The organism is Verrucomicrobia bacterium S94 (assembly GCA_004299845.1).
In the GTDB taxonomy this organism is placed as follows: Bacteria; Verrucomicrobiota; Kiritimatiellia; order Kiritimatiellales; family Pontiellaceae; genus Pontiella.
In genome coordinates, this window is the sequence record CP036201.1 from 1,903,160 (window position 1) to 1,960,830 (window position 57,671).

64 protein-coding genes (2 of these 64 running past the window's edge) are annotated in these 57,671 nt (G+C 50.6%); all 64 read right to left on the reverse strand.

All coding sequences use genetic code 11. The features are described from left to right. A protein-coding gene (locus tag EGM51_07950; protein ID QBG47323.1) for an NAD(P)-dependent oxidoreductase crosses the window boundary here: on the reverse strand, positions 1–421 show its 5' portion. The gene continues 548 nt to the left of window position 1, outside the view; only the first 421 of its 969 coding nucleotides appear in the window; the start codon lies at positions 419–421; its stop codon lies beyond the left edge, outside the window. Further along, positions 418–1,578 (reverse strand): glycosyltransferase family 1 protein, encoded by a 1,161-nt coding sequence (locus tag EGM51_07955; GenBank protein ID QBG47324.1) that lies wholly within the window; start codon positions 1,576–1,578, stop codon positions 418–420. Before EGM51_07955 ends, EGM51_07950 begins: the two co-directional genes overlap by 4 nt. Positions 1,579–1,611: 33 nt before the next feature. Next, complete coding sequence (locus EGM51_07960; GenBank protein QBG47325.1) at positions 1,612–2,472, reverse strand: glycosyltransferase; 861 nt, start codon at positions 2,470–2,472, stop codon at positions 1,612–1,614. A 9-nt stretch (positions 2,473–2,481) separates the two neighbouring features. Then, positions 2,482–3,696 carry a glycosyltransferase family 1 protein gene (locus tag EGM51_07965; protein ID QBG49275.1) on the reverse strand — a complete coding sequence of 405 codons (1,215 nt, stop codon included), beginning with the start codon at positions 3,694–3,696 and terminating at the stop codon, positions 2,482–2,484. Positions 3,697–3,768: 72 nt separating this feature from the next. Continuing rightward, a complete protein-coding gene (locus EGM51_07970; GenBank protein ID QBG47326.1) occupies positions 3,769–4,674 on the reverse strand; it encodes a glycosyltransferase family 2 protein in 906 nt (301 codons plus the stop codon). A 9-nt stretch (positions 4,675–4,683) separates the two neighbouring features. Further along, complete coding sequence (locus EGM51_07975; GenBank protein ID QBG47327.1) at positions 4,684–5,436, reverse strand: hypothetical protein; 753 nt, start codon at positions 5,434–5,436, stop codon at positions 4,684–4,686. 204 nt (positions 5,437–5,640) lie between these two features. Then, on the reverse strand, positions 5,641–6,786 hold the full coding sequence (locus EGM51_07980; GenBank protein QBG47328.1) for a glycosyltransferase family 1 protein: 1,146 nt from the start codon (positions 6,784–6,786) through the stop codon (positions 5,641–5,643). Between the two features lie 95 nt (positions 6,787–6,881). Then, positions 6,882–7,598, reverse strand: a complete 717-nt coding sequence (locus tag EGM51_07985; protein ID QBG47329.1) for a hypothetical protein — start codon at positions 7,596–7,598, stop codon at positions 6,882–6,884. Next, positions 7,598–8,419: a hypothetical protein gene (locus tag EGM51_07990; GenBank protein QBG47330.1), complete on the reverse strand. Its 822-nt coding sequence runs from the start codon at positions 8,417–8,419 to the stop codon at positions 7,598–7,600. The genes EGM51_07985 and EGM51_07990 overlap by 1 nt, the downstream gene beginning before the upstream one ends. 138 nt (positions 8,420–8,557) lie before the next feature. Next, the gene (locus EGM51_07995) at positions 8,558–9,619 is read right to left on the reverse strand and encodes a glycosyltransferase family 9 protein (protein QBG47331.1); all 1,062 of its coding nucleotides are present in this window, start codon (positions 9,617–9,619) and stop codon (positions 8,558–8,560) included. Then, positions 9,616–10,263 (reverse strand): acyltransferase, encoded by a 648-nt coding sequence (locus EGM51_08000; GenBank protein QBG47332.1) that lies wholly within the window; start codon positions 10,261–10,263, stop codon positions 9,616–9,618. The genes EGM51_07995 and EGM51_08000 overlap by 4 nt, the downstream gene beginning before the upstream one ends. 30 nt (positions 10,264–10,293) lie before the next feature. Continuing rightward, positions 10,294–11,424: a polysaccharide pyruvyl transferase family protein gene (locus EGM51_08005; protein ID QBG47333.1), complete on the reverse strand. Its 1,131-nt coding sequence runs from the start codon at positions 11,422–11,424 to the stop codon at positions 10,294–10,296. Between the two features lie 47 nt (positions 11,425–11,471). After that, complete coding sequence (locus EGM51_08010) at positions 11,472–12,818, reverse strand: flippase (GenBank protein QBG47334.1); 1,347 nt, start codon at positions 12,816–12,818, stop codon at positions 11,472–11,474. Between the two features lie 678 nt (positions 12,819–13,496). Further along, the gene (locus EGM51_08015; protein ID QBG47335.1) at positions 13,497–14,777 is read right to left on the reverse strand and encodes a hypothetical protein; all 1,281 of its coding nucleotides are present in this window, start codon (positions 14,775–14,777) and stop codon (positions 13,497–13,499) included. A gap of 264 nt (positions 14,778–15,041) precedes the next feature. Continuing rightward, positions 15,042–15,866 (reverse strand): sulfotransferase, encoded by an 825-nt coding sequence (locus tag EGM51_08020; protein ID QBG47336.1) that lies wholly within the window; start codon positions 15,864–15,866, stop codon positions 15,042–15,044. A 40-nt stretch (positions 15,867–15,906) separates the two neighbouring features. Further along, a complete protein-coding gene (locus EGM51_08025) occupies positions 15,907–16,659 on the reverse strand; it encodes a hypothetical protein (GenBank protein ID QBG47337.1) in 753 nt (250 codons plus the stop codon). 160 nt (positions 16,660–16,819) lie between these two features. Beyond that, positions 16,820–17,791: a GDP-L-fucose synthase gene (locus tag EGM51_08030; GenBank protein QBG47338.1), complete on the reverse strand. Its 972-nt coding sequence runs from the start codon at positions 17,789–17,791 to the stop codon at positions 16,820–16,822. Between the two features lie 65 nt (positions 17,792–17,856). Next, entirely contained in the window at positions 17,857–18,240 is a 384-nt protein-coding gene (locus EGM51_08035; GenBank protein QBG47339.1) for a GxxExxY protein, read from the reverse strand. A 41-nt stretch (positions 18,241–18,281) separates the two neighbouring features. Beyond that, on the reverse strand, positions 18,282–19,334 hold the full coding sequence (gmd, locus tag EGM51_08040) for a GDP-mannose 4,6-dehydratase (GenBank protein QBG47340.1): 1,053 nt from the start codon (positions 19,332–19,334) through the stop codon (positions 18,282–18,284). A 25-nt stretch (positions 19,335–19,359) separates the two neighbouring features. Further along, on the reverse strand, positions 19,360–19,899 hold the full coding sequence (gene rfbC / locus EGM51_08045) for a dTDP-4-dehydrorhamnose 3,5-epimerase (protein ID QBG47341.1): 540 nt from the start codon (positions 19,897–19,899) through the stop codon (positions 19,360–19,362). Further along, on the reverse strand, positions 19,899–20,771 hold the full coding sequence (rfbA, locus tag EGM51_08050) for a glucose-1-phosphate thymidylyltransferase (protein QBG47342.1): 873 nt from the start codon (positions 20,769–20,771) through the stop codon (positions 19,899–19,901). The genes rfbC and rfbA overlap by 1 nt, the downstream gene beginning before the upstream one ends. Before the next feature lie 6 nt (positions 20,772–20,777). Next, on the reverse strand, positions 20,778–21,830 hold the full coding sequence (gene rfbB, locus EGM51_08055) for a dTDP-glucose 4,6-dehydratase (GenBank protein QBG47343.1): 1,053 nt from the start codon (positions 21,828–21,830) through the stop codon (positions 20,778–20,780). After that, positions 21,827–22,708, reverse strand: coding sequence for a dTDP-4-dehydrorhamnose reductase (rfbD, locus tag EGM51_08060; protein QBG47344.1), 882 nt, complete (start codon positions 22,706–22,708; stop codon positions 21,827–21,829). Before rfbD ends, rfbB begins: the two co-directional genes overlap by 4 nt. 44 nt (positions 22,709–22,752) lie before the next feature. Further along, positions 22,753–24,714: a sulfate adenylyltransferase subunit CysN gene (gene cysN, locus EGM51_08065; GenBank protein QBG47345.1), complete on the reverse strand. Its 1,962-nt coding sequence runs from the start codon at positions 24,712–24,714 to the stop codon at positions 22,753–22,755. 99 nt (positions 24,715–24,813) lie between these two features. Then, positions 24,814–25,116: a four helix bundle protein gene (locus tag EGM51_08070; protein ID QBG47346.1), complete on the reverse strand. Its 303-nt coding sequence runs from the start codon at positions 25,114–25,116 to the stop codon at positions 24,814–24,816. A gap of 45 nt (positions 25,117–25,161) precedes the next feature. Beyond that, positions 25,162–26,064 (reverse strand): sulfate adenylyltransferase subunit CysD, encoded by a 903-nt coding sequence (gene cysD, locus EGM51_08075; GenBank protein QBG47347.1) that lies wholly within the window; start codon positions 26,062–26,064, stop codon positions 25,162–25,164. Positions 26,065–26,201: 137 nt separating this feature from the next. After that, positions 26,202–27,986, reverse strand: coding sequence for an SLC13 family permease (locus EGM51_08080; protein QBG47348.1), 1,785 nt, complete (start codon positions 27,984–27,986; stop codon positions 26,202–26,204). 4 nt (positions 27,987–27,990) lie between these two features. After that, the gene (cysQ, locus tag EGM51_08085) at positions 27,991–28,833 is read right to left on the reverse strand and encodes a 3'(2'),5'-bisphosphate nucleotidase (protein ID QBG47349.1); all 843 of its coding nucleotides are present in this window, start codon (positions 28,831–28,833) and stop codon (positions 27,991–27,993) included. A 7-nt stretch (positions 28,834–28,840) separates the two neighbouring features. Next, positions 28,841–30,679, reverse strand: coding sequence for a glutamine--fructose-6-phosphate transaminase (isomerizing) (gene glmS, locus EGM51_08090; protein ID QBG47350.1), 1,839 nt, complete (start codon positions 30,677–30,679; stop codon positions 28,841–28,843). 200 nt (positions 30,680–30,879) lie between these two features. Beyond that, positions 30,880–31,422 (reverse strand): hypothetical protein, encoded by a 543-nt coding sequence (locus tag EGM51_08095; protein ID QBG47351.1) that lies wholly within the window; start codon positions 31,420–31,422, stop codon positions 30,880–30,882. 3 nt (positions 31,423–31,425) lie between these two features. Then, on the reverse strand, positions 31,426–31,923 hold the full coding sequence (locus EGM51_08100) for a hypothetical protein (GenBank protein ID QBG47352.1): 498 nt from the start codon (positions 31,921–31,923) through the stop codon (positions 31,426–31,428). Between the two features lie 584 nt (positions 31,924–32,507). Then, positions 32,508–33,896: a flagellar hook-associated protein FlgK gene (flgK, locus tag EGM51_08105; GenBank protein QBG47353.1), complete on the reverse strand. Its 1,389-nt coding sequence runs from the start codon at positions 33,894–33,896 to the stop codon at positions 32,508–32,510. A 6-nt stretch (positions 33,897–33,902) separates the two neighbouring features. Next, complete coding sequence (locus EGM51_08110; GenBank protein QBG47354.1) at positions 33,903–34,283, reverse strand: hypothetical protein; 381 nt, start codon at positions 34,281–34,283, stop codon at positions 33,903–33,905. A 17-nt stretch (positions 34,284–34,300) separates the two neighbouring features. Then, a complete protein-coding gene (locus EGM51_08115; protein QBG47355.1) occupies positions 34,301–34,567 on the reverse strand; it encodes a hypothetical protein in 267 nt (88 codons plus the stop codon). 8 nt (positions 34,568–34,575) lie between these two features. Beyond that, the gene (locus tag EGM51_08120; protein ID QBG47356.1) at positions 34,576–35,319 is read right to left on the reverse strand and encodes a hypothetical protein; all 744 of its coding nucleotides are present in this window, start codon (positions 35,317–35,319) and stop codon (positions 34,576–34,578) included. Further along, positions 35,319–35,714: a hypothetical protein gene (locus tag EGM51_08125; protein ID QBG47357.1), complete on the reverse strand. Its 396-nt coding sequence runs from the start codon at positions 35,712–35,714 to the stop codon at positions 35,319–35,321. Before EGM51_08125 ends, EGM51_08120 begins: the two co-directional genes overlap by 1 nt. A gap of 17 nt (positions 35,715–35,731) precedes the next feature. Next, entirely contained in the window at positions 35,732–36,325 is a 594-nt protein-coding gene (locus EGM51_08130; protein QBG47358.1) for a flagellar basal body L-ring protein FlgH, read from the reverse strand. Between the two features lie 8 nt (positions 36,326–36,333). Next, positions 36,334–37,278, reverse strand: coding sequence for a flagellar basal body P-ring formation protein FlgA (flgA, locus tag EGM51_08135; GenBank protein ID QBG47359.1), 945 nt, complete (start codon positions 37,276–37,278; stop codon positions 36,334–36,336). Positions 37,279–37,281: 3 nt separating this feature from the next. Continuing rightward, positions 37,282–38,064, reverse strand: coding sequence for a flagellar basal-body rod protein FlgG (gene flgG / locus EGM51_08140; protein ID QBG47360.1), 783 nt, complete (start codon positions 38,062–38,064; stop codon positions 37,282–37,284). An 18-nt stretch (positions 38,065–38,082) separates the two neighbouring features. Beyond that, positions 38,083–38,808 (reverse strand): flagellar hook basal-body protein, encoded by a 726-nt coding sequence (locus tag EGM51_08145; GenBank protein QBG47361.1) that lies wholly within the window; start codon positions 38,806–38,808, stop codon positions 38,083–38,085. A 120-nt stretch (positions 38,809–38,928) separates the two neighbouring features. Next, positions 38,929–39,297, reverse strand: coding sequence for a flagellar motor switch protein FliN (gene fliN / locus EGM51_08150; protein ID QBG47362.1), 369 nt, complete (start codon positions 39,295–39,297; stop codon positions 38,929–38,931). Next, positions 39,294–40,295, reverse strand: coding sequence for a hypothetical protein (locus tag EGM51_08155; GenBank protein ID QBG47363.1), 1,002 nt, complete (start codon positions 40,293–40,295; stop codon positions 39,294–39,296). The genes fliN and EGM51_08155 overlap by 4 nt, the downstream gene beginning before the upstream one ends. Positions 40,296–40,299: 4 nt before the next feature. Continuing rightward, positions 40,300–40,794 (reverse strand): flagellar basal body-associated FliL family protein, encoded by a 495-nt coding sequence (locus EGM51_08160; protein QBG47364.1) that lies wholly within the window; start codon positions 40,792–40,794, stop codon positions 40,300–40,302. A 43-nt stretch (positions 40,795–40,837) separates the two neighbouring features. Then, complete coding sequence (locus EGM51_08165) at positions 40,838–41,548, reverse strand: hypothetical protein (protein QBG47365.1); 711 nt, start codon at positions 41,546–41,548, stop codon at positions 40,838–40,840. Continuing rightward, positions 41,532–42,335 (reverse strand): hypothetical protein, encoded by an 804-nt coding sequence (locus tag EGM51_08170; protein QBG47366.1) that lies wholly within the window; start codon positions 42,333–42,335, stop codon positions 41,532–41,534. The genes EGM51_08165 and EGM51_08170 overlap by 17 nt, the downstream gene beginning before the upstream one ends. Positions 42,336–42,351: 16 nt before the next feature. Beyond that, on the reverse strand, positions 42,352–43,116 hold the full coding sequence (locus tag EGM51_08175) for a motility protein A (GenBank protein QBG47367.1): 765 nt from the start codon (positions 43,114–43,116) through the stop codon (positions 42,352–42,354). Between the two features lie 3 nt (positions 43,117–43,119). Further along, positions 43,120–43,338: a flagellar protein FlbD gene (locus EGM51_08180; GenBank protein QBG47368.1), complete on the reverse strand. Its 219-nt coding sequence runs from the start codon at positions 43,336–43,338 to the stop codon at positions 43,120–43,122. A 36-nt stretch (positions 43,339–43,374) separates the two neighbouring features. Further along, complete coding sequence (locus tag EGM51_08185) at positions 43,375–44,241, reverse strand: flagellar hook-basal body complex protein (GenBank protein ID QBG47369.1); 867 nt, start codon at positions 44,239–44,241, stop codon at positions 43,375–43,377. Then, positions 44,195–44,647 (reverse strand): flagellar hook capping protein, encoded by a 453-nt coding sequence (locus tag EGM51_08190; GenBank protein QBG47370.1) that lies wholly within the window; start codon positions 44,645–44,647, stop codon positions 44,195–44,197. Before EGM51_08190 ends, EGM51_08185 begins: the two co-directional genes overlap by 47 nt. Positions 44,648–44,658: 11 nt before the next feature. Beyond that, positions 44,659–45,588 carry a flagellar hook-length control protein FliK gene (locus tag EGM51_08195; GenBank protein QBG47371.1) on the reverse strand — a complete coding sequence of 310 codons (930 nt, stop codon included), beginning with the start codon at positions 45,586–45,588 and terminating at the stop codon, positions 44,659–44,661. Beyond that, complete coding sequence (locus tag EGM51_08200) at positions 45,588–46,181, reverse strand: hypothetical protein (GenBank protein QBG47372.1); 594 nt, start codon at positions 46,179–46,181, stop codon at positions 45,588–45,590. Before EGM51_08200 ends, EGM51_08195 begins: the two co-directional genes overlap by 1 nt. Next, positions 46,178–46,627 carry a flagellar export protein FliJ gene (fliJ, locus tag EGM51_08205; protein QBG47373.1) on the reverse strand — a complete coding sequence of 150 codons (450 nt, stop codon included), beginning with the start codon at positions 46,625–46,627 and terminating at the stop codon, positions 46,178–46,180. Before fliJ ends, EGM51_08200 begins: the two co-directional genes overlap by 4 nt. Continuing rightward, positions 46,624–47,967 carry a FliI/YscN family ATPase gene (locus EGM51_08210; GenBank protein ID QBG47374.1) on the reverse strand — a complete coding sequence of 448 codons (1,344 nt, stop codon included), beginning with the start codon at positions 47,965–47,967 and terminating at the stop codon, positions 46,624–46,626. Before EGM51_08210 ends, fliJ begins: the two co-directional genes overlap by 4 nt. Continuing rightward, positions 47,939–48,556 (reverse strand): hypothetical protein, encoded by a 618-nt coding sequence (locus EGM51_08215; GenBank protein ID QBG47375.1) that lies wholly within the window; start codon positions 48,554–48,556, stop codon positions 47,939–47,941. The genes EGM51_08210 and EGM51_08215 overlap by 29 nt, the downstream gene beginning before the upstream one ends. Beyond that, positions 48,549–49,586, reverse strand: a complete 1,038-nt coding sequence (locus tag EGM51_08220) for a hypothetical protein (GenBank protein ID QBG47376.1) — start codon at positions 49,584–49,586, stop codon at positions 48,549–48,551. The genes EGM51_08215 and EGM51_08220 overlap by 8 nt, the downstream gene beginning before the upstream one ends. Further along, positions 49,574–51,169: a flagellar M-ring protein FliF gene (fliF, locus tag EGM51_08225; GenBank protein QBG47377.1), complete on the reverse strand. Its 1,596-nt coding sequence runs from the start codon at positions 51,167–51,169 to the stop codon at positions 49,574–49,576. The genes EGM51_08220 and fliF overlap by 13 nt, the downstream gene beginning before the upstream one ends. Continuing rightward, positions 51,139–51,447 carry a flagellar hook-basal body complex protein FliE gene (gene fliE, locus EGM51_08230; protein ID QBG47378.1) on the reverse strand — a complete coding sequence of 103 codons (309 nt, stop codon included), beginning with the start codon at positions 51,445–51,447 and terminating at the stop codon, positions 51,139–51,141. Before fliE ends, fliF begins: the two co-directional genes overlap by 31 nt. 10 nt (positions 51,448–51,457) lie before the next feature. Then, positions 51,458–51,877, reverse strand: a complete 420-nt coding sequence (flgC, locus tag EGM51_08235) for a flagellar basal body rod protein FlgC (protein ID QBG49276.1) — start codon at positions 51,875–51,877, stop codon at positions 51,458–51,460. Between the two features lie 20 nt (positions 51,878–51,897). Further along, positions 51,898–52,248, reverse strand: a complete 351-nt coding sequence (locus EGM51_08240) for a flagellar biosynthesis protein FlgB (GenBank protein QBG47379.1) — start codon at positions 52,246–52,248, stop codon at positions 51,898–51,900. Between the two features lie 52 nt (positions 52,249–52,300). Beyond that, positions 52,301–53,002 (reverse strand): response regulator, encoded by a 702-nt coding sequence (locus EGM51_08245; GenBank protein QBG47380.1) that lies wholly within the window; start codon positions 53,000–53,002, stop codon positions 52,301–52,303. Positions 53,003–53,014: 12 nt separating this feature from the next. Beyond that, positions 53,015–54,184, reverse strand: coding sequence for a response regulator (locus EGM51_08250; protein QBG47381.1), 1,170 nt, complete (start codon positions 54,182–54,184; stop codon positions 53,015–53,017). Positions 54,185–54,196: 12 nt separating this feature from the next. After that, the gene (locus EGM51_08255; GenBank protein QBG47382.1) at positions 54,197–55,519 is read right to left on the reverse strand and encodes an HDOD domain-containing protein; all 1,323 of its coding nucleotides are present in this window, start codon (positions 55,517–55,519) and stop codon (positions 54,197–54,199) included. After that, a complete protein-coding gene (locus EGM51_08260; protein QBG47383.1) occupies positions 55,434–57,095 on the reverse strand; it encodes a hybrid sensor histidine kinase/response regulator in 1,662 nt (553 codons plus the stop codon). The genes EGM51_08255 and EGM51_08260 overlap by 86 nt, the downstream gene beginning before the upstream one ends. A 154-nt stretch (positions 57,096–57,249) precedes the next feature. Continuing rightward, positions 57,250–57,671: the 3' portion of a FliA/WhiG family RNA polymerase sigma factor gene (locus EGM51_08265; GenBank protein ID QBG47384.1), read on the reverse strand. It continues 364 nt past the right edge of the window; the window shows 422 of its 786 coding nt (coding positions 365–786); its start codon lies beyond the right edge, outside the window — the gene reads right to left on this strand; it ends in the stop codon at positions 57,250–57,252.

Below are 57,671 nucleotides of genomic sequence, written 5' to 3' on the forward strand. Positions count from 1 at the left end.
CCTTACTTTGGCCATAAACCGTATGCGGACCATAATCAGTATCATTCTCAGGAAAATGTTCCGGGCCACAGACATATTGAGAAGAAGTAATAATTACCCGTTCAATACAAGAGCATGCCTTGATCGCCTCCAGCACATGCTGTGTACCTGTAATATTTACATCATACTCCACATGAACATCCACATCCTCAACACAATCCGTCCGGGCCGCCAAATGAATCACATGCGTCGGAGCAAATGCAGCAACAGATGCAGAAAGCATCGAGGCATCCATAATATCCACACGTTTCCAGAATGCCCGATCTTCAGGATTCAAAGGTTCCGCAATATCCAAATTCAAAATGGCATCCGCCGACTCCCGATAAAAATGAATCAGGTTCGTTCCGATAAATCCCGAGCCTCCTGTCAAAAGCAATCTCACCCAATCACCTCTTTATAAACCTGCATCATCTTCGAATAAAACGCTTCAAATTCAAAATTCATCTCAAACCGCTTACGCCCGGCTTTCCCCATGCGAATTCGAAGCTTTTCATCAGTCAGCAGTTTCCCCATCGCCTCAGCCAGAGCATTTGAATCCCTGGCCGGCACCAGAAAACCGGTTTCACCCTCAACGATCTGCTCAGCTGTCCCCCCGATATCTGTTCCTATAACAGGAAGCCCCATGGCCATCGATTCAATCACCACGCCGCCAAAAGGCTCCGGCAAACCAGACGGCACCACCGAAACATCCAGCGCGGCATACGCCGCTTTAATATCCTCAACATCCCCCGTCAGAATAAATTGATTCTCAACACCCAGCCGAACAATCAATTCCTCCAACTGTTTCCGGTGCACCTCATTCCCCGGAAAAGGACTGCCGATAATCAGATAGCGTACATGTGGAAATTCGGGTTTAAGTCTGGCAGCAGCTTCAACTAAATACTCCTGGCCCTTACGCTCAAATTTAATGCGGCCTACCACACCGACCGTCAAATCATCTTTCAAATCAAAACGTTCTCGAAAAGCCCGAATCCGATCCTCGGAAACAACAGAGAACTCCGCCAAAGGAAACCCATTGTAAATCGTTTGAACCTTATGGGCAGCCGCACCTTGAAACTGATCCGCCACCGCATTCGAAACCGCAATCACACGCCCCGCCAACAAACCGATCAGCTTTTGATACCCCCACCAAAGCCTACCGAATTCAGAAAAAGATTCCCGCATGTGCCAAACCACCGGAACCCGGCAAATACGCCCTGCTAAAGGAGCAATAGGCAACAAAGCCGCATTAACATGAATCACATGGGGACGAAATTTTCGAATCATCTTCATGCAGAACAAAAATGAAGGAAGAAAGCCTGTCAAGAATTTCAATTTCCCCCGTAGCGAAGACCATGTTGCGCGCTCGATGAATTGATTGCGTATCGAGTGAAAAACGGGAATCCCCGCGCTAGCCAGGCATTCCGATAAAGGTCCCTCATCCCGCAAGATAACGTGAACATCGTGCCCTTCCTCTTGTAACCGAGACGACAGTCTCAGCAAAGATCTGGAGGCTCCGTAAAGGTCACATCCATTATGAAAAAAGAGAATTCGCATCATTCAAAATTCAGTCCCAAATATTCGGAACACAAATTATGCACCAGAAGACCTCCGGAAAACGGGAAAAACTGTTGGAAGCAGATTTTTACAAATTACTAACCAGATAAAACGCGGATTGCCTATTAAATACCGACGCCATAAACGCCTGGGCTCTATACAAAGCCGAAACAACCACTCCAACCCACAAGACATCATCCAACGTGGAGCCTGACGAATATTTCCTGCATGAAAATTAAAAGCCGCTCCAACGGCCAACAAAGCATTTGCATTGAGCCTAGGAGCAAACTTACCAACCCAATAATCCTGTTTGGGCGTACCTAAACCACACCACACAATATGAGCCCCTGACTCATTGATCATATTAACGACACTCTCCTCCTCTTGATCTGTCAAAGGTCGAAAAGGTGGAGAATACATTCCCGCAATCTTAAGCTGTGGAAACTGACGAAGCAAATTAGCTTTCAGCTTCTCCAAAACATCATCCGTAGCTCCATAAAAAAAATGGGAAATATTTTTTCCATTGGTTTTCCTGCAAAGATCCAGCATGAGATCTGGACCATACACACGTTTACTCTTGTTCAGACCATAAAAATGAGCCATCCAAACCAACGGCATCCCATCGGTAGTCGCCATGCCCGCATTATTAATAATTTCCGCAACCTCGGGGTGATCATATGCATACACACATGTATCCGCTGTACAGAAATTCACATGATGCCTGACTCCTGATTCAATCCAACCCAAAACTCGATCACCTGCGGACTCCAACGTCATCGAAGAAAGAGAAACCACTCCTACAGGGAAACGATGATAACCCTCCGCATCTCGGAATGGAGTTTGTTTTCGCTTCTTTTTCATAAAAGACATTTTCCACACCCTAATTAATTTCAGCATATCGACTTCTTAATCGATAGTCCCTCTATATACTTGCCTCTCATCAGGTCTCCTCATAGCCTTCTTATAAATCCCCACCAACTGATGATAATTAGCTCCAGCGGAATACTTTGCCTCAAAAAGTAAACGCGCAGCTCTACCCATCGCCTCCATCTCACGAGGATTTTCTAATGCGAACACCAATTTCTCACCCAAAGATTGAACATTCCCTGCCTCAAAAAGAAGCCCAGTTTTCCCATCTTGAATCAACTCTTCAATAGCCCCAATACGGCTGGCAATAACCGGCACCCCTTTTCCATAAGCCTCAATGGCTACCCTCCCGAATGTTTCATACCATTCTGAAGGAAAGATGAGACATTTTGATTCTCCAATTATATTCAACGTTTCCTCCGCATCTAACCGCCCCATAAACTTGATCGATTTTAAATCAACCTTCATTTCGAGTGCCTGCCGGTCGGGGCCATCTCCAATAATAACCAACTCATACCCCTGCAACTGTCCCTGTGCAGAGAGCGTCTCCCAGGCTTCGAGTAAAGTATTCACTCCTTTTTCCGGCGAAAGCCTCCCGACAAAAACGAAACGTTTTTTATCCGCATCTCCCCGCCCAGGATCCGGGTTGACAAAATTTGGTTTAACAATTATCCGCTCTTGTGGAATTCCTGCCTCTAACAATTTGGTTTTAACAAATGCAGATAATGCGATGAAATAGTCTACTTTTTTGGAAAAGCTACGCAAAATATGATGGTGTGTGAATTGCATGCTGGCGACTACAAATGATGCCAATTTACTGTCGCGATAGCATGCGTACTTTATCCCCGGCCAAGCAAAAGTTTTATTAAAGCAGAGCTCACAAATCTTACCTTCTCTATGAAAAAAAGCATTCAAACAAAATAAACGATAGTTTCGAACCGATTGCACAACGGGCACTCCGCACTTTTTTGCCGCGAAATAAACTGATGGTGAAATAAGCGGGAAAAAATTCTGAACATGCATGACCTCAATCTGCTGTTCAGAAATAATACGCTTGATCTCTCGATACGACGTAACCGACCAAATGGTCCGGAAGGCAATGCGGAAACGTCCAATTCGGCCAATTGAATCATTATGCATGCTATACAGCTCCACAGAATGTCCATGCTCCTTCAACAAGGCGACTTCGGACTCCATCGAAACATCTTCCCCACCCCGTTGCTGATAATAATTATGAACCATTAAAATTCGTATCATTCAAAACCTTCAATTTTTTATATGTACAGGGCTTCACCTGTATGTATTGCGAATCCGTAAAGAACTTTCCTAATCAGCTCGATAGTGACTGTGAATGCCCCACGCCTTAGAGCGAGCCCCATAAACTTTGCGCAATACAGAAACGGGAACCAATGTTCGGACAAATGCGATCAGAAGAAACTTCACATATGGTGTTACAAACAAAATACCCCCCCACGGCCCCCAATGTCTTAAATAAAAAGTGAACATTGGACCAAATGAGCGAGAACTTTTTTTCCCAAAAAAACCGTTCCAAATTTTAGCGGGCGGAATATCACCAAGCAACCAAGACTGCTGCTCATCGCTCAAGTTATCATCATTTTCAAATCGAGCCGTTCCTACAACAAAAGCTTGAATCCCCTTTCGCCGTGCCCTTAGCCCATAATCTGCATCGGCGGGAGCCATTGGTATGCGCTTGGCATCGAGATATCCGATCGCATCAACCACTTTGCGGGGCAGGCAAACCGCATTCCCACCAAATGCATCACAGGGAACAACATCGCTTTCAGAACAAGACAAAAGCCTCAATCCCAACCATGTTTTTTTATGCCCCCCATAATAATGTCCCGAAGGACAAAAAGCCTGACCTACCGCAATAACATCATGCTTCAAACTGTATTTATAAAGGGCTGATATTGCATTTCCTCTAGGCACACAGTCATCATTCAACCAAAGCAGATACTCAGCACCAAAATCATAAGCATATTGCATCCCCATATTGATGCCACCCGCCCACCATAAGTCGCCATTCCCCTCTAACAAAATTACCTGAGGAAATTGACTGCATATCGCATCCGCAGTTCCATCCGTTGATTGATCATCCACCACGATGACATCCGCCCAGTCAAAAATCCGACATTCTGCCAGGTGATTCAAACAGGTCAAAGTAACTTTAACACGATTGTATACAGGGATTATTATGGCCACATTTTTCATACCATTCCCTCAAGATTCATTCGTGGAGGAAAAAGCAAACTCATCCCGTAATCGACGATACAGTTCCGTATCCAACAAATTCGCCTTTTCGATTTGCTTGCGCTCCTCATGAGAAAGTTGTCCAGGTTTTCCACAGCCGACATTAAGCCGTTGTTCTCCTAACGGACCACGAAAACCTGCCATCATGCGCAAACGATCCATAAAAACATCCAATTGATCAAGAAATCCAACAAGATCATAAGTTTCTTTTATTACCCTAAACGCTTTCTCTACAGCATCGCTTGGCGCCGCTTCGGCCTCATCTGCTTTCAATCCTGAAAAATGAGTCACATACCAATTTCGGTGGGCGTCAGACCGGACGTACTCCTCTAATGAACAAGTAATCCCATGTTTATCTCTAGTATAGTAATAGTGAGAAATCACACGTTCTACAGGCTCCCTGAACACGGTTATCTTCAGGCAATCGGGATGCGCCTCTCCAACCAAATAATGTGCATTATGGCCAAAAACCAGATCATATCCATATCGTCTCGACTCCGATAATTCCCGAAAGCCCCTTACCGAATCATCTCCATTACGATCCGTTGGATATCGCTTACGGTATGGATAATACTGTTTCAAGGAATCCCGAAAAGTCGTACCTCCGCACTTTGGCAGATGCTCAAACAGCACTTTTCGCGCTCGCGAAGAACGATAAAAATCATATCTGAACTCCGCACATAACTCCTTAAAAAACCTTCTCCTGAAACAAGAAAACCTCACAAAAACCTCTCAAAGTATACCGCTCGCCAACTAACGTTCAGCTCCAACACAATTACAGCATACGCCACAGCAACCTTAATAACCGTAAGGATAAAAATATACCCTCCGCCAGACATTCTAAATAATTTAGCATCACCTTGGCCCGATTGTGCACCGGAATGACAAAGGCATTCTTTCTTAAAGATTCACCCTTCAAAAAACCTTTTACCGCACCGGGTCCTTCAGTAGCTCAATAATTTCCCCGGCAGCCCGATCCCAACTGGCCTCTCCGTGAACTAAAGCTAACCCAGCCAAAGACATCCTTTCATACAGATCCTTATCCAACAAAATCTTTTCCATTGCTTTGGCAGCGGCGATGGGGTCCAATGGATCAACAATATAGCCAGTTTCCCCATCGATAACAGCCTCTGGAACTCCTCCATGATCTCCGCCGACCACGGGCTTCCCACAGGCATTCGCCTCTAGGAATGTGAGTCCAAACCCCTCAACATACGCCCCATCTTTTCGGGATAGCATGATGTAAAGTGAGGATGCATGATACCAGAGAGCAATCTCTTCGTCCGGAACATAGCCAGTAAAAACCACGGATTCCCCGAGATCCAAACGAGCGACCAGCTCTTTCAGCCGGACCTCTTCCGGCCCAGTCCCCGCGATGACCAAAACTGCATCAGGGACGGAGGTGCGCAATTTGGAAAAAGCGATGATCGCCTGATCCACGCCCTTTCTCGGAACCAGACGGCATAGCGAAAGAATAATCCGTTTCCTTTGCAACTGATATCGAGCAATCAGAGCCTCAACGCGCTCTCGGGGCACATCAGAAAATTGTTCTGCATTAATTCCATTTTTAATCACAACCGTCTTGTCCGCGTACTGAGGGAGACCTTCAACAATAATTTTATGCGTGTAGTCACTAATCGCAATAATCCGCCATGCGCGGCGATAAACCGGCATGGCAAATAGGCGCAAAAAAAATGAATCGTTTTGATCTAGAAACTCTGTGCCATGAATGGTGATCATCATTTTCCGTCGAAACAAAAACGACAGCAAGGCCGTCACCATCCCAGACCGCCACTCAGCGGCCCACAAAACCGCATCACGGTCCAGCGACAAGCACTTGATCATTTGAATTGCTCTGAAAAAATGACGGATAACTGGAATGCGCTGATATGCCCTGTGAACGGGAAACGGCAATGTTGCATCATACGCGTCATCCATCTTCGTTTTTCGCGCCGCGACGACCCGCACTCGCACACCACGTCGAACAAGCGCCGAAGCAAATCCCAGACAATAACTCCCCACTCCACCGCTTATCGGCGGAAACTCATTGGTTTGAATCAGGACTCCGTTCATATCACACTTTTTTCTCGCCAGTTATCAGATGGCAAACAAGGTTAACGACTACTGTAGATTGAACTCCAGCACACCGCAAAGCCACACGATATTCTTTATGCTGAAATAGCTTCATACTTTTCAGCAAGATTGGAAACAGCCTCCACGGACGCTTCAACTTCTCGCTTACGAAGAAAAGCGAAAACCAGATAAACACCCAACATAGAAAAAGTCATCATAGGCAGGTTTCTTTGGAAAAAACCGGTGTACCAAAAGTTAATATTGGCGGAGTAAAAATTGAGGATGCACCACACCATCCATCCCTCCAGCCGGTGACTTTGTTTATGTAAAATGGAGACCGATAAAATAAAGGTCGCAAGCTGAGCGATGCCCAACAAGACCGCCCCGACAATGCCCACCATATCCAACGCCGAAGCCAGCCCCGAGTGCCACAGCTGGGTGACCTCAAAATACAAGAATTTATCTCGAGCCACCGATTCAGCCATCATCCAGAAATCACCCACCTGGCCGCGTCCAAACCAAGGGTGCTTCCAAAATTCATTCGCAAAAAACCGCCGAACCAACTCGGCTCGCCAGTCAATTCCGCCCATCGCAGAAATAGCCACCTTGGTTTGATAAACCCCAGGCAAAGAGCCCAACACACGCTGAACAGGCAGGGGCAGAATTTCGATAGAATCGCCCAACCCGATCGCCAGCCCCCAAATCCCCGCTCCGCTTATCAGGCTCATGATAGCCCATTTTTTACAATAAATCCCAAAAAAGACCAAGATCACAACCGCAAAGCGAATGAGGAAGCCACGATAACCACTCATTAAAACCAGTACCCCCCCAGCGCAATCCAGATTAAATAGCGGAAAGGTAACCCGGCACGAAACTTGACGTCTCGATGCGTCACATATTGGGCAATTACAAAGAGTGTCAAATAGATTCCAAACTCACGAAAACTGGCTAGCCGCAACACCGAATCAGCGGTCCCGCGCAACACATCCATCACCTCAAAGTTAATGTCCGTCGTAAAATAATAGGTAATAAAGGCTGTTTGGGGACTCACATAATTCAAGCCATCAATCAGCGTCGCAAATATGGCGGTACCCAGGGCTACATGAGGAATTTTATTGAGCTTTATCAGGGGAATTTTACCTTCGAAGAGAAGCCAACCAAATAACAGCAACAGAATATATTTGGCCGCATACTTCAAACCGCCTGCAGGTCCATAATTGTAGCCAGAAAGAATCCCTTTTTTCTTTAAGATGGTAATAATCACAAAAATGGAAAAGACACCCACCAACGCACCTATTCCGATCCGGGCTGAAGGGGGCAAATCATCGGGACGCTGCTCCACCGTTTGCCGTAACGCAACGCTCAGAAGAGCAATGCCCACCGCCGCCGCAACCGCATAGTAGACATAGGGAACATTTTGAACAAAAGGGGAACCGCCTTCATACCACATCATGCCAAAAACAAAAGCAGGTAACATCGTTTTGAAGCGGAACGCCAGATATACCGCAAAAATAACCACCAACGGCAAAATTGCCATCACAATGTTTCCGCCAGCAAGGGTACGCGCTAACAGCATGGCTAGGACTAAACCACCCAACACCACCAGAAACTCAACAAACTTTCGATCTAACATACAAAATTCCCGACTGTTATTTTAACAGATGTATTAAAAGTATTTCTCAACAACAAATTTGAACACATAGCATTGAGCTAAGGAAAATACAAAAACATGCTGAACATAGTTCATCGCTTGAGGGCAGAAACGTCGGCATTACTCTTCCGCAGAACAGGAACTTAACAGTTCAACAGCGGCCTGATACACCTGTCCGGGTGTTACCGCAGTAATGCAATGCGCATGCTCCATCATGCAACAATCGATGCAGGGCGCCATGGCTTTTTCAGGCCGGCAAATTCGATGCGGCACACCATACGGACCAAACCGCTCCGGCGCGTTGGCGTGGTTTGGATCACCGCCCTGTACATGGCACGAAATCTCCACCACCGGAACACCTACCGCAGCCGCCATGTGCATCGGCCCCGAATCATTCCCAATAAACAAAATGGCATCTTTCATCAATGCAGCTGTCTCTAATAACGAGAATTTTCCAGCTGCAGAAGTCACATAAGATCCCGTGAGTTTAATCAAAGCCTCCGCTACTGCAACATCATCGCCAGCACCAACTATCACAAACTTCAGATCAGGACTTCGTGCTTTAAGTTGCCGAACTACGTTTGCGTAATAATCCACAGGCCAAGACCGGCGTCCTATTCGAGCCGCATTACAGCCAACTATGATATAAACCTCTCCCTCTAACCCCATAATTTCTTTAGGCTTACCTGCATTGTCTTCATTAATCTCAACCGAATATTCGTATTCAGAAGGTTCCGCCACCTCGAATAAGTTCATCATTTGAAGAACTTCATGCACTCCGGACTCGACAGGCTTCTGGAGGGCATACATCCAATTCCATCCCGAATCATTCCACGAAATTCGATGTTTTGTGAGCGATAGCAAACAAAGAAGTTTATCGCCCAAGGTTCCTTTGCGTCGAGGCAGATAGACTCGATCATAAAAAATTAGATTGTTTAAAAGTATCCATTTTATCGTACGAACTGAGGCGCTCACCTTTTCCAAGCCCGTTAATTTTCGGTCAGGCCGGTCAAAAACCAACACGCGATCGACACAAGCAACAGTCTCTAACCATCCCTTCGAAAACGACGAAACTACGACAGTAATAGAACAGCTAGCATTCTGTTGCTTTAACGCAACTAAAACCGGAACTAATAAGATTAAGTCCCCTATTCCATCAGGTTTTATAACTAATATTTTCACAATGTTCTCTTACTGCACTGAACAACCCTTGCTGGATTTCCCGCAAGAACAGAACCTGCCGGATAGTGCCCTTTTTTAACAACTGCACCCGCACCGACCACACAACAATCTCCCAGCTCAACCCCTTTTAGAATGATAGCGCGAGAGCCTATAAAACATTTTTTTCCGATCTTTACTGCAACAGGATTAGTTTTATCTACGCGACACCAATCATCGTCTTTCCATATGTGAAAATCATTGTCCATAATCATCGCACCTGCACCAAAAAGGACTCCGTCTTCGATATGGATTTCTTTCGCCGCACAAATACTGGTAGCACTACAGCCAACATTATTTCCGATATAAATTTTTGCCTGCTCTAGTATTGTCCGGATAATGACCGGTTGATTACAGCCTAGCGGATTCGAATTCACCGAACTACGCAATGTCAAATTATCTCCAATCACAATACTGGAATCTTTATAGAGTGAAATTAATGGTCGGCCGCAATAGAGTCCGCCTTTACCCACCCAAACCCCTCTAAGACGCAACATAGCACTAAAACACCAAGAAAAAAGTAAACGATATAAGGATATGGTTTTACATTTAGCAACACGAAAAATTCTAAATAAAAACTGCATTACAAACCTTCTACAAGCTTTCATTACACGAAACACATTCAACACCAGGAATTATTAATTTGCATCGAAAATAACGCCTCTAATACGTTCAACATAGTCCAAGAAAACGTTATCCGAAAGCGCAGTTAATCGATCGCGCTCAGCATCACGAGCCTTCAACATTCGCTCCAGATCTGAGCAGATTTGCTGAGCATCCGCATCTTTCACATAGTATACTGGCATGCTTAACTCCTTCACCATAAGCATGCGAGAATCTGTACCAACCGCAACTGATGGGATACCCATTCCTGCAAAAGCAACCGCAGCGTGCATCCGATTAAATACGCCTGCAATACCCAGCGCTGCCAAATTAAAGTATTCCTCTACCGTTCTAGGGAAAAAACGAGGAATATCAGGGAATAGCTGGCCAGCTAGATGGAACTCTTTTTGATCATGACAAATACAGGCCACTGGATGACTTTTTCGTACTTGCTCAATAATTGAACGTACCGTTGTTTCCCATCTTTTAGTATCTATATTCTGACCAAAGTCAAAATGCCCGCCGCCCTGCATATAGTTAAAAAAAACAAACTTAGCATCTGCAGTTTTTTTCTTATACTTTCGACCGGCAAGAAATGCCGAACAGATCTGTTGCTGCGCCTCAAGTTGCATCTCCTCAAGCAATTGCTTTGAAAGGCGATCACGCACCATGGTCAATGCACAGGCTTTTGTAATTTTTTCAATAAAATAAGCATCATTAGTATTTAATTCTTTGTGATTTTCAGGAATTCTCTCCCACGGATAACATGAGCCAGCAGCAAGGTTCAAAACAGGTATACGTTTGCCTAACCGACAAAGGATATGTTCCCAAATAATTTTCGCCCATTCAGCCTGAGAGCATTTGTTAAAAAAAACAGGTGCTCCACACTGAATGACTAAATCACAGTCTTCAAAACGACTTCCATGAAATCGATTCATCACCCCATCAAGGAAGCGACTTGCTGTTACACGGCCTTTGGGCAAATACTTCACCCAATATAATGGATGAAAACGCGGATAAATATCACCTGGAACGTGTTTGTTTACATACGTAATTTCCAGATCTTTGGAAATCGCTTCTCCTAATGCCAACAGGATGCCTTCACGAATGAAGTCATCCCCAATATTAGTATCCACCGTTGTAATCAGTCCTACTTTCACATTGATCCTTTCTTATAAAAAATCTGTTTAAAAATCCGAATTGAAAAATTCATTTAGTCGACCGCCCGCTTACGCACTGCGGAAGCGATGCTCCGCCATCCCGTAAAAATGGCGCGCCACTGGATCGGCACAAGAAACCGATAAGGGCGAATTACGTGATGCGAAAAGAAGCCCGCACAGGCCACTGAAAGCACCATCGCTATCGCCGAGCCATGTATACCCCAGACCGGAATCAGCCACCAATTGAGACCTATGCTGACCACACACCCCATTAAGTTGCGCAGAATAACCCAGTTTTGAAGCCCTTCAATAATGATTAACTGGCCTGAGGCCGCCGCCAGCGCCATAAAAATGGAGCGCCATGCGGTAATTTGCAGCACCGGAATCGCGGATGCATATTCTCGCCCATATAGCACCAGAATGGCCGGATAGGCCAGAAGACTCATCGCAACGGCCATTCCGATTCCGCTCCAAACTATTAAATCCATAAACTGCTGCCGTTTGATGAGATAGCGCGTGCTATCGGCTTCATGTACCTTGACAAGTATGGGGGTAATCGTTTGCGCAATCATCATGGGAATAAAGGTTGAAAATTCGGTCAATTTGGCAGCGGCAGAAAACTGTCCAAGCGCGGCATTGTCGAGCATGTTCCGAATCATGATGGCATTTATTTTTTGATAAACGACGATGGCGGCGCCCGAAAGCAACAGGGGAAACGAGGCTCGAATGAGCATTCCGGCGGTGGCCCGATCAAATCGCCAGGCCATGGAGTCGGGGGCTTTTTTGCGATAGGAGAGAACATATCCACCGGCCACGAGAACAATATCGAAGGCGCTGGCCGCAATAAACCAGGTAAGAGAACAGTGTGCCCACAGCAACACCACTTTAATAAGAGCGCCCAGCACCGTTCTGGCAATCTCTGACTTGACAACATATTCGTTCAGAATGATGGAGGTGAAATAGTTTCTGATCACATTTAAGGAGCTAAAGATGAGCGAGACGGAATAGACCATTACCATGGTAAAGGTGTATCGGTCTGACTCAAACAGGATCAGGGTGGTTAGAATGAGGACCAGCGCAATACTGGCAAAGAGTAGGCGCAGGCCAAAGGCAGTGCCAAGCAGTGCGCCTTTATCAGCCTCGTGTTTGGACAGCTCGCGAACCTCGATTCCATCCAGCCCAAACGTCGCTAAAATGGAGAAGAGCATCACATAGCTGATGACATAATTCATCAGACCAAATTGTTCCGGCCCTAGATAGCGGGCCACCAAAATGCCTACCAACAAACCACTGGCAATTTGAACAACCTTTCCGGAAACGGCCCAATAGACATTACGGACCACTTTTTCCCGATTACCCGAAAGCTTTAGTATCTTAAAAATGCTATTAATTAATCTCATAAAATCTTTATTTTCTGATGCGTCGCAGGCTGTCTTGTAAAAGGGTCGGCTTCTGGATTAAAGTACTTGAGCGGGCAGCTGAGCACCTGCGGCGCGGTTTTAGCCTGATCTATTCACGCGCCCGGTATTGAGTTTGTTTTTTTTGCGTTGGATGGGTGCTGGCAGGCCGCAAACGATTGATGCCTGCTTGTTTTTTCGGAGTTTGATCGGATTTGGGCAGACCTCCCCTTTACTCCTGTATTTTATTTGCGCAGGGGACCGCCGGTCTGCCGCCTATCCTGTATTTGGAAAGGTGTCAGTTCGTGGAAAGGTGTCAGTCCGATTTTTCGTGATTCGATTAGCTCTGCAATGGCCAGGCCTACGAGTGCGATGAAACTTAAAACGAGCGAGCTCGTGAATCGCTTCGCCGTTAAAACCATCAAAAGAAAAGCGTTTCTCGGCGTTGTTTCTTCCGCAGCATAAATGCGTAGGTTAAGTGTTCCCGATGAAGCGAGAGTGCTGGCAATCAAGCCACCGTCTGCAACCAATGCGATGCTTCACCCCTCCAGCACCAAATAGATTGCACTGTTCCCCAAAAGGCGCAAACGACATCCGGTTTTCCAATCATTGGAAGTGCCTGAATTAACCCAGGATATGCGACTTTGAGTTCTTCTTTCTATTCGTCTGCTTTTTCAAATATTAGTTTTCCGGCACCGGTTTTTCCTTTCCGGTGCGGCGGTCGGTGCAGACACCGATGATTTCCGGGACGGATCCGCCGGCGCGGATGACCTGAATCCAGTCGCCGATCCGCAGATCAAGAGCCCGCAGGTGATTTTCATTATGCAGTGTGGCAGAACGCACAGTGGCACCGTTCATTTCTACCGGCTCGAAATGCGCTATCGGCGTCCATTTCCCGGTTTCACCCTGCGACCATTCAATCCGTAATAATTTCGTCAACTTCGGCGGGTGTTTATATTTTCGTGCCAGTGCTCCTCGGGGATGGTGCGTGGTGGCTCCCAGCTCTTCATAACGGTCAAGATCATTGACTTTGATCACGATGCCGTCGGTTTCATAAGGCCATTGTGAGCGTCGGCCATTCAGACGGGTGATTTCACCGGGAACCTGATCCGCCGGAACAGCAACCGATTCAATAGTCGGCAATCCGAATGCCCGCAAACGTTCCAGAGCCTTCTGATGGGTTTCCGGCCGGCCATCGCCTTCGATCCATTCAAAGATGCGTAAACTCAGACCGCGCCGCGAAATTTCAGCATAATCGGCAAGCCGCAGGGTTCCCGCGGCGGAATTGCGGGCACTTTTCAGTCTGGGCTGACCCTGTGCAGCTCTTCGGTTATTCAGTTTTTCAAATGCGGCCCGCGTTAGAAAAAGCTCACCGCGCACCCGGAGCTCCCGCGGTTGTTCTGCAAGCACGGTCGGAATACAGCCGGCCGCCAGAGCAGCCCGCGTCACATCCTGTCCTTTTTCTCCATCGCCTCGGGTCAGGGCCCGGACCAGCACCCCATTCTGATAGTGGAGTACGATGGTCAGTCCATCAATCTTCGGCTCAATACAAAAATACTGCCGGGTTCCACAGGTGTCGATAAATGCAGCCACTTCCTCGTCGGTATACGCCTTTTTGAGGCTCAATACCGGCTTTTGATGCAGAACGGTATTACGCGGGTCTACAGCCCCGACCCCGCCCTCTCCTGCCAACTCCGGATAATCCGCAATCAGCTGTTCGTAGCGACGGCGTAATTCATCATAGGCTTCATTGCCCATGATAGGATCCGCCCGGTTGAAATAGGCCTCGTCCGCCTGCGCCAGAATCGCCCTAAGATATCCGGCCTGCACCTTAATTTCCTCCGGAGCGGCAACGCTGAATCGGGCGAGGCAGAACAGCATTATAAGCAACTGAAAACAGCTTATGATTTCAGTCCGGGGTTTCCCCGGGAAATACCGCAGAACCAACATATGCATGATCATTTCAACGAGTCCGTCTGATTTTTTCGTTCAGGATCCAATCCTTGTTTTTTCTTCATGAAGCACCTGAAAACCGTGCGACCATTCCCAGACGTTCCGGCGACAAGGTATTGCCTTATACCAAAGGTTAAAACGATCAGATATAAATTTGATCCCTCGCAGCGGCGCTGAGGACGCTGAGAAATTCAGTCATAAACGGCTCCGCGCTCTCTGCGTCGCTGCGCGGAATAACGCTGTCGTAAGACCGGAATGTTTTAGTAAATGGTATTAGACAGCAGCCTGGTGCAGATACGTTTTAAGTTTTTGCTTCGGCAGTGCCAGACCGAGGTCCGATGAAAGCCGGGTGAGCTGTTCCGACGGATTGTTCATGATCTCGTTGAATTCGACGACGGTGACCCAGGGCTGCTCAGCGGCCCAGCGTTCACGCCCTTCATCACCGTTCAGCTTTTTCCAAAGTACAGCTTCTTTCAGTCTTTGCGGAATGAAGCGATAAAATCCCGTACCGCGTCCATAGGTTTTGAAGTATGATGCAATACACTGTCGTTTGTCGCGCCGCACAAGCACCACACGGGCTTCCGGAAACAGCTCGTGAATCACCGGCAGAAAACGCAGATGCTCGGCTGTTTTTTCGATAAGCGTCGAGCAGCCTATTCTCTTTTGGAATTCCTCAAAACAGCTTTCCGCCAGTTTTCCGAATCCGAAAATCTGTTCCGTATCCTCCAGTTTTTCCTTCAGTTTCTGCAGTTCATGCTCCCCGACCGGATCAAGTGCAGGTTCCCCTTCGCATTCCTCCGGAACGGCCTCCGTCACATGACCGCATTTCAACAGCATGTTTTTCAAAGACTGCTCCAGCCGATTCTTCCCGAAAAGCCGATCAGCAAACCCACGGCATTTAAAGTATACCCATGAATACGGAAAAACGCCGGTCGGATACATGAGACGCTGATAGAGGTGGATATCCGAACGGGCTCCGACGCGGCAGAACAGACCCGTATTCTCCAGACAGCCGGTATTTTCCGCCAGGGCCAGCGCTCGGGCCACAAAACTGGTTCCCGAACGAGGGGAGCCCACAATAAATATAAGTTCAGGCATGGTTTAACTGTCTTTCCGGGCATTTCCCGGCTGCCGGGAATTACTGCTCAACGACGCGGTAGAAGCCGGCCTCATTGGTCGCGGAAAATGTCCAGTTGGTATTCATGCTGAATGACTCGGAAACAGCATTCCAGACATTGGAAGCGAGGTTCGTACTCGACTGCAGCACATAATTGGCTGCAGCGGTTCCATTGAATTCCGCCGCAATGTTTACCCAGTCGTTGGAGGTTTTCAGGCTGAGGGAAAGATCGCCGCTGCCGTCCAGCACGTCCAGATCAATCGTTTGAAGTCCGATCACACTGTTGGTGTTGCCAACGTACAACGTTAATTCATTGTGAGCTTCGACGATAAGATTAGTTGAATAAAACTGGACGACTTTGTTGGGAAGATCGCCATATGTGATATCAAACGGAGCTTTTCCGGCGACGGCTACCGTAAAAACCGAATTTGAATTAAAGCCGACCATATCGAACGCTTTGATCTGAACCTGTTTGTCAAATGACAGAATTATTGACTCCCCATATTCGAAGCGATCCGTGTCATCACCGGTTCCATGTACGGTTACGCCCAGACTGGTTGCCGTTGTATTGATTTTCTGACCCGCATCGCCCGAACGGGCCGTAATTTTCAAATCCGGTATTTCCACAACATTTGTGGTGATACCGGTCTTATCGGCTTCGTCCAGCAGATCCCCTGTTGTCAGAAAACCGCTTCCTCCATTATGCAAAATCAGGCTTTCCGCATTCACCGAAACACTGAACAAACCGATAACGAGCCAACTCCACGTTTTCATTTTCTCTCCTTTTCCTGTTAATTAAACTTGCTATCAATAATTAACAGATTATCAGAAAAGAAAATGAAGCATCAACTTTGAGTGATCAATTTTTTCTTTATCACTTTAACTAAGTAAGAATGTTTTACTGAATCAGCGGCAGGAATCAGGTGACCGACATTTATACTGTACAGTAGCGTTCCTTAAAGTCCTCATAGGCAAGGGCAATGCCTTCGCGCAGTTCGATTTTCGGTTCCCAGCCCAGTTTCCGGAGTTTGGAGGAATCCATCAGTTTACGCGGAGTACCGTCCGGTTTGGAGGAATCCCATTCAATGATGCCTTTGTAGCCCACAACGTCGGCAACCGTTTCGGCCAGTTCCTTAATGGAGACTTCTTTCCCGGAACCTACATTAACGTGTGACTGCACCGTCCCGGTTTCATCCTCGAAAGCCACGTCGGCATAGCTGGTATGTTCCAGCAGAAAAACACACGCTTCGGCGAGATCATCGCTATAGAGAAATTCACGCAGCGGCGAACCGCTTCCCCAGCATTCCACCTTTTCCAGCCCCTGCTCTTTCGCTTCATGAAAGCGGCGGATAAAGGCCGGCAGCACGTGGGAATTCTGCGGATGATAATTATCGCCGGGCCCATACATATTCGTCGGCATAGCTGAAATAAAATCGGTGCCGTACTGACGGTTATAAGCATCGCACAGGCGAATACCCGCAATCTTGGCAATGGCATAAGGCTCGTTGGTCGGCTCCAGCGGACCGGTCAGCAGATGCTCTTCCAGCATGGGCTGCGGGGCCATTTTCGGATAGATACAGCTCGACCCGAGAAAAAGCAGTTTTTTCACTCCGTGCTCTTTCGCCGCATGAATCACGTTCATCTCGATCATCATGTTTTCATAAATGAACTGCCCGCGGTAGGTACTGTTCGCGACAATACCGCCGACTTTTGCAGCCACCAGCACGACATACTCCGGTTTCTCGGCCGCGAAGAAATCGTTCACAGCCTGCTGATTGATCAGATCCAGCTCATCATGCGTTTTCCCGATCAGGTTGGAATAACCATGACGTTCCAGCGCACGCCAGATTCCCGATCCTACCAGTCCGCGGTGACCGGCAACGTAAATTTTTGAATGTAAGTCCATTTCAATACCTTTCCAGAAATATTATCTCGCGCTGAGACGCTGAGAGCGCAGAAAAAAGAGATGTATCATTCTTCGAGTCCATTTACCGCTCGCCGAATACCGTCTTTCATAAGAACATCTCCAAAATTGAGCAGATAACCTAATCGCATACCGGTCAGCCGAAGATAGGTTTGTAATTGCCTCATGTGAACAGGTGTAATCATCTCAAGGGATTTTAACTCCAGAATGATTTTGTTATTCACAACAATGTCAGCCCGAAAACCTTCATCGAACTCTATTCCGTTATAATTGATTGGAATTCCTACTTCAGTCTGAACATCCAGCCCCTGTAACACCAATTCATGAGCCAGAATCTTTTGATATACCGATTCCAATAATCCCGGTCCCAAAGCCTGATGAACCTGAATTGAACATTTAACAACAATTGTTCCTATTTCATTTTCAGTCATCGATAGTTTTCTCTGCGAACACTGCGTCTCTGCGCGAATATCTAGAAGCCGATTTCGTAGTTCGGATTGTCCAGCAGACGCAGATCGCCTTCCGTCATGATTTTAACGAGCTCTTCAAACTTCACCGTCGGTTCCCAGCCCAGCTGTTTTTTGGCCTTCGCCGGATTACCGAGCAGCTGATCGACCTCGCACGGGCGGTAATACCGCTTGTCCATGCGGACGACAACATCGCCGGTGGCTTTGTTCTTTCCGACTTCGTCGACGCCTTCACCTTCCCACTCAATTTCAATATCGACACAGGCAAATGATTTTTCAATGAATTCACGGACGGTATGCATTTCGTTGGTCGCCACCACGTAATCATCCGGCGTATCCTGCTGCAGCATCATCCACATCATTTTGACGTAATCCGGAGCATACCCCCAGTCGCGATATGCATTGATGTTGCCCATATAAAGACACTTCTGCAACCCGCGCGAAATACGGGCCACGGCCATTGTGATTTTGCGGGTCACAAAGGTTTCCCCTCGCCGCGGTGATTCGTGATTAAACAGAATACCGTTGCTGGCATGCAGGCCGTAGGACTCGCGATAGTTCTTCACAATCCAGAACCCGTACTGCTTGGCCACCGCGTACGGAGAACGCGGATAAAACGGTGTGGTTTCCGTCTGCGGAACTTCCATCACTTTTCCGTACAGCTCGGAGGTCGAAGCCTGATAGAAACGTGCCGGAACACCGGTTTCGCGGATGGCATCCAGCAGACGCAGCGTTCCGATGGCATCACATTCGGCCGTGTATTCCGGGACTTCGAAAGAAACCTGCACATGCGACTGCGCGGCCAGGTTGTAGATTTCCGCCGGCTCAACTTTTTCAATAATCCGGTTAAGGTTGGACGAATCGGTAAGGTCGCCGTAATGCAGAATCATCCGGGGATTGCCTTCAAGCTGATCCTCGTAAAGGTGATCAATCCGGTGCGTATTAAACGAACTTGCACGACGGATAATCCCGTGAACCTCATACCCTTTTTCAATCAGCAGCTCGGTCAGATACGAACCGTCCTGCCCGGTAATTCCCGTAATCAGTGCTTTTTTCATGTACAACTACTCCTTTTAATTAAATTCAGAACGTTCGCGCATCTGCCATGCCCGGCAGCATTTTATCTTTATCAGAAATTATCATATCGGCACCTTCCGGCCATTCGATCCCAATATCCGGATCGTTCCAGATCACTCCGTATTCATCCTCAGGGGCGTAAAATGCATCGCACTTATACATAAAATCCGCCGTATCGCTCAGCACATAGAATCCATGGGCGAATCCCCGGGGAATAAAAAGCTGATGTCCGTTTTCTTCACTGAGCATAACGCCTCCCCATTTCCCGAAAGTCGGAGAATCCTTCCGCATATCCACCGCTACATCAAAAACTTCGCCTCGGATAACTGAAACCAGCTTCGCCTGCGGATTACGGTATTGATAATGAAGGCCACGCAATACTCCGACCGTTGACCGCGACCAGTTGTCCTGAACAAAACGCGTCTCAATCCCCGCTTCGGCATACTGCTGAAAATGATAGTTCTGCTGAAAAAAACCGCGTTCATCCGGGAAACGGCGGGGTTTTATCAGCTTCAACCCATCCAGTTTCAGATCAATGACGTCCATCAGACAGCTCCCTCCGCCAAACGAAGTAAATACTGTCCATACGGGTTCTTCTCCATCATCTGCCCGATTTCAACCAGCTGTTTCACACTGATATATCCCAACCGGAACGCAATTTCCTCGATGCAGGAAATTTTCAGACCCTGACGTTTTTCAATGGTTTCGACATAGTTCGAGGCCTCATGCAGGGCATCATGTGTGCCCGTATCCAGCCAGGCAAAACCGCGACCCAGATTCTTCACATTCAATTCGCCCCACTTGAGATAGGTCTTATTCACGTCCGTAATTTCCAGCTCACCGCGTGCCGAAGGTTTCATATTTTCTGCAATTCCGATGACACGGTTATCATAGAAATAGAGCCCCGGAATGGCGAAATTTGATTCCGGTTTCTCCGGTTTTTCCTCCAGTGACAACGCTTTGCCGGATTCATCAAATTCAACAATACCGTACCGTTCCGGATCCACCACCGGATACGCGAAGATGGTCGCCCCTTTTTCACGCGCGGCGGCCTCTCCAAGTATCTGCCGAAAACCATGCCCGTAAAAAATGTTATCGCCGAGCACGAGCGCCACGGAATCATCGCCAATAAACTCTTTTCCGATGATGAAGGCCTGCGCCAACCCGTCCGGACTCGGTTGTTCGGCATAGGAAAACCGCAGACCGATCTGAGAACCATCACCGAGCAGCTGTTTAAACATCGGCAGATCCTGCGGTGTACTGATAATGAGCACTTCGCGAATTCCCGCCAGCATCAGCGTAGAAAGCGGATAATAGATCATCGGTTTATCATAAACCGGAAGCATCTGTTTACTGACCACCTGGGTCAGCGGGTACAGCCGCGAGCCGGATCCTCCGGCCAGAATTATGCCTTTCATAACCGGTTATCCTTTCCCCAGACGTTCACCGGAATAACGGCCTTCGCGAAGCGGACGCCACCACCAGTCATTATCCAGATACCACTGCACCGTCTTTTTAATGCCGGTATCAAAGTTCTCCTGCGCCTTCCAGCCCAGTTCGTTTTCCAGTTTTGTGGCGTCGATGGCATAACGGGCATCATGCCCCGGACGGTCTTTCACAAAGGTAATCAGATCGCGGTAGCGGCCTGACGGCCTTGGTCGGAGCTCATCCAGAATACTGCAGATGGTTTCAACCACCTCCAGATTGGTTCGTTCATTCCGGCCGCCGACATTATACGTTTCACCCGGTGTACCTTTTTCAACGACAGTAACCAGTGCCCGTGCGTGATCCTCCACATAGAGCCAGTCACGGATGTTATCGCCTTTCCCATAGACCGGAAGTTCCCTGCCTTCGAGCGCATTCAGAATGACCAGCGGGATCAGCTTTTCAGGAAAATGATACGGCCCGTAATTATTGGAACAGTTTGTAATAACCACCGGCAGACCATAGGTATGAAACCAGGCCTTAACCAGATGATCGCTCGAAGCCTTGCTGGCCGAATAAGGCGAGCGCGGATCATACGGCGTCGTTTCTTCAAACAGGCCCTCTGCACCCAGAGAACCGTATACCTCATCCGTGGAAATATGGTGAAAACGAAATGCCGCCTGCCGATCTTCAGGCAATCCGTTCCAGTAGTTCCGGGCACACTCCAGCATCGTGTAGGTGCCCATGATATTGGTTTCCATAAACGCGGCCGGGCCGTCAATCGATCGGTCCACATGCGATTCAGCGGCGAGATGCATCACGGCATCCGGCTGAAAATCAGCAAATGCGGTAGTAACCGCTTCCTTATCGCAAACATCAACCCGGGAAAAACGGTAAAGGGTATTATCTGCAATTTCCTTCAACGACTCCGGAACACCTGCATAAGTCAGCTTATCCAGGTTCAGCACCTGACACCCTTTGTCTTTTACAAGATGCCGACAAACCGCGGAACCGATAAATCCTGCACCACCGGTAACGATCACTTTTTTCATAAAGCCCTGATCTCATCAATTAGGGTTTCACCATGTATACGCACAAATTCCTTCAGTTCAATTTTCCAGTCGCTGAATACATTCAGATCCAGCTCTTTGGCATGGCTGTTTTCCAGGATGGAATTCTTTGGACGTTTCGTCGGCGTTGGAAATTCTTCGGTTGAGCAGGGAATAAAATGATGTTCAATGTTCAGTTCATCCAGAAAAGCACAGGCCAGATCGTACCACGTGCAATACCCTTCAGACGAAGCATGGAAAATGCCGGCGGCCTCGGCCTCGGTAACCGCACGGATCTGTTTCGCCAGCGTCATCGACCAGGTAGGCGAGCCGTACTGATCGCTCACCACCTTAAACGTTTTTCCGGGATTCTGCAGCGTCAGCCGCAGCATGGTCTTCAGAAAATTGTTACCGTTTGCACCATAAAGCCAGGCCGTGCGCAGAATTGCAAACCGATCCATTGTTTCAGCAACGGCCCGCTCGCCGGCCAGCTTCGAACGACCATACTCGGAAACCGGATTCGGCTCTTCCGATTCCTCCAGAGCCTGAAACAGTGGTTTGTCGCCGGCAAAAACATAATCCGTTGAAACATGCGCCAGAAATGCCTCATTTTCGCCACACCACTCGGCCAGGTTCTTCGGCAAATCACGGTTCCCTTTCCAGCAGGACAAATCCGTTTCACACGCATCCACCGCCGTATAGGCCGCGCAGTTAACAATCACATCGGGCCGGATCCGATCCAATACATCCATGCATTGAGCCCGGCTGGAAAGATCCGCCTCCGGCAGATCAATCCCGACGACCTCGCCGGCATTCCTGAATACCCGGAGGCAGTCGTTTCCAAGCTGCCCCCCCGATCCGGTTATCAGTATTTTCTGCATTAGAGAATGCTACGCTTTTCTCCGGAATTGAAAAAGTTTGTTTTTCATTCGCCCAATATGCCGCGGCTCGTCAGATCCCCGATAATCAATCCCGCAGCAGCGTCAGGCTCGACACGCTCCGTGGCAATGGTGATTTCCGGAGACTCCGGTGCTTCATACGGATCGCTGATACCGGTGAACTGCGGAATTTCTCCGGAACGGGCCTTTTTATAAAGCCCTTTCGGATCGCGCTGTTCGCAGACTTCCAGCGGCGTATCCACAAAAACTTCAATGAACGAGTCGTCACCAATCACCTCCCGCGCCGCAGCCCGGTCGGAAATATAAGGGGAAATGAACGAGGTAATCACAATGACCCCGGCATCATTCATCAACGCCGCCACCTCAGCAATGCGACGGATGTTCTCCTTGCGGTCTTCCATCGAGAAACCGAGATCACGGTTCAGTCCGTGGCGCACGTTGTCGCCATCCAGAATATAGCAAAGATGCCCCTGCTCAATCAGCGCCTTCTCAAGCTGCTGCGCAATCGTCGATTTTCCGGAACCGCTCAGCCCCGTAAGCCAGATCGTTGATCCCTTCTGTTTCAACAACCCTTCACGATCCGCGGCACTGACCAGACTTTCGCTCTTTACAATATTCTGACTGACCGGGGCCTTTTTATGTCCCGGTTTAGAAACGATACGGTCAACTATCATCCCCGCACCGACGGTCACATTGGTAAGGCGGTCAACAATAATGAAAGCACCGGTCGTACGGTTCTTCTCATAGGGATCAAAGGCAATCGGGCGATGCAGCGTAAGGCGGCAGCGGCCGATTTCATTCAGCTCAAGCGAGGTGATATCCTCCTCGTTCTTATCACGCTTCATGGTGTTCACATCCACTTTATAGCGGATACTCGACAACACGCCCGGAACCATGGAAGAAGTATGCTTGATCAGATAACTTTTACCCGATTTCGCCGCATCCTCATGCATCCAGACCACCATCGCCTCAAACTCATTTCCGATGTGCGGAACATTGTTTACCGGAACGAGCATATTACCGCGCGAAACATCAATTTCATCTTCCAGCGTAACGGTGATGGCCTGATCAGCAAAGGCCTCCTCAATCTGTCCGTCGGGACCGTAGATCGCTTTGATTCTCGAAGTCTGACGTGACGGAAGACTGGCCACTTCATCGCCCACCCGAACCACACCGGATGCCATCGTCCCGCTGAATCCACGGAAATCAAGATTCGGACGCAGCACATACTGAATTGGGAAACGCATATCGATCAGATTCCGGTCGGTCGAAATATTCACATTTTCCAAATGATGCAGGAAAGTCGGTCCATCGTACCATGCCAGATTTTCACTGTGCTCCACTACGTTATCGCCCTTCAGCGCGGACATCGGAATAAAGTGAATATCAGAAAAGCCCAGACGGGCAACGAATGCATTATAGTCTTTGACAATCTCGTTATATTTCTCCTCCGACCAGTCGACCAGGTCCATTTTGTTGACCGCAACGACCACGTGCTTGATACCGAGCAGTGAGCAGATAAAACTGTGCCGTTTCGTCTGCGTGATCACTCCGTGACGGGCATCGATCAGAATGGTCGCCAGATTGCAGGTCGAAGCCCCCGTCGCCATATTGCGCGTATACTGCTCATGCCCGGGGCAGTCGGAAATAATGAATTTACGCTTATCCGTGGAAAAATAACGGTAGGCGACATCAATCGTAATTCCCTGCTCCCGCTCCGCTTTCAGACCGTCGGTAAGCAGTGCCGGATCGAACTCTTCATCGGTGGTTCCGTAAACCTTGGAATCCTTCGCAACCTTTTCCAGCTGATCTTCATAAATCATATGGCTGTCATAAAGCAGCCGGCCGATCAGCGTGGATTTACCGTCGTCCACCGAACCGCAGGTCAGAATACGCAGCAGATCCTTGGTTTCATGCCGGTTCAGATATTCGGTAATATTACCCCGAATCAGCTCTTCTTCCTGAATTTTGTAGGTTGGGTCAGTCATTTTATTCCTTCCGCTTAGCGCAGAGTGCATGGCGCATGGCGTCAGCCTCTTAGCTTTTTCTTAAAATTCTCAATTTTCCTGCTCTCTTCATCGAGCAGTTCAAACAATTCTTCTTTTCCATCTTCGCGTGATAAGACACCGGCGCTCAAAGCCAAGCAGCATGTTGACATCTTCAAAGCAGAATCTTTTGGCAACGTTCAGGAACTGCGCGAACTCCCTATCGGAATCAGACCCTGACCCTTCAGCAATATTATTGGAAATGCTCAGCGCCGCTCCCCGCAGCTGTTCCGCAAACCGAATTTTTTTATCTGCTTCTAATCGATCTGCGATATCCAGCAGCCTGTCGCCGATAACAATCGACTTCTGCCAGATCTCTAAATCCTGAAAACGGAATTTCGCCATGCCCTCTGCCCGATGCGCTATGCCTTCTAAATGAGCACCGCGAATTTAGAAATACCCGTCCTTCTTCTTGTCTTCCATGGAGGAATTGTCACCGTCAATCACACGGCCCTGGCGCTCGGAGGTCGTCGTCAGCAGCATCTCCTGCACGATTTCCTCCACAGTCTCGGCGTTCGATTCCACCGCACCGGTCAGCGGATAACAGCCCAGCGTACGGAAACGCACTTTTTTCAGCATCGGCGTTTCCCCCTCTTTAAGCGGCATGCGGTCATCATCCACCATGATCAGCGTACCGTCACGTTCCACTACCGGGCGCTCCGCGGCATAATAAAGCGGTACAATCGGAATATCCTCGCGCAGCAGATAGAGCCAGATATCCAGCTCGGTCCAGTTCGACAGCGGGAAAACGCGGATCGATTCACCTTTATTGATTTTGGCGTTATAAAGATTCCAGAGTTCCGGACGCTGGTTTTTCGGGTCCCACTGATGGAATTCATTCCGGAAACTGTACACCCGTTCTTTAGCACGGCTCTTTTCCTCGTCGCGGCGTGCACCTCCGAAAGCGGCATCAAATTTGTAGTGATCCAGGGCCTGCTTCAAACCGTCGGTTTTCATGATCTGTGTGTGTTTTTCGGACCCGTAATCAAACGGATTCACCTTGTCTTTGCCGTCCGGGTTAATCCACACCTTGATGTCTACGTCATATTTTTCGGCCATCAGTGAACGGAATTTATACATTTCCTGAAATTTCCACTGCGTATCCACGTGCATCAGCGGAAACGGAATTTTCCCCGGTGCAAATGCTTTATGTGCAAGATGCAGCATAACCGAAGAGTCTTTTCCGATAGAATAGAGCATCACCGGATTATCAAATTCGGCCGCCACTTCACGGATAATATGAATACTCTCCGCCTCAAGCTGTTTAAGATGCGACAGGTTATAATCGCTCATTTTGTTCTCCAATAGTACGTCGTTCATCGTTGAATGGTGAGTATTCCTATCGGCATTACATAATTATGTCTATAATAAATACACATTTTATTCATGTAATTTACGCACGGTTTAATACGCGTTTTAACAAACCCCTTTTAAAACGGCCATATAATCGGCGTCAGCCCGATAGTCACCAGAGCCATCAAAACCGTTAAAGGAATACCCAACCGTCCATAATCGGTAAATTTATACCCCCCCGGACCATAGACCATCAGATTGGTCTGATAGCCCATCGGGGTGATAAAACTGGCCGAAGCCGCCATCATAATGGTCATCAGAAACGGCATATAACTGACCCCCAGCGAACCCGCCGTTTCCATGGCCACCGGAAAAATCAGCGCCGCCGCCGCGTTATTGGTAATCAGCAGTGTAAACAGCACCGTCCCCAGATAAACCAGCGCCAGCGATGCCAGCGGTTTTCCCGGCACCAGCGCAATCAGTCCCTGCGCCAGCGTTTCTGCCAGACCGGTTGTGGCCATCGCCGACGCAATACCCAGTGCAGATCCGATCACCAGCAGCACCTGCCACTCGATGCTCTTACGCGCCGTCCCCATCGAACAGCAGCCCGTAGCCACCATCAGCAGTGCCGCCAGCACCGAGGCTTTCAGCATACTCAACACCGACGTCCCGGCCAACAGCACCATCAATACAAGAATTCCGATCGCCACCGGCCCTTTGTTATGGCGGATCGGCTGAGAATCCTCCACCTGCCCGACCAGCAGAAAATCATGCGAATCACGCTGGCGGGGAATGAAACCGGCATGCGATTCCACCAGCAGCGTGTCGCCGGGACGCAGTACAATATCGCCGATTTTTCCATGCACCCGTTCGCCGTTACGCGCAACCGCAATCACCACCGCATTGTAATGCTTCCGGAAATTGCCTTCCTTGATACTTTTCCCTAGCAGAGGACAGGTGCTGGAAACCACCACTTCAACCAGACAGCGCTCCTGGTCTGAAGCCTTCAGATCAAACAGAATCTCTGCGGCCGGTTCCAGTCCGTTCAGATCGCGCAGTTCCTTCACGGAATCAATCATGCCCACAAAAATAAGGTGATCCCCTCCCTCCAGCACAAAATCCGGCGGAACCGCACTCTTCACCTCACCTTTACGCACCAGTTCCGCCAGAAAACAGTTCGACAGATTACGCAGACCGGCCGACTCAATGCTTTTTCCATCAAACGGACCACCCGCCGTAACTGTCAGTTCCAGCGTATATTCGCGCGGATTTTCAAATACGGCCGATGCCGGCTTACGTTCCGGCAGCAGCTTGCGGGCAAACAGAAAAACAAAAACGAAACCGACAACCGCACAGGGAATCCCTATTTTGGAAACCTCGAAAAAAGAGAGCCCGTCATGGTTGAACCGGTCCTGATACAGCCCGTTCAGCACAAGATTGGTACTGGTGCCGATCAGCGTACAGAGACCGCCGAAAATCGAAGCAAAACTCAGCGGAATCAGAAAATGCGACGGACTGAACTTCATCTTGCGGCACCAGCTTCCAACCACAGGAATAAACATGGCCACCACCGGCGTATTGTTCAGGAATGCACTCAGGCCCGTCACCGGCAGCATCAGACGCAGCAGACCGCGCCTTTCATTTTTCGGACGGCCCAGCAGACCGTTTCCAATCCAGTTCAGCCCCCCGGTTTCCTTCAGGCCGGCAACCACAATATAAAGGACGCCCACCGTAATCATACCGCTCGAACTGAAACCGTTCAGGGCCTGAGACGTATCGAGCACACCGCTCACCAGCAATGCCCCCAATGCGCCAAGAAAAACAAAATCCGGCGGAATCCGGGTTCCACCCAGGCCGATCAGCATCAGCAGAATCGTGCCCAGGGTAAACCACGCTTCCCAGGATAACTCGGCAAAGCCCATAAAATCAGTTCAGACCGCTGACCACAAAAAACGGGTTCAGCAGGTTTTCCTTATTATACACCACGTCGGAAACAGAATCCGATCCGGTTTTATACGCCGCGGCGGAAATCCCGTCCCGATATTCAAAAACGCGCCCGCCCGCAGCAGTCACCACCGCATGAGCCGCCGCCGTATCCCACTCGCACGTCGGCGCAATCCGCGGATAAATATCCGCCACACCTTCCGCCACCATGCAGAGTTTCAGCGAACTCCCGCGCGAAACACGCTCCGCCGCGCCATACTCCTCTTCCAGTTCGGCGATAAACTGCAGCGTTTCATCGTTGCAATGCGATTTCGAGGCCACCACTTTCAAAGGCCCCTTCGGCGCACCGCTGACCTTCAACACCTGGAAATTTTCAGGATTCGGAAGTTTTTCCAGCAGTTCTTCCAGGCGTTTAAAATGTTCACCTTTCACCGCTTTAAAAGCACCCCGCTCACTGCCCAGATACAACGATCCCTCCACCGGCACAAACACCACACCCATCACCGGAACACCGTCTTTCACCAATGCAATGTTTACCGTGAATTCGCCGTTTTTCTTAATGAATTCCTTGGTGCCGTCAATCGGATCCACGAGCCAGTACGTACTCCACCCCCTGCGCTCCGCATAGGCGATCGTCTTACTCTCTTCCGAAAGCACCGGATAAGGCGTTGTCTCCAGCGCCTTGACAATAATTTCGTGCGACGCCTTATCAGCCTCGGTCAGCGGCGATTCATCCGCTTTATATTCAATTTCAAAATCGCGGGCATAGATTTCAAGAATCGCATCGCCCGCTTCGAGAGCGGCTTTTACAGCAGTTTCAATCATAATATTTTTATTCCACCGTTACAGATTTCGCGAGATTACGCGGCTGATCAATTTCACAGCCCCGCGCCGCCGCAATATGATAGGCCAGCAATTGAAGAGCAACCACGGTCGGAACCGGACAGATGGCCGGCGGACAATCCGGCACCACAATCACGTCTTCAAATCCTTCCGCAATGACTTCATCGCCTTCACTGACCACCGCAATCACCGGCGCATTGCGGGCTTTGCACTCTTCAGCATTACCCAGCGTTTTGTCTTTGCCGGGAATATTGTTCAGCAGCGCAATCACCGGCGTATTCTCTTCGAGCAATGCAATTGGACCGTGCTTGAGTTCAGCGGCATGATACCCCTCGGCATGGACATAACTGATCTCCTTCAATTTCAGCGCACCTTCAAGCGCTACCGGAAAGAGATAGCCGCGCCCGATAAAAAATGCGTTATCACACCGGGCATATTTCCGGGCTACCGCTTTAATCGCATCGTTCTGTTTCAACACCTGCTCAACCAGTTCCGGCATACGTTGAACCCAGCGGGCGAACTGCGTTCCGTCATGTCCGGGCAGACGTCGCGTACGCGCGATTTTAAGTGCCATCATAAGCATCACCGAAACCTGACACGTAAAGGCCTTTGTCGAAGCCACACCGATCTCCGGCCCCGCATGCAGATACACACCGCGACCGGTCTCACGGGCAATCGTTGAACCGACCACATTACAGATACCCGCCACCAGTGCCCCTTTCTGCTTGGCCTCCCGTACGGCGGCCAGCGTATCGGCCGTTTCACCCGACTGACTGATCGCAATCACCAGATCATTCGGTGTGATGATCGGATTGCGGTAGCGGAATTCCGCGGCCTGCTCCACCTCGGCATTCACGCCGGCCATCTCCTCAATGGCATATTCACCGACCATGCCGGCATGCATCGATGTCCCGCAGCCGACCACAAGAACACGGTTGATCTGCGCGGCGTCGCGAGCGGAAAAATCGAGTCCGGAAAGAACCGCCGTTCCCATTTCAAAATCAAGACGACCGCGTATGGTATTGCGGATCGCCTGGGGCTGTTCAAACATCTCCTTCAGCATGAAGTGTTCAAATTCACCCTTTTCGGCGGCCCCTTCATCCCAGTCCATCTCGGTAACATCACGGCTCACCGGAGCCCGGTACACATTGCACATCTCCATGCCCTGATCGGTAATCACCGCCATATCGAAATCTTCCAGATAAACCGCATCACGGGTGTGCGGAATAATGGCGGATGCATCGCTGGCCACCAGCGTTTCATTGCGTCCCAGCCCAATGACAATCGGGCTGCCGCAACGGGCCACCACCAGTTTATTGGGCTCGTGATCGGTAATCACCACAATACCGTACGTCCCTTTCACCTGCTGAAGCGCTTCGCTCACCGCATCTTCAAGATTCCCTTTATAAAGAAAGGCCACCAGCTGAACCAGAACCTCGGAATCCGTATCGGAAACACACTTGATACCCTGCTGCTCCAACACCTTGCGAATATCTTTATAATTTTCAATAATACCGTTATGCGCCAGCGCAAACCGGCCGGAGGCATCCACATGCGGATGAGCATTAATCTCATTCGGCGGACCATGCGTCGCCCAGCGGGTATGCCCGATACCCAGTGTCGAAGAGGTAATGGTTTCACTCGGCTGTGCAAAAACCTTTGTTCGGAGATCCGCAATTTTTCCGGGATTTTTAACAACATCAATCTTCCCGTTATACAGGCAGGCCACACCCGCCGAGTCATACCCCCGGTATTCCAGACGGCGCAGCCCGTCCACCAGAATATCGGCTGCTTTGCGTTTCCCGAAATATCCAACAATTCCGCACATGATTTATTCCCTCATCTTATCGATTTCTTAAAAACTTCCGGTTTCCTGAACCCTATAGGATCAGTTTCACCAATTGCGCTAACAATTAACGCCAAAATTGCACGCTGCCGCCCCTGGTCGATCGGGGTACAAACCGAAACCTTCCTGCGTTATTCAATTGTGGTAAATATCCAGCCATCGGATATTTTCCGGTCGGTAATTCAGTCGGATCCCAACCGGAGTCTATTGCGATGCTCTAGCGCGGAAGTCGGAAACTGCGCCTCAACCATGGTGCCCAGCATTTCCAGCAGAACCGCAACGCGATCCTCCGCCGGCATCACTTTGATCACTTTCACCTTCAGCCCGCGCATCGAACCTTCCAGAATGGTGGTTTCCTCTCCCACTTCCAGCGGAGCACCGGCATCAACCGTCCCATCTTCATCCAGGTCCCGGCGGATCGACTCGATAACGTCATCCGGGATCGGCACATACCGTTCATTAAAAAGAGGAATGGTCAGCACACCGGTCGAATACGCAATCGCGCGCTGCTTTTCAGCCATATCAAAGCGCACAAAAAAATACCCCGGAAACATCGCTTCCTGAAACCAGACTGCCCCGCGCTTTGTTTTTCGCCGAAAACGAATCAGCGGACAGAAAACCTCAAGCCCCTGCTGCGCCGCAATGGTCGACGCCGCAATCCGCTCCTTTTTCGGTTTAGAACGTACCACGAACCAATGCTGACCCTCTGGAAAATTCAACATCATGCTTTATTTCCCAATGAGCTTCAAAATCAGCGGCAGCGTTTTCCCTGCCCGATACTGCCAGTTTTCCAGCAGCTCCACTTTTTCAGTAAGTGCAGCCTTATCGGCCGATTCACAGTCATCCAGCAGCTCCCGAATACGAACCAGCCGATCTTCGCCACTGGCTACATGCGGCTGAATCTGCTCCTTCGCAAAACCGGCGGCTATTTTTCGAAGCGACGTTTCAGCCACATAATAATCCTTCCGGTCCCCGGGCACGTAAACCGTCCGGATGGCTCCGAATGAACGTAGAATTCTGAGTCCCTGACTGGTGGAACCCTTACTGATGTTAAGACGTACGCGACAATCATCGAGACACAGCGGAGCGGTCGAAATAAACAGCAGACCATAAATCTCCCCCACCGACCGCGGAAGATTCAGCAGATCGGCCACCCGGACAAAAAGCGCAATGACTTCGCTCTCAAATTCATCCAGCGCCCGGACTTTTCCCTCAACGTCATTCATAGTGTTCAGAAAATACTGAACAATCCGGGCTTTGCAACCGACAACTTGTTCTATTTATGTGAGCGGTTTCAGTCAATCCGTCGGCTGATACCAAACGTTAAAACTATCCGGTATAAATTTGATCCCTCGCAAAGGCGCTGAGGACGCAGAGAAATTCAGTCATAAACGGCTCCGCGCGCTCTGCGTCGCTGCGCGGAATAACGCTGTCGTTAAGACCGGAATGTTTTAGTAAATGGTATGAGTACAGAAAGATCACCGCACCATTCGCACACAAAATGCGCAGGTCCTTCTCCCCTTTTCCGTTTTTCCGGACTTCTTTGCCACGCAGAATCGGCAGCTGATGAGATCTATGCGGTCAATTACGGAACGCACCGGTTAATCCCATCCTCCCGTTTGCCGTATGACAAAACACTCCGGAGTATTCACGTCTAATGCCGGGCTTTCACGACCGCCAAAGCGGAAAGATAGGATTCAAAATAATCCGATAATACTTCCAGATTACCTTTTGCCGGGGTTTTAGCCGGCTTATTTCCCCGTTTTACTTTCTGTTTATTCTTCCTTTTCATAACCGGTTTTCCTTTTTATTAACGTCCGAGGTCAATAAGCGTGTCCAGCAGGCTGTTTGCCGTAGACATTACACGTGCACAGGCTTCATAGGCTTTCTGAGCACTCATCAGATTCAAAAGCTCCTCATCGAGATTAACGCCGGAGACAGAAAGCATCTGGTTGTCGAACATTTCAACGACTCCCGCACTGCTGGCCGCCAGTTGCGTCTCTTCATTCACGGCACCCCCGAGCGTGGTTTCAACCTGTATCCAGAAACCGGACAGCGATTGCCCGTCCAGTCCACTGAGCGCCCCTTCTAATGTATCGGAAAGCAGCAGTCCTGCCGTATTATCCCCTGCATTGGGAACCGGCGGCGGACCGTCATCGGCGCGTGTAGCCGCCAAAGCCACCCGCTCAGGCCGGGCCCCCATCGGATCGGCCGGATCATAAAGACTGACATCCACAGCAATATCGCCCGCATCCGTTCCGGTAAAAAATGTGTAGCCCAGGTCGGCTGGACGTTCACCGTTCAGATTGTAGGCATTGTCAAAAACAGCGTTCACCTCCGCAATCAGTGTTCCGGCCAGACTATTGAGCTGATCCTGCAGTGCCACTGCGGTATCTGCCGCAGCCCCCCGGGCCGCCAGTTTTCCACCGGTAACGGCCGCTGTAATATCCGTGCCCCCCACGGAGAACGTATCTGCGGCGTCCACAGCCAGTTCCTGCCGGCTGAGCCCATCTGCGGAAACAAGCTCCTGCCCGCCCAGCGTAATCCCGTAGTCCGGCGAAACAGTCACATTCGCCTGCAAGGCCAGTTCCTGCACCAGCTGATCGCGCTCATCCAGCAGGTCCGGAACAGACCGTCCCGCCGCTTCCGCACGGGTGATATTACGATTTAAATCCTGCAGTTGAGCCGCCAGCGCATTGAATTCACCGACGGCATCCTCCATGGAGCCCCACAGAGACTCTACCTGAGCCAGCGCGCTATCGAGCTGATTGAACTCCGACGCAAGCGTAGAAGCACTTTGCAGCAATACCGTGCGCGCCGCCAGATCCTCCGGTGAAGCCGCTGCATCCTGCAGTGCCGCTTCGAAATCCGCAAGCGCCTGGTCCAGCCCTCCGGCCCCGCCTCCGAGCAGTGATTCCAGATCCGAAAGATAGGTCGACATTTCTGAATGATAACCGGCATTCGGCAACTCCTGCAAAAGCGCGTTGCGTCCCATGATATTATAGATCCGGACCACCTCCCCGGACTGAACGCCGGTACCCAGTCCTTCATCCGGAATACCGGTTTCAAGCTCAAGCGAACGACGGCTGTAGCCGTCTGTATTTACATTCGCAATATTATTGCTGAAGACATTAATCTGATTCTGATAGGCCCGAAGTCCACTACCGCTCAGCTGGAGAAGATCATTTAAACCAGACATATCGCTTTACCCCTGCTGACTCACGAGTATCGGCGCTCTTCGAACAACAACCGTTCCGTTGCCGGAATAGATCGGAGATTCAGCGCCTCCAAGATGCGACAGCGTCTGCCCCACCACCTCCAGAAACCGCTGAGCCAGGGCTCGATTGGCCTGCACAACCCTCAGACTGCGCCTGAGCAGCTGACGTATTTCCGGATTCGTACAGACGATGTCTTTCAGCCCCGGCCCTTCATTCTGCTGAACGCAGGCAAATTCTTCCAGCAGCTCCTCCTGTATGGAGAGCTGATTCCAGATTGCATCCGTATCGCGGGCCAGCAGGCTTTGCTGCAGGTCTTCCGCCGCAGTTGCCAGCGCGCGGACCCGGGTCGTCAGATCAAGATCAGTCATTGAATTCCTCCCGTTTTCTACAGATTTGCAGAAAGCTTTGCATAGATGTTTTCGGCAATACCGATATCGCTTTCCCGTGCCATTTGATCGGCGGTTTGCTCTAAGGCATAACTTAAAGCCGATCCGGAGTGCCCCTCGGCATTTTCAAGCATGCCCTGCATGCCCTCTTTGAGCAGAATCTTCAGAAACATGCCCTCCACACCATCACAGGCCTCTTTCAGTTTCTGATGATCCTGAAGTCCGGTCTGATCGGACCCATTCATTGAAACAGCGGATATATTCATTATTGCTCCTAAAGAGTTATGAGTTCCATCTGGAGCGCACCGAGATTCTGCAGCGCGTCGAGAATCGAAATTAAATCACGCGGCGATGCGCCAAGCTGATTCAGCACATCGGCCAGTTCCTGCACACTGGTGGTGCGGGGCATAACCATAATTTTGGCGGTCTCATCCTCCACCTCGGTCTGTACATCCTCAATGACCACCGTCTCACCCGATCGGGAAAAAGCACCGGGCTGAGAAACCCCTTGAGTTGACCCCACCCGCACCGTCAGGTTGCCATGTGCAACAATCGCCGTACTGATCATGACGTCTCCGCCCAGCACCACAGTGCCGGTGCGCTCATTCACCACCACCCGGGCCCGGCGATCGGGCGTAACCCGCAGGGATTCAATGGTTGAAATAAACTGACTCTCCAACCCGACCTCCAGCACATCTTCCGGGATGGTAACCCGTACTGTACCCGCATCCTCAGCGACCGATCCATTATGCGAAACCGAAGCAACCACCTCGGCAATCCGCTGGGCCGTAGTAAAGTCCGGCTGGCGCAGCACCAGCTCAAGCTTACCTTCCTTGATGAATTCAACATCATGATCGAATTTCAACGTCGCTCCGTTGGGAATACGGCCAACAGTGGGAAAATTTTTGGTTTCGGTGGACCCGCCCGGCCCGCCTACTCCAACGCTGTATCCGCCGACCACCAGAGCACCCTGCGCAATGGCATAGGTTTTTCCATCCGGATCCAGCAGCGGCGTCATTAACAGAACCCCCCCTGCAACGATGTGGCATCCCCCATAGAGGCCACCTGGACTCCTACCCGGTCACCTCTGCGATGAAACGGCTCTACCGATGCCGTAACCATGACCACCGCCACGTTTTTACTGCTGATATCCCCCGAATCGATAAAGATATTAAAATTTTTCATCAGGTTCGAAACCGTCCGTTTCGCCAGCTCAATATCCTTATCTCCGGTCTTATTCAAACCGACCACCACGCCGTATCCAACCAGATCGATTCGTTCAACCCCCTGAATCCGGACCAGATCCTTGAGTCGAACCTGCGCGGTTCCGATCTGGGCACTCACGGAAAATGCCGCCAGCAGCCAGACCAAAGCGCCTATCGGAAGCCATCGCTTCATCTTTTTATGCCTCATGATATTTCCACCGATTCTTAAAACGGGATAATCCAATCCAGCGTACGCGAGAACAGACCTTTGCGTTGGCTCTTTCCAAACTCACCGATCGTTTCATACGTAATCGCCGCCCCGGCAATCCGGGAGGAAAGTACCGTATTCGAGCGGCTGATATCATCAGGCCGGATCATTCCGGTGAGCGTGAACAGAATAATGTCACCGTCGATATTCACCTTCCGGTCACCCGAAATCATCAAATTGCCGTTCGGTAGCTTTTCGGTAATATGCACCGTAATCGATGCGGAAAATGCATCAGAGGTTGCTTTCCCTCCGGAAGCGGAATAATTCTTAGAAGCATTCACCGACCATTCGGGCAGTTTGAGTGCATCCCACATAGACTTTCCATTGGCCTCCATTCCGGGCAGATCGAACGACATGGTTCCATCAGCGGACTTGCTCCGGTCATTGGTTGCATCTTTCTGAACAGAGGATTGCTCCTCAATCGCCACCGTCACCAGATCGCCGACCTGACAGGCTGTACGGTCGGCATACATCCTTTTGGCCAGACCGCCCTCCTCCGCCGATGCAGCTGCCGCTGCCGCAACGAGTACACATGCCATGATCCGTTTCATAATTCCTCCTACAACCGTACCAATACCCCATTGCCGGAACCGGTCAGTTCAACCAGCACCTGACGTTGGGAACGTTCGTTAATACACATAATGCGATCACCGAGACGGCCGTTTTCCAGGGCCTTTCCACGCAAGGTGACATGCAGATTTCTGCTGTGTGCATTGATCGCGACCCAATCACCGCGTTTAACGCACAGCGGTTTGCTTACCGCATTACTGCGGAGAAGCTCGCCTGCGGTCAGAGCCCGGGTCACTTCATACCCGGTCACAACCTCACTGCTCGACAGATAGTTTCCATTGGAATCAACCGCATGCATTTCGCTCCGCAGATCGGATGCTTCCAGAATGTGTCCACGCTCGAGATTTTTCGCCACCACCCAGACCTCACTCAGAAACTGGACTTCCATCCCCACCGGCACCTCGACTTCCTCAATGCCGTCCACCATCACAGAAACATAGGCCACGCTATATCCCTTCGATGTTTTCCGATCGATCCGCCGGATTTCAAATGTGGTTTCCCCGGCAGGGATGCGGGTATTGTGGGGAATGTTCAGCACCTTGATATCGAAATCATTATTTTTCCATGGCTCATGCCGGCTGAGATAATCGTGAAGCGGTTTGTAGAACTCCGTCTTTTCCATCTGACGCTCACGACGGGCAATCGACAGCACAGGTTCACCGCTGAGCGTCACACTCATCATATCATCATAACGGGCAAGCGCCTGCGCCACCGTCGTAAGTGAATGATAGGAAACTTCTCCCGGAGGCGGCGCAGCCATAACACGACGGGAAGCCCATTCCTTTGGAATGAGACCCGAATCCAGAACCAGGTCTCCCAGAAAAACATCCTTACCGGTCACCTCAACCGAACTCTTCAAATGGATAACCGTGGCCGCCCGGAGACTACCCGCCAACCCGCACAGAAATATAAGGATGATGGCTAAACGTTTCATCGCCTACCTCTTTAAATTATTTGCGATCGACGACATATCATCACTGGCCTGAATGGCCTTCGAATTGGCCTCATAAGCCCGCTGCGTCAGAATCATATTCACCAGTTCTTCGGCCGCATTCACACTGGAGGTTTCCAGATAGCGCTGCATGATCTGTCCCATGCCATCCTCGCCCGGCGTCAGTCCGGTCTCTGCAGTGCCGCTGGCATCGGTCTCCATATATAGATTATGCCCCATACTGCGCAGTCCTTCCGGATTGGCAAAGCGGGCCAGCGAAATCTGCTCCCCGGAAACCATGGAACCGTTCACGAGCATGGTAACCGAACCGTCCGGAGCAATGGTAATCTCAGTGGTTCCGCTGGGAATGGACGGAAAATTCGCAACGCGATAGCCCTCCACCGTAACCACATCTCCGGTAGAGGTCGCCCGGAAGGAACCGTCACGGGTATAGGCGGAGGTGCCGTCCGGCATAACAACCTCGAAAAACCCCTGCCCTTCGATCGCCAGGTCCAGATCGCCACCGGTTTCCCGCAGCGCACCTTGCGTAAACTGCTTGGAGATTTCCGCCACTTTCGTACCATGCCCCAGCTGGATGCCTGCCGGAATCTCACTGTCGCCGTTGGTCGCACCCGGCGAAGTCAGCGTGGTATACAGCATATCCTGAAAGGCCACTTTCCCCGGCTTATAGGCCGTGGTGTTAATATTCGCCAGATTATTGGCGATGTTATCGAGCGACATCTCCGACGCTCTCATCCCCGTAACCGATGACCACATTGCTCTTTCCATATCGTACTCCCCGGCCCGTTACACGAGCTTGCTCATCATTTTCTCTTCCGCATCATCCACAGTCTGCAGCATTTTCTGACATGCTTCGTAATTACGCATGGTCGTCATCATGCCCACCATTTCTTCAAAAACAGTCGTATTGCTCTGCTCCAGATATCCATTCAGCACTTTGCATTCAATATCGGCACGTTCTGCACCGTTATTCATAAACAGAGTGGTTCCGGCCTGATCCAGTGCAGAAGGATCCGCAACCGCCTCAATCTTCAGCGTCCCGATAACCTTACCGCCCGCGCGCAGATTAAACCCGTCATCGATTTCGAGTTGTGCGGCATCCACTCCATGGGGAATCCGGAAATCACCGGCTGTAGTCTGAACAGCCATCCCGAGTGAATTCACAATGGCTCCATCCGATGAAATACGGAAATGCCCATTCCTTGTCAGATAATCCCGGCTTCCATCCGAAACCACAAAAAAACCATCCCCCTCAATCGCAAAATCCAGCGACCGGCCGGTCGATCGTAAAGCACCCTGATTGTGATTTATGGAAATAGAACCTGCCGGGTCCTCCACAGAACCGACCTCTGCATCAAGCACATCGGCGAATGCCGGATGGCTTGCCTCCAGACGCTTATAGCCCGGCATCGTACTGTTGGCCAGGTTCTCAGTGTGGATTTCCATATCCTGTACACTGCCCATGGCCATCTGTACCGCTGCATTGTAGAATCCTGAGTTCATGCCCTTCATTAAGCAGGGCCGATGCCACAGGATTCATTCCGCGCCCGATAGTCTCTGTGAATCAGAAATAAAAAAGCGGCCCCGCATATCAATGCAGGACCGCCGCCCATTCACACTCCGAAAAGAACACTACCAGGAAGACAGCAGCTCCTTCTCGCCCGCCAATTCAGAAATACGGATACCAAACGTCTCATCAACCACCACAATGTCACCGCGACCGACCAGCTGCCCATTGACAATCAGATCCGCGGATTCACCAACCAGCCGATCCAGCTGAAGTACCGAACCCACACCGAGTCGGAGAAATTCTCTGACCGGCAGACTCGTACGTCCAATCTCGACATGTACATCCACCGGAATATCCATAATCATATTAAGATTCATTTCCTCCGAAACTTCGCTCACACCCTCTGCCGGTTCACTCAACGGAGCCGGTGAGACCGGATGCACCTCAACCTGATCTGCTTCCGCTTTTTCACTATTCATCTCTTTACTCATGATATGGTCTCCTGAATCTTTACCGTTCCCTGGCGTCGGTTCCGAATCTGCAAAGCCAGGCAGTCCCCCTTTTTCCCCAGGCCGGCATCAAAAATCACATTGTTTCCCAGCAGCACTTCCACCGGATCGTGAATCGACCGGTCCAGACATAGAACATCGCCGACCCGAAGTGTAGCCAGCTGACTGGCCCGCAGATGACTGCGCCCCAGCTCCGCACGTAATTCAAAAGGAACGCGCTTCAGGGAAGACAGAATACTTTCGTCGCTCTGTTCAACATGATCCTCATCACCACCGCTCATACGTGCACTCATGCCTTCAAGCATTTCCTGAAGCGGTTCAAGCGGATAACAAAGCGTAAGCTGCCCCTTTACTCCTCCAACCTGCAGACGGAAAGTCAGACTCACAACCGGACTGTCATCCGGCATCACCTGCACAAACCGGGGATCGCTTTCTACACTCTTCAACCCGAAATCAATCGGAGTAGACAGCGTCCAGGCTTCCCCCAGCAACGGCAGAAGTCCTTCGAGCCAGTTCCCGGCGATATCCTCTTCAATAGAGGTCAGTTTCCCCGCGTCCTCACCTTCCGGCTCATGATCACCGAGAATATGCGACACCAGCAAATGCACCAATCGCAGGTCAATTTCCATCAGCACAGGCTGCTCAAAACGACTCGAGAGCTGGACCATAAAACAGGGATTTCCCACCGACCCCATAAAATTGCTGTATGATATGGTTTCCACCGATAACAACCCGAGTTCGAATGGCAGACTGATACCCTCCGCCCCGTCTTCTGAAAGCCCCTTGGCAAAAAATTCATGTACCATTTTCAGGGCACGCAGCTGAGCCGAACTCAGGCGGCCGGGCTGGCGGAAATTATACGATGTCACCTGCACATGAGCAACCGGCTCTCCGGAATCAACCTCATCAAATTCCGGAACGCTTACGTCGCGCAAAGCGGCCATTTCGTCAGGCGAAAGATTTTGTTCCTGTTTACTCATGCGTCTACTGAATCAGAAAATCGGAAAAATAAACATCAACCACAGCACCGGCCATCCGGTCGCGTACCAGATCATTGACACGGTTTTTAATTTCACGCTTCAGAATGCTCCGTCCATTGCGCCCCTCCAGCTCATCGATGGTCATATGCGAAGCCGCTTCCGATATCAAATCGCGAATAATGGCCCGGTGCGCCTCCAGCGGCGTGATGAGCTTTTCTTCGCTGAGCTCAAGTACTACCGTAAGTTTAAGCACACGGGTGGCCTTGGTTTCCGCAATATTCACATACAGGTCTTCAAATGAAACAATGAGCGGCGTTTCCGGATCTTTCCGAGGAACGTCAACAACCGGGCGTGATCGCTGCCCCAGTATGAGTCCGGTACCGATTCCCCCGGCAATCAGGAGAATTCCTAAAATGACCATGAAAACCGTTCCCCGGCCTTTCTTTCCGTCCGCCCCGTTTTCTTCTCCGCTTTTTCTGTCAGCATTATCCTCTGCCATATACTGCTCCCAGCCTTCCTGTTCAAAATGTATACTGCCCGTATTACGGGGTTTCCTGTTTGATTGAAATCAATACATGATCCTTAACATGCTCGATGCCATGCAGGTCCAGCAGACACGTGTCGGATAATCCGACTGCATGTACATATTCCGGCAGCAACCCGGCCGTTTCAGTAAGAAAACGAGCCACAACGGCGGCACGTAACAGAGCCTGTCGCTGATTGAAAACGGGATCCTCTCCCTCATCGCACACCGCGATAACCTCCATCTCATATTCACGTAAACTGAGGAAAACCTCTCCGAGCATTTCGAGCAGTTTCACCGACTCCCGATTCAACTTGTCACTTCTCATGAACTCCACCGGAATCTGTAAAATCACCGTCAGTGAGTTATGAGTATGCACCACGGAAATCATTGAAATATTCGATAAGCCTTTTTTCCAGAGCATACCGCGGATGTATCCATCAACCTCAGCCGTCTGATTCGGCGCACTCTTACGGATCCGGAATGAACTTGCACTGCCATCACGACTGCCGAACAACGCATTCCTGGCAAAAGGCAGTAGTCCAAGACCTCCGGTGGTACCGAACGCATCACGCACCTCTCCGAGCCCTTCAGTTCCCGGTCCCATCTGCGTACTGCCCAGACTCATCAGCATCACAAAAAAACCAAGCAGGATACACCATAACGACGCAAACTGAACAAAATAGGAAGGAGCCAGTTCCTCCTTCGGTTTTCTAATTTTCCGGCCCATCAGTCAGCTCCTTTTCGGTCTGCGTCTGCTCGTACCATGTTCCGCGAAGAATTTTTCCGGGCATCGTGTTCAACTTTGATTCGCCGGCCCCGATAAACTGAATTTCAACGGTACCATCCACCGCCTCACCGACGGGCATGCGGCGCACCACCTGAACCGCAGCACTCATTTTTTTACGATTCCCGCCCTGCTGGATCAACAGTTCCTCGACAGCCAGCGCCTGCTCAATACCAAGCCCCCATGAAGTCGTATACCCCGGAATCCGTACCGGCACATTGTCAGGCAGTATGACAGAAACCCGGATCTCGCTTTCCACCGTATGCATCAGATCAGCCGCCACCTGCCATGCTTCGTGATCAGGATCCAGCAGTTCCGCAGTGCCCGGTTCAAACGCGGAAGTGCGGGTAACCACCAAAACGACGCCGCTCTTGAGCAGGTGCAGATAATAGTCCGGAGAATTTGTTTTAATGATCTTCCGGGCCGGTTGATCCTTCAGCGCTTTCTGACTGTATTCAAGAGAAGTTGCCGATGCATTTTTGGATACCACACTCCGGTCGCCCTCCGTTTCATCCGGGCTATCCACGCGGCCGACTGTCGTTGCCAGAGGAAGCGGGACCGCACGTAAACCGCCTTTAAGCGCCCCCATCATATTCTGCAGCGAATGCTCTTCAAAATCGGCAAAAGAAACCAGCATCACAAAAAATGCTACCAGCAGCGACATCGCATCGCTAAACGTCACAACCCATAAAGGGCATCCTTCCTGATTTGGTTCTCTGCGCGGGAGCATAATACTCTTTTCGGAATCAGTCTTTGATCGTCTTCTGCCGGATATTCGGCGGAATGAAAGCGCGAAGTTTTTCCGCCACGATGCGCGGACTATGCCCTTCCTGAATAGCCACAATACCTTCGATCACCATGGTTTTAAGAGCAACCTCTTCCATTGTACGCTGCTCAAGCTTACCCGCCGTCGGTAATGCAATCAGATTGGCCACCATAGCGCCATACATCGTCGTCAGCAAAGCCACCGCCATACCGCTCCCCAATGATTTTGGATCGGACATGTTCTGCAGCATCGCCACCAATCCCACCAGCGTACCGATCATCCCGAAAGCCGGCGCATAATTACCCAGCGCTTTAAAAATCCCCTGTCCCACAATATGGCGTTCCTGCATCGCCGCCAGATCATCCTCAAGGACGGAACGCAGTACCTCCATGGTGTTGCCATCCACCGCCATCTGGAATCCCTTTTTCATAAAGGGATCCGTAAGCTGTTCAATTTCACTTTCCAGCGCCAGCAAACCGTCACGGCGGGCACGCACCGCATAATCAGTGAGCTGCTCGTAAAGAGTCAGATAATCCTGCTCCTTAACAAACAGAGCTTTACGTGCCACTTTGACCACCGCCATTACCTGCGGCAGCGGATAATGGATCAGTGTGGCAGCAATCGCACCGCCCACAGTAATGAGGATCGATGGCGCATTGAAGAAACCGCTTCCGCCGCCCATCGCAATGGCAATAAAAACCAGCAGCCATCCAAGGACTGCACCAACTATGCTTCCAATATCCATGGATTACTCCTTCTGCTCCTCAACAGCCGATACAAAACGGGCGGCATTACAGGCCGCCCGGTATTGAATAACCCGGGCCATAATATCGTCGATGGATTCACGCACATAATAGCGGTGCCCGTTCAGCAGCATGATCTGGGTATCCGGATTCTGCTCCACTTTCTCGATCTGCTCCGCATTCAGCGAATATTCAACCCCGTGCAGGTCGGTTACTTTGATCATGCCTGTTTCTCCTACTCCTGTTTAACAACGCTCTGTTTAACGCTTCAGACTCAAAAGCTCCTGCAGCATGGAATCGGAAGTGCTCACGGTACGGGAATTGGCCTGAAATCCGCGTTCAGCCACAATCATTTCCGTAAACTCCTTCGCCAGATCCACGTTCGAGTTTTCAAGATAGCCCTGTGAAATCGTATAGTCAGTGGACGTAAAATCGGGCGCTCCGGAAGCCTCCGTTTCCACATACTGATTACTTCCGACCTGCGACAGACCGGTCTCCCCCGGGAAGGTCGCAATATCAATGGTATATGCATTTTCCACCAGAGAACCGGTGGAATCGATATATGAAATCTGACCGCTGCTCGAAACCATCATATCCTGAATGTCGCCCGGCAGCGCAATCATCGAACCGGCTGCACCGCCGGCTGCTCCGGCCGTGCCATATAAAAACATGCCGTCCGGCCCGCGCAGATTCAGCACATCCGCACCTGAATCATAGCTGAATTCAAAATCACCGGCCCGGGAATACGTCGTCTGCAGTCCTGCCGCATCCTTCAGAACAAAAAAACCGTCGCCCGAAATACCCAGGTTGGTCGGAACCCCGGTAGACTGCAGCAGACCGCCGCTGAAATCCTGCGTAATTTTACCGACATTCACACCCATCCCGACCTGTTTACCAGCCGTATCCGCCGTCGGGGACCCCAAGGTATTATAGAACGCATCCTCAAAGGTGATATCGCTCTGCTTGAACGCAATGGTGTTCACATTGGCGATATCGTTACCAATCACATCCATACTGGTCTGATGCGCGCGCAAACCTGAAACTCCGCTCCACATACTGTTAATCATGTTTGTCTCCTTTTTACGACGCGTCGGTCGTGGTTTCCGCAGAACCGGATTCGGTTTCATCCGTCTGCAAACTGATTACATCTCCACTGGAATAAGTGGTTCCATCCACAACGAACTGGGTTTCTCCACCCATCCACTGCACCTTTTCCAGCACACCTTCAACATAGGATCCATCATTCAGCTCCATAACCACCGGGCGCCCCGAATTCATCAGCGACATCGCAGCCGTTGAACTCTGCTGAAAACCTTCAAAGCGGGTATTCAGATTCTCCATCTGCTCAAGTGCACTGAACTGCGCCAGCTGAGCCGTCATTTCAGAATTATCCATCGGCTCCATCGGATCCTGATTCTGCATCTGCGTCACCAGCATCTGCAGAAATTCATTTTTACCCAGCTCACCGCCGGCCACCTCCGACAATGCCGTGGTCGTTGCACTGTTTATTTCGTATAGACCTTCTATTTCCATGGTATACCTCGTTAAGCAATCAAAGAAACCGCACCGCTTTTATGCACCACCCGAAGCACATGCCGTTCTTCCTCTTCTTCATTTAAAGCAGGTGCGGTGCCACGGCCATCCCGGCATTCCGACTCCGGACCGGAATAAAAATTTCGGGATTCACGCTTCCCCTGATCCATCAGAACATCGAAGTCACCCAGCTCAACCGAATGCTCCTGCATCAACCGCCGGACAGCATGCTCCTGCCCGGCAATGAGCTCCCGGACGCCATTGCTCTGCGTAATAATCTCCACCGAAAGTTTCGAATTTTCCTCCCGGCACAACACCGTCACACGTCCCATGGTCGCCGGCTGCACGGTAATTCGCATCACCTTTTCATTGCGCTGTGTCATAGAAAGCAGCCGCTGATCAAACTGATCCGCCAGCTGTTCAAAACGAATCGTCTTTTCATTCACCGTACCGGTTTGCAGTAAAGCATGTTCCTCCGGAACAGATGCTCGGGAAACCGATTCAGCAGGCACGACCGAAGAACCATCCAAAGCGGCCAGCGATGCAGTCTGCTCCGCGGCTTTAACCGACCCGATCCCTTCTTCCGGCAGCGGCACCGTTATCTGCCGATAAACCGGAATCTCATGAAGCGGCACAGCAATCTCCGCCGGTAAAACATCTTCATCCCCGGAAACACAATCCGCCTCCTGATCAGGCCCCGCCATTGTTTTCCCGGAAATTCCTTTACTCGCTTCCGCAGATTGTGCCGAAGCCTGTAAAATCATTTCCTCAGCCGAGGGAATATCTTCCCCTTCACCGAAAACCGAGGATTCCACCGCAGTCGGTTCGTTCAGAAAATGCACAAATTCCGCAGCGGGAGCACTCCCCGCTTTTTCCCCTGTTTTTTTCAGATTCCGGGAGGTCTCGGGCGCGGCCTTAATCAGTACTTCCACATCCATCATTATGCATCATCCTTACCTTCATCCAGCCGCCGCATCGCATCCGACCACTGAGCCACATGTTCACTGCCATCCACCGAAATCGATACCGCTTCATCCATAATCGCCGCCATGGAACGGCTATCCATCTGACTCAGAATCAGCGCTACCCGCTCCGCATCCATATGCTTGAGCGATTGCGCGGCTGCGGCAGGATCCATTTTGGAATAGACTCCGGAGAGCTTTTTAAAGTTCTTCACTTCAATTTTTTCCACCTTGATTAGCTGATTTTCCAGATCACCCATCAGCCTGTCGGTTTCCTTACGAAGCTTGAGGTAGGTTGCATACAGTTCCTGAAGATTTTTTTCGCGTTTATCGAGCCGCAGCCGGGCCGCATCCAGCTCTTCATGCGCCGCCTGTAACGATTCCACCAGCTCATCAACCAAACCCATCCGGGAACTGATCAGCGGACGGTCCGACACAACCGTATTCGGCTCAGAAAACGATGCCGCCTCCCGAACCGCCTGCACCGGGTACTGCCCGGACTGAATGATAAAAACCAGGACCCCGGACAAAACAGCGCTCACGATACTCAACAACAAACACCAGATCTTCATCTTCCCATCTCCTGACGGCTCCAGCGGATCACGGCCAACTCATCCATCTGCTTTTGTTCTTCAACCTGCAAAGCCTCCGCCCATTCGGTTCGCTCCCGCTCACAGAGGTTTTCGAGAATGCGACGGGCACTCACTTCCTTGCGAAGCGCAACACGACACTCCTCCACGGCTTCGGCCTGTGATCTGCAGGTTTGTTTTAACGCATCGATCTCCTGCTGAATAAAATCGATACCGCTTCGCCCGATTAAATAAGCCTGCGCTCGTACGACACCGGTCATCTTCTCCAGAGCCCGGGTCTGCTGAGCACGCATTTCCGACATCACATTGAGCGAGCGTTCCGTTTCCGCAAGTGCCGAAGCAGCCATTCGCAACGCATGCTCTGCCGCCTGCTCTTTGGCACGGCGGGCATCCAGCAGATACTGAAAACTGAAGGAAAACTTTTTCATGTCAGTACTGCCTTCAGTCGGGTCTGCATGGCCTCAAATCCCTCGCGCTCTTCGGGCTTCTGCTGCAGAAAGTCATTAATTCCATCGATGCGGGACAGCGATTCATCAATCTTCGGATTACTCCCCGCCACATAAGCCCCTACATTCACCAGATCCTGTGCTTTCTGATATGTGGCCAGCAATGAACGAAGTTTGGAAGAAAGTTCTTTATGCTCGGGCGTTGCAATATCATTCATTAATCGGCTCAGACTCACCGGAATATCAATGGCGGGATAATGCCCCATAGAAGCAATCTTCCGGGAAAGCACAATATGGCCATCGAGAATTCCGCGCACACTGTCTCCAATGGGATCATTCATATCATCGGATTCAACCAACACCGTATAAAATGCAGTAATCGTACCCACGTCCGATGCCCCGGCCCGCTCAAGCAGTTGCGGCAGCAGACTGAATACACTCGGTGGATAGCCCCGTGTAGTAGGCGGCTCACCAACCGCCAGCCCGATTTCACGCTGTGCCATGGCGTAGCGCGTTACGGAATCCATCATCAGCATTACATCTTCGCCTTGATCCCGGAAATACTCGGCAATTGTCATCGCTGTTGAAGCCCCTTTCAGACGACTGACCGGCGATTGATCCGACGTAACCGCGACAACTACAGTACGCTGCAATCCCTCTTCCCCCAGATTGCGGGAAATAAACTCTTTCACCTCGCGACCGCGTTCACCAATGAGGGCAATGACATTGACCCCGGACCGCGCATTACGCGCCAGACTCCCCATCAGAACACTTTTCCCCACACCGCTCCCCGCAAAAATACCTACGCGCTGTCCTTTGGCCAGCGTTAACAGTCCATCAATGGCACGCACGCCGGTTTCAAAAACCGATGAAAGCGACTGGCGCGACATCGCCGGCGGGGCATCGCGTTCGATATCAACCTGCAGTAATCCTTCCAATTCAGGACCATTGTCAATCGGTCGCCCCATAAAATCAACGACCCGCCCGAGCAGTTCCCTGCCAACCCCTACTTTCATCCGTCCGCCCGGAATCACCCGGGCTCCGGGATGGACGCGTCCGAGGCGCTCCACGGGCATCGAGACCACGTAGCGATCATGGAACCCGACCACTTCACATGGAATACGGCGCTGCCCCTCCCCGTAAAGCGGCTCAATCCAGACCAGATCGCCGATCGACGCATGCGGGCCAACCGATTTTACGGTAAGACCGGCCACTTCGATTACGCGTCCTTCAGAACGGGCCAGAGTCGTTGTTTCCAGCCCATCAAGGAGATCATCGAAGTCCAGTAAACTACTACTGATGTTTTCTGCCGCTACGTTCATGCAGGGTTTCCTTTAAAAGCTTAAGACGCTCATTCAAGCGGGCATCAAAAATGCCGTTACGGCTTTCTATGATCACATCACCGGCAGCCAGATTCGGATCTTCCGCAAACTGGACTGTACTGCCCACACCGAGATGATCACCTTTGCTGATCTGTTCACCGAATAAATTCCAGTCGCTGGAACTGAGACGCACCAATGCCCCCTGAAGATCCGACACCGGCTCGAGCGTTTTCACGATGAGGTTATGCAGCATCTCCCGATCGGGCAGTTCATGCCGGATAATGATCTCTGCCATACGCATGGAGAGATCAACCACCTGGGCACCTATTTCTTTACGTAACGTTCCGATACATTGGTCAAAATTGGAGATGCACTGGGTCAGAGCCTGATCAAAACGCACGCGCTCGGCAGACAGCCGGATTTCAAGCTCGCGTTCCAGCTTCTGTTCAAATTCGGCCTCGAGCTCCGCCCGGAGTTCGCGCTCAAGAGCTTCGGTATCCACCTGCTCGGCCGAATCAACGGGTTCCTCTTCCGGCATAGAAGGAATAAAAGCCCGCACACCGGAATTCATAAAAATGGTATTAGACATATTCCTCCTCCGAAGTGCCTATTTTGATTTCTCCCTGTTCCGCCAGAGACCGGGCCACCTGCACGATCCGTTTCTGTTGGGCCAGCACTTCCGAGAACGGCATTTTCCCGGCATATTCCATCTCTTCCTTCAGACTGTCCGCCGCCCGATGCGACATATTATTCAGGAAACGATCGCGCACCTCTTCTGAAGTTTTGCGCAATGCCGTGGCCAATACACCCGTCTCCAGCTCCTGCATGATCCGGCGTACTGCGGCATCATCCAGCCGGGCGATGTCTTCAAACACAAACATCCGGTCACGAACCAGATCGGCCAGTTCAGGATCCTGTCTGCCGAGTTCCTCAAGCATCGCATCCGCCACCTCCTTCGAAGAACGCTGCAGTATGGAAACCAGTGCATCAATGCGTTCCGCATCATCCTGTTTGCGCTTTACAGAAGAAGGCAAACGGGCCACCAGATGCTGTTCAATCCGGTCGATAACCCGCTCCGGCGGAAGCTCTGCGGTCGCAATATGAATGACGACTTTGTTCCGGACTTCCTCTTCGAGATGAGAGAGAATTTCTGAGGCCAGTTGCGATGGAAGAAAACGCAGCACCACCGCAATCACACTCGAAGATTCCGCCTCCAGTATCCGCGCAATTTCCTCCGGTTTACGGGAGGCCAGCGCGCCAAAACGGTTTCCGGCCATTTGGCCGAGCTCAAGCATGGAAGCCGCCTGCTGTTCACCAACCACCTTACTGAGCAGACCGACCGCGAGGTTATCATTCCCGTGTACCGCATCCCCGTAGGCCTTAAGCTCCTGAACACTTTCAGCCAGCGCCTTCTTATATAAATTTCCCGGAACGATTCCCAGATTCCGGATACTTTCAGCCGCCCGGCTCATGATATGCGGATCCAGTTCCCGCATCACTTCCGCCGCCACATCCGGTTCCAGGCTGGCAAGCACAACCGCCACCCGTTTTTCCGGAGTCATCTCCTGAGCAACCAATGCATGTTCCGACATATCCACTCCACTCATTATCGGTTCCATTCCGCCGCGTTCGTAATCCACGCCGCAACGGTTTTGGGATTGTTTCTGGCCAGTCGGTCAACCGTTTCAATATAATTTTCTATATCCACCGGCTCCTCCTGCAGAATGTGCTCCCGCTCTTCCTGACGCGCTTCATTAATCGGGGTCTCCAGCGTAGGCGTACTCGCCAGCAGAACACGTTTCACTTTACGGCTTGCTCCGAAAACGATACACAGCGCCACAAAACCGCCCAGTCCCCGGAACAGCGCATCATAACTCACGGGCAGCCGCTCCCACCATTCAGGCTCAGCCGGCGGAGGAGGATCAACAAACGGCATTTCCGTAACATGGATCGTATCTGAGCGATCGGGATTCACACCCAGCGCATTCGAAACCAGTTCAGAAATGGCGGTAATTTCCGCTTCAGTTCGGGGCGAATCCCCTTCCTGTGCGAGACAGACCGCCACCGAAAGTTTTTCAATCCGAATGCCTTTCTGCCGAACCATGCTTACATTCGAGGGCACCACATATTCCGTATAAATCTCTTCGCTCTTATCCTTGTTGCCGCCGGTATCAAGTTTCATGTCGGTCGGATTCCCGATCGATACATTGGCCGTCACACCGGCCCGTCCGCCGGCACGGCTGCTCCCGACGGATTTATCTTCCGAAACAATTCGTTCCGACGTTGCCACCCGGTTTTCTGCATCGAACATTTCACTGCGCTGCTCGGTATCACTGAAGTCCAGCGAAACATTCACCCGCACAATGGAATTTCCCGAACCCAGCGCACGATCCAGAATAGCCTGCGCTTTTTCCACCAGACGCTGCTCTGTACGCTCCTGTACATCAAGCTGCTCATTGCCATGCTCCATCACATTGTCCGCACTGTGCGAACGCGTCAGCAGATGACCGGCCTGATCCGTTACAGTAACCTGCATTGGATCCAGATTCTGAACCGAACTGGCCAGCAGATGAACAATACTCTGAACCTGGGCATCGCCAATCGTGGCAGAACCATTAAGCGTAAGCAGGACCGACGCCCGTGAACGACGCTCCTCTTCAGAGGAAAAAAGCTGTTCCTTGGGAAGCACCAGCATTACCCGCGCGGCACGAATGCCCTCCATGGCACTGATGGTGCGCTCAAGCTCTCCCTGCAGCGCCCGCTGATAATTCACCTTCTGCGCAAAATCTGTAAGTCCGAATTTGGGTTGCTCAAACAGTTCGAACCCGGTCGAGGAATCCCCGGAAGTCCTTCCGCCGCCAGCATCAGGCGTGCGGTGTAGAGCCGGGAGGCCGGCACCGAAATCGTCATCCCGGACTGACCGAGTTTCACCGGAATTTTTGCCTCCTCCAGTTTTTCGCGCATTTGCGCTGAATCCGTCAGCGTAAGGTTGCTGTAAAGCACCCGATAGTCCGGCCGGCTTCCCCAGTAGAGTAAGCCCCCGAGAACTGTCAGGGCCACAACCAGCGACATGATCACACTCATACGCTGAGACACACCGAACTGTCGCCAGATTTCTCCGATCTGTCTTGATAACATGCTTAAAGGCTCTCGCATCGTTCTCTAAACTCCCTACGCCTGCATCTTCATCAGTTCCTGGTATGCATCCATCAGTCGGTTGCGCACACCCAGCATTAAATCGAAAGCCACTCCGGCCTCCTGCACCTTTACCGCCACCTGATGAACATCCGTCACTTTTCCGGAAACCACATCGCTCACGGAGGCATCAGCCGCCTTTTGCATACCGTCCACTTTATTCACCAGGTCGGTCAGTAAATCGCCGAATCCCTGCCCGCCGGCCGGCGAAACAGGATGCTCTGCAGCACCGGACACCCGCCCCGGCTGCGACACTCCATTCAAAGATAATGCTGTAATATCCACCGTGCCGCCTCTACTTTCCGCTCAGAATCCCCAACGCTTTTGATGCCATGGTCCGGGAGGTCTTCATGGCGGAAAGGTTGGCTTCAAAGGCACGCGATGCACTCATCATATCCACCATTTCCGCCACCGGATTCACATTGGGCATTTCGAGCATACCGTTTTCATCGGCATCCGGATGTCCCGGACGATACACCTGCCGCCCCGGTGTTGGATCCGCAACAACATCAACAATGTCGACGCCGCCCAGCTCCCCATCGCCCAGCGCCGTATCAAGCCGCTGACTGAAAACAACATCCTTCCGTTGAAAAACCTTTCCATCCGGCCCGCGGGTGGTCTGGGCATTTGCCACATTGTTGGCAATAATCTCCATCCGCCGGCTTTCGGCATCGAGCCCCGAGGCGGAAATACTGACTCCCGGCATCAATGTAATTTCAGACATAATGATCCTCGCTATTTGGTTCCTGAAACGGCCTTGCGGAGCAGGTTGAATTTCTGCCCTGTCATTTCCGCAGCAAAATCATACAACAGTGCATTCTGGGCAATTTCGCCCATTTCCTTTTGAAGAGAAACGCTGTTTCCCCGACTGTCCACAGGTGCATCCGTATCGGAAATCACCTCAGGCTGTACTTTTCGGATATCATCAACACTACCGTCCAGTGCCTCGGCCAAAGCCGCACTGAATTTGACATCCTTGCGTATGTATCCCGGAGTATTGGCATTCGCCAGATTGTTGGAAAGGACCTTTTGACGGAGCGCCGTTGCGTCCATCAGTTTGCCTAGAATTTCGACTGTTTCATTCATACCCCCGCTAAAGCAGTCTCAATGCCACAGGATCAGCGGGAAAATCCATCCGTCAATCTAACGCAATAATTGCATCGCCCAGATGCTCTGATCCCGGCAGATAGGGTGTTTCACGATATTTACTGACCAGCTGAAGTTTCCGGAGAATTTCGGCCATCGCCTCTGAAGCTTCCATGCAGGCCGCAATCATTTCTTTCGTTTCGCTGTCATTTTCCCGCTGCTCCATCATCTGCAGATAGGCATTAATCACCGTGGCCGGCTGACCGATATGGTGACAGGCTGCTCCCAGACTTTCGATCATGACCCGCTGGCGCTCGGCATCAAGCAGCTCTTCACGCTGACGCTCAATGGTCCGTCTCAGCTCTACTTTTTCAACGGCATTGAGAATGGCACGCCGCAGCTCTTCAGGAGAAATGGACCCTTTAACCAGATAATCCATCGCACCGTTTTTCATGGCTTCAACCGCAAGCTGTTCGGATCCCTGTCCGGTCAGCATAATCACAGCGAGGCCCGGATCGTGATCCAGCATCTCTTTCAGACAGCTCAGCCCCGAACCGCCGGGCATGTTATGATCAAGCAGCACACATCCCGGCGATTGCGACCGGATCATCTCCAACGCTTCACGCCCGTTCGACGCCTCAAGCGTTTCCACCCGGAGATTCTCGCGCAGATACATACGCCGTATGTTGCGCTTTTGCGCACTTCTGAAAACGGGGTCATCATCAACAATCAGAATGCGAAAAATGTCTTTCATGAATCTTTCCCTTTATACAGTAAACCCCTGCCGTTCTTCATACACACGGATCCTGTCGCCGATTATTTTCTGCTGAAGAAAATTACTCAAACGCCGCTGCAGCAGCCCATTGACAGACTGCCCTTTACTCACAATCAGGGTATTGCTGGTACTTCGCACATCTTCCGCCAATACCATACCGATATGCAGATCATGAACAGGAATGCACTTGACCGTTTTCTCCACATGAGGCGGTTCAACCGCTTCGAGCAGTTTAAGAATCGTGTCATGAAACGGAACGGCACTTTGCCGCATGGTGTGCAAGGCCTGATAGGGCCGCGCACCCTGCAGCATCAATTTATCGAATTCAATCACCGCCCGCAGCAGCTGTCCGCCCAGAACTGCCGCGTCTTCTTCATAGTCTCCGCAGTATCCGGAATCCATCACCTCAATCATTTTCCCCACATCCTCAAGACGGGGAATCTTATCGATCATTCGATAGATATCCTTTGCATGTTCTTCAAGCATAGCCGACTCCGCTTCAGTCAGTTCCTGGCCGGCAAAGGATTTTTCCATAATTTCGACAGGAATGGTCACATAGCCCATCTGTGAAAACAGGGCCGCAACCTCAAACTTCCAGATGTCATGCCTGCCCAGCGCCTGTACACACTGCGACATATAATATTTAATCCGTTCAGCACGACTGAACGCAACCGGATTGGTCAGCGCAAGAATATCAACCAACACCTCAACACTGCCTTTAAGCGTATTTTCCAGCAGCTCCTTTTCGGCATGAACCAGCTCAAACTGCAGTAAAGCCGCCTCCAGATGCATTGTCATGGTTTCCATGGGGCAGGGCTTATTCATAAAGCGGAAAATATTCCCCTTGTTAACGGCATCTATGGCGGTCTGCTGATCGGCATTTCCGGTAAGCATCATTCGTATAGTGAAAGGGGAAAGCTGTTCCACCCGATTGAGAAAACGGATGCCGTCCATACCCGGCATGCGCATATCGGATACCACTACCGCATAGGGTCCCCCCTCCTCAAAACACCGGAGTCCTTCATCAGGTCCGAGAGCGGTATCAATGTTAAACCGACGACGCAGCTGGCGTCGGATACCATCCAGAACATTCTGCTCATCATCTACGAAAAGAATCCGGTTTTTCAAAATATAAACCCTTTCGTGCAGTTTCCCCTCCACTTTCGCAGAAGTTCAAAACCCGTTATTTTTCATCCTCATCAGCGATGCATATCCGCCGGAATTCATCAATCCTTTCGGAAACCCCAGGGATTCAAGATACCCCATATCCAGTTGAATATCCCCCTCGAAATCCGGATTTTGGCTTGAATGAAAACAATTGGCCACATGCAGTGCTGCCAGCGATCCGAAATTCCCCGAACGCACGGCATCCGCTGGATGAATATGATGAGCCACAGCTTCAACCACATGATTCGACAATCCCCATAATCCGATCAGATACGCCCCGATTTCAGCATACGTCGTTCCCAGCGTATCGCGCTCTGCATCAAAAAACGGACGGGTTAACTGACTGCGGTTGCGATAAAGCTGCAGCCAGGTCTCGTTTCCGCTGTTAATCAGCACCAATTTTCCCAGTTCATGCACCATACCGGCCAGCATGGCTTCATCAACTAATTCCCGGGCATATCCAAGTTCCCGGACCAGACGGGCGGCACTGGTGCCGACGCGGAGCGAATGTGCGTAGATATCCCGAATACCGAATTCTTCCACTTTTTGAGGATCAAATTCACCGAATATCTGTGCGATCATGACGATATGGCTGATGGTTTCCGCCCCGAGTAGTCCTACTGCCTGAGAAATACTGTCGATTTTACGTGTCAGACCGAAAAAGGCGGAATTCACCAGTTGAAGAACCTTCGCCATAATCGATACATCCTTTGAAATAACTGCGCTTATCTGGTCAACGCTGCTGTCCGGGGATTGTAAAATTTCCGTCAGCTCCCGATAAAGCTCCGGCAAAGTGGGCAGAGACGCTCCATCCCGGATGATACTCCTGATCTGCTCGGGATTGAGCAGTTGCTGCAAATGCAGCGCACGCGCAATGGCCTCCTTGAGATAATCCGCATCGCAGGGTTTCGCCAGAAACTGATGCGCCACACTCACTGAGTGCATAATCATCTCTGAATCGCCATGACCGGAAAGGATAAAACGGATCATATTCGGATAGCGCTGCTTCACTTCATCCAGCAGATTCACCCCCGTCATCGTCGGCATGCATAAATCAGTCACGATAATCTGAAAATGATCACTCTCCAGTTTTTCCAACGCTTCCTGTCCCGATCCCGCAAACTCCATATCCCATTGATCGCGATGACAGCGCAACAGTCGCTTAAGCGCCTGCAGAATATTGGGTTCATCATCAACGAACAGTATTTTCTGTTTAGTCCTTACGTCTTCCATAATTTTATTTTCATTCACAGGCCGACCCCAGCGGGAGCCGTATAATAAATGTTGTGCCAACCCCCTCCTGCGTTTCGAAAAAGAATTTTCCGCCATGCTTGTTGACAATCACTTCACGGGCGATAGCTAAACCCTGACCGGATCCCCGCCCCACTTCCTTGGTTGTAAAAAACGGATCGAATATACGACTCTGTATTTTTTCAGGAATACCGCCGCCGTTATCCTCTACACGCACCTCGGCATAACCGTCTCTCAACCGGGTTGAAATCCGTATCGTTCCTTTCTCTCCGGATCCTTCAACGATATCACTAATGGCATCACAGGCATTGACGATCAGATTCAGAATTACCTGATTAAATTCACTGACTAAACAGGGAACCTGCGGCAGTGCATCGTCAAAATCGGTTTCCACCGAAGCAACATATTTCCATTTATTGCGCGCCACCGTCAACGTCGTCTCAATGGCTTCCTGTAAACAGGCCGGCGTTTTTTCCGAGGAACCGGGATGCGCAAATTCCTTCATGGCAAGTACGATGGAAGCCACCCGGCTGACCCCTTCCAGCGACTGGGATATCGCAAGCGGTAACTCTTCCCGAAGATAATCTAAATCGGCATCTACCTGCGCCTGTTCAACAGCATCTGTCAGAGCGGCATCTATTCCATTTTTCTTTGCGGCCTCCAGCAGTTTATACTGCACCTGCTGAAGCTCGAACAACTGCTCCAGAGAATCCCGGATAAAATGGATGTTATCGCCGATAAACTGAACCGGCGTGTTGATTTCATGAGCAATACCTGATGCCAGCTGACCGACCGCCTCCAGTTTCTGCGCATGCAGTAATTCCATCTCCAGATTCTTGCGTTCAGCATCTGCATTAATCCGTTCAGTCTGATCCTGAATAACCAGCATCAGCCCCTTAGGAATCCCCTCTTCATCCAGTATCGCCGAACACTTGATGATCACAGGCAATTCTGTGGCGTCACTCTTCATCCGGGCCTCAATTTTAGACGGAGCATGATCGAGTGCCGCTTTATATAATTCCGATTGAAGCTGGACCGGATTGGAAAAATAGTTTGCCAGCATCCGATCCGCTTCAGTCTTCGGAGAATAGCAGGTAAGGAATTTAAACAGGGAATTAGTATATGTGATCTGGCCCTGTGCATCGGTAAAAACCACTGCATCGGAAGCATTATCCAGCGCCAGAGAAAACTGCTTGAGTTCGGAAAGGGAAACCTGCAGTTCTGCATGCATTGACTTCAACATGCGATCATCACGGCTTAACCGCACATAGGTCGCGGTTTTCGTCAGAAGAATTCTCTTTTCAACCGGTTTCGTAATAAAATCAAGTGCGCCGAGCTGCAGCCCTTTAATTTGCTCATCAACCTCGGTCAGACTGCTGATAAATACAACCGGGATATCACTCGTTTCTTCATTTTTCTTGAGTGCTTTACACACCTCATAACCGGACATATCCGGCAGTATTACATCGAGCAGAATCAGGTGGGGACGTTTTTTTGCTGCCAGTCCGCAGGCCTCTTTCCCCAGACCGGAAATATACAGTTCATATCCGGCCCGACTCAGCAGGGTTCCGAGGTGGTGCTGCATAACCGGATTATCATCCACAATCAGAATGCACCCCTGGTCATTTTTCTGTGGTTGACTGTTATTCTCCACAAACACCGCCTTCCTGTAACAGGACCTTTCCCCGCGCTTTATTCCACCTGAATTCCTGTTTAATGAACACACTTTATACCTTATGCCGCCCCCTTTAAAGGAACATATTTCTTCCGCGGCAGATCACGCTGTATTTTTTATCCGTTCTTTCAGATTAAGCCGCAAATTCAGCGGGAAAATGATCGAGCAGCACCGCCCGCAGACGAACCACACTTAAAGCATGAATCTGCGAAATTCTGGCCTCAGTCAGGTCAAAGAGCCTCGCAATTTCACTCAGCCGAAGCTCTTCGAAATAGTAGAGATAAAGAATCTTCTGTTCCCGCTGATCCAGTTTACTGAATCCGACACGCAACAAACGTTGTACATCATGTTGCTGCGCTCTCTCTTCGGACACACCGTTCGGATCTGCAATGGTTTCATGCAACGGCACCATATTCACGCCGACCGCATCAAGAGAACACAGCGGTTTGGCTTCTTCCATTAATTGATTGAAATCCTCCAGTTCCATGTTCAGTTCAGCGGCAATCTCTGCTTCGGAAGGCATTTCACCATATTCTTTCATCCATTCGGCAATCA

What these genes read in the sequence shown, in the direction of transcription:
- flgG (QBG47360.1), bottom strand. Translation starts at nt 38,064, where the DNA reads ATGGAAAGAGCAATGTGGTCATCGGTTACGGGGATGAGAGCGTCGGAG.
- EGM51_08025 (QBG47337.1), bottom strand. Translation starts at nt 16,659, where the DNA reads ATGAAAACGTGGAGTTGGCTCGTTATCGGTTTGTTCAGTGTTTCGGTG.
- cysN (QBG47345.1), bottom strand. Translation starts at nt 24,714, where the DNA reads ATGACTGACCCAACCTACAAAATTCAGGAAGAAGAGCTGATTCGGGGT.
- rfbC (QBG47341.1), bottom strand. Translation starts at nt 19,899, where the DNA reads ATGGACGTCATTGATCTGAAACTGGATGGGTTGAAGCTGATAAAACCC.
- EGM51_07970 (QBG47326.1), bottom strand. Translation starts at nt 4,674, where the DNA reads ATGAAAAATGTGGCCATAATAATCCCTGTATACAATCGTGTTAAAGTT.
- EGM51_08095 (QBG47351.1), bottom strand. Translation starts at nt 31,422, where the DNA reads ATGATGTTGAATTTTCCAGAGGGTCAGCATTGGTTCGTGGTACGTTCT.
- rfbA (QBG47342.1), bottom strand. Translation starts at nt 20,771, where the DNA reads ATGAAAGGCATAATTCTGGCCGGAGGATCCGGCTCGCGGCTGTACCCG.
- rfbD (QBG47344.1), bottom strand. Translation starts at nt 22,708, where the DNA reads ATGCAGAAAATACTGATAACCGGATCGGGGGGGCAGCTTGGAAACGAC.
- EGM51_08190 (QBG47370.1), bottom strand. Translation starts at nt 44,647, where the DNA reads ATGGAAATAGAAGGTCTATACGAAATAAACAGTGCAACGACCACGGCA.
- fliJ (QBG47373.1), bottom strand. Translation starts at nt 46,627, where the DNA reads ATGAAAAAGTTTTCCTTCAGTTTTCAGTATCTGCTGGATGCCCGCCGT.
- EGM51_07955 (QBG47324.1), bottom strand. Translation starts at nt 1,578, where the DNA reads ATGATGCGAATTCTCTTTTTTCATAATGGATGTGACCTTTACGGAGCC.
- EGM51_08035 (QBG47339.1), bottom strand. Translation starts at nt 18,240, where the DNA reads ATGACTGAAAATGAAATAGGAACAATTGTTGTTAAATGTTCAATTCAG.
- EGM51_08245 (QBG47380.1), bottom strand. Translation starts at nt 53,002, where the DNA reads ATGAAAGACATTTTTCGCATTCTGATTGTTGATGATGACCCCGTTTTC.
- EGM51_08100 (QBG47352.1), bottom strand. Translation starts at nt 31,923, where the DNA reads ATGAATGACGTTGAGGGAAAAGTCCGGGCGCTGGATGAATTTGAGAGC.
- rfbB (QBG47343.1), bottom strand. Translation starts at nt 21,830, where the DNA reads ATGAAAAAAGTGATCGTTACCGGTGGTGCAGGATTTATCGGTTCCGCG.
- EGM51_07985 (QBG47329.1), bottom strand. Translation starts at nt 7,598, where the DNA reads ATGAGTGGTTATCGTGGCTTCCTCATTCGCTTTGCGGTTGTGATCTTG.
- EGM51_08155 (QBG47363.1), bottom strand. Translation starts at nt 40,295, where the DNA reads ATGAGTAAACAGGAACAAAATCTTTCGCCTGACGAAATGGCCGCTTTG.
- cysQ (QBG47349.1), bottom strand. Translation starts at nt 28,833, where the DNA reads ATGATTGAAACTGCTGTAAAAGCCGCTCTCGAAGCGGGCGATGCGATT.
- EGM51_08080 (QBG47348.1), bottom strand. Translation starts at nt 27,986, where the DNA reads ATGGGCTTTGCCGAGTTATCCTGGGAAGCGTGGTTTACCCTGGGCACG.
- EGM51_08255 (QBG47382.1), bottom strand. Translation starts at nt 55,519, where the DNA reads ATGGCGGAAAATTCTTTTTCGAAACGCAGGAGGGGGTTGGCACAACAT.
- EGM51_08210 (QBG47374.1), bottom strand. Translation starts at nt 47,967, where the DNA reads ATGAACGTAGCGGCAGAAAACATCAGTAGTAGTTTACTGGACTTCGAT.
- EGM51_08000 (QBG47332.1), bottom strand. Translation starts at nt 10,263, where the DNA reads ATGAAAGCTTGTAGAAGGTTTGTAATGCAGTTTTTATTTAGAATTTTT.
- EGM51_08130 (QBG47358.1), bottom strand. Translation starts at nt 36,325, where the DNA reads ATGAAACGGATCATGGCATGTGTACTCGTTGCGGCAGCGGCAGCTGCA.
- EGM51_07990 (QBG47330.1), bottom strand. Translation starts at nt 8,419, where the DNA reads ATGTTAGATCGAAAGTTTGTTGAGTTTCTGGTGGTGTTGGGTGGTTTA.
- EGM51_08110 (QBG47354.1), bottom strand. Translation starts at nt 34,283, where the DNA reads ATGACTGATCTTGATCTGACGACCCGGGTCCGCGCGCTGGCAACTGCG.
- EGM51_08200 (QBG47372.1), bottom strand. Translation starts at nt 46,181, where the DNA reads ATGAAGATCTGGTGTTTGTTGTTGAGTATCGTGAGCGCTGTTTTGTCC.
- EGM51_08195 (QBG47371.1), bottom strand. Translation starts at nt 45,588, where the DNA reads ATGATGGATGTGGAAGTACTGATTAAGGCCGCGCCCGAGACCTCCCGG.
- EGM51_08165 (QBG47365.1), bottom strand. Translation starts at nt 41,548, where the DNA reads ATGGGCCGGAAAATTAGAAAACCGAAGGAGGAACTGGCTCCTTCCTAT.
- EGM51_08160 (QBG47364.1), bottom strand. Translation starts at nt 40,794, where the DNA reads ATGGCAGAGGATAATGCTGACAGAAAAAGCGGAGAAGAAAACGGGGCG.
- EGM51_08120 (QBG47356.1), bottom strand. Translation starts at nt 35,319, where the DNA reads ATGACGCCGCTGCTGGATCCGGATGGAAAAACCTATGCCATTGCGCAG.
- gmd (QBG47340.1), bottom strand. Translation starts at nt 19,334, where the DNA reads ATGAAAAAAGCACTGATTACGGGAATTACCGGGCAGGACGGTTCGTAT.
- EGM51_08030 (QBG47338.1), bottom strand. Translation starts at nt 17,791, where the DNA reads ATGGACTTACATTCAAAAATTTACGTTGCCGGTCACCGCGGACTGGTA.
- cysD (QBG47347.1), bottom strand. Translation starts at nt 26,064, where the DNA reads ATGAGCGATTATAACCTGTCGCATCTTAAACAGCTTGAGGCGGAGAGT.
- EGM51_08215 (QBG47375.1), bottom strand. Translation starts at nt 48,556, where the DNA reads ATGTCTAATACCATTTTTATGAATTCCGGTGTGCGGGCTTTTATTCCT.
- EGM51_08220 (QBG47376.1), bottom strand. Translation starts at nt 49,586, where the DNA reads ATGGAACCGATAATGAGTGGAGTGGATATGTCGGAACATGCATTGGTT.
- EGM51_08125 (QBG47357.1), bottom strand. Translation starts at nt 35,714, where the DNA reads ATGAGGCATAAAAAGATGAAGCGATGGCTTCCGATAGGCGCTTTGGTC.
- EGM51_07980 (QBG47328.1), bottom strand. Translation starts at nt 6,786, where the DNA reads ATGAACGGAGTCCTGATTCAAACCAATGAGTTTCCGCCGATAAGCGGT.
- glmS (QBG47350.1), bottom strand. Translation starts at nt 30,679, where the DNA reads ATGTGCGGAATTGTTGGATATTTCGGGAAACGCAAAGCAGCCGATATT.
- EGM51_07960 (QBG47325.1), bottom strand. Translation starts at nt 2,472, where the DNA reads ATGCTGAAATTAATTAGGGTGTGGAAAATGTCTTTTATGAAAAAGAAG.
- EGM51_08145 (QBG47361.1), bottom strand. Translation starts at nt 38,808, where the DNA reads ATGAAGGGCATGAACTCAGGATTCTACAATGCAGCGGTACAGATGGCC.
- EGM51_08175 (QBG47367.1), bottom strand. Translation starts at nt 43,116, where the DNA reads ATGGATATTGGAAGCATAGTTGGTGCAGTCCTTGGATGGCTGCTGGTT.
- EGM51_08015 (QBG47335.1), bottom strand. Translation starts at nt 14,777, where the DNA reads ATGATCATGCATATGTTGGTTCTGCGGTATTTCCCGGGGAAACCCCGG.
- EGM51_08115 (QBG47355.1), bottom strand. Translation starts at nt 34,567, where the DNA reads ATGAATATATCCGCTGTTTCAATGAATGGGTCCGATCAGACCGGACTT.
- EGM51_08185 (QBG47369.1), bottom strand. Translation starts at nt 44,241, where the DNA reads ATGAAACCGAATCCGGTTCTGCGGAAACCACGACCGACGCGTCGTAAA.
- EGM51_08070 (QBG47346.1), bottom strand. Translation starts at nt 25,116, where the DNA reads ATGGCGAAATTCCGTTTTCAGGATTTAGAGATCTGGCAGAAGTCGATT.
- fliN (QBG47362.1), bottom strand. Translation starts at nt 39,297, where the DNA reads ATGAGTAAAGAGATGAATAGTGAAAAAGCGGAAGCAGATCAGGTTGAG.
- EGM51_08240 (QBG47379.1), bottom strand. Translation starts at nt 52,248, where the DNA reads ATGAATGAAACAGTCGAAATTCTAGGCAAACTGATGGACGCAACGGCG.
- EGM51_08180 (QBG47368.1), bottom strand. Translation starts at nt 43,338, where the DNA reads ATGATCAAAGTAACCGACCTGCACGGGGTTGAATATTCGCTGAATGCG.
- EGM51_08010 (QBG47334.1), bottom strand. Translation starts at nt 12,818, where the DNA reads ATGAGATTAATTAATAGCATTTTTAAGATACTAAAGCTTTCGGGTAAT.
- flgK (QBG47353.1), bottom strand. Translation starts at nt 33,896, where the DNA reads ATGTCTGGTTTAAATGATCTTCTCCAGCTGAGCGGTAGTGGACTTCGG.
- flgA (QBG47359.1), bottom strand. Translation starts at nt 37,278, where the DNA reads ATGAAACGTTTAGCCATCATCCTTATATTTCTGTGCGGGTTGGCGGGT.
- EGM51_08170 (QBG47366.1), bottom strand. Translation starts at nt 42,335, where the DNA reads ATGCTCCCGCGCAGAGAACCAAATCAGGAAGGATGCCCTTTATGGGTT.
- EGM51_08020 (QBG47336.1), bottom strand. Translation starts at nt 15,866, where the DNA reads ATGCCTGAACTTATATTTATTGTGGGCTCCCCTCGTTCGGGAACCAGT.